This is a genomic window from Paenibacillus caseinilyticus, from assembly GCF_027533645.1.
GTDB classification, from domain to species: Bacteria; Bacillota; Bacilli; order Paenibacillales; family NBRC-103111; genus Paenibacillus_G; species Paenibacillus_G caseinilyticus.
This window is the reverse complement of the sequence record NZ_JAQAGY010000005.1, coordinates 1-56,793: the sequence shown is the minus strand read 5'-3', so window position 1 is coordinate 56,793 and position 56,793 is coordinate 1. Positions and strand designations below refer to the sequence as shown.

Genomic DNA, 56,793 nt, shown 5'->3' with positions numbered 1-56,793 from the left:
ACGCTGGACGAGCTGGCCGAGCGCCTGCTGTCCGTCGGCGGCCAGCCGGTGTCGACGTCCAAGGAGATTGCCGCGGCCGCCACGATCGAAGAGCATGAGCCGCTCGAGACGGCTGAAGAGATGGTCCGCTCGCTCCGCGATGACTACAAGCAGCTCATCGAAGAAACAGGCGAAGCGATGGAACTCGCGGAAGAGGAGAAGGACGAAGGCACGCATGATATGCTGCTGGAGCTGAAGACGAAGCTGGAGAAGCACGTGTGGATGCTGAACGCCCATCTCGGACGCGAAGTTGAATAATCCCTGGATGCGCTGCGGCCCTGCCGCTTGAAGAAGAGAGCCTGACCGGTATCCGGTCAGGCTCTCTTTGTGCTGCGCCGCCCTCCATAGGAGAGCTGCAGCCGGGCGGGCAGGCAGCCGGCGAACGGCTCCCTCCGTGTCCCCTCAGGTGCTTCGGACCGGCGCTGCCCTTTCTTGTCATAAGCTGACATTCCTTGGAGAATACTACGCCTGATCAAGGGCTGTGAAGATGACCCATACCAGGAGGATGAACAGCGATGAGAACATGGATGTCCCGCTCCGCGGTCACCCTGCTCGTGGCGTTGGTGGCGCTCACCGGCTGCGGCAAGAACACGGGCAACAACGGTACAGCCGATTCGGGCAACACAGGTACAGGAGGCACGGCCGCCGGAACCGAAGGCGGCGCGGCAGGCAATCAGGCCGGCGCCAAATTTACGATCGGCATGGTAACTGACGTTGGCGGCGTCAACGACAATTCCTTCAACCAAAGCGCATGGGAAGGGCTGCAGAAGCTCGAGAAGGACACAGGAGCCAAGGTGAAGTATTTGCAGAGTAAGAGCGACGCAGAGTATTTGCCTAACCTGAACCAGATGGTCAAAGGCAATTACAGCCTGACTTGGGGCATCGGGTTCATTATCGGGGATTCGATGAAGACGGTGGCGTCCCAGAATCCGAATGCGAAGCTGGCGATCATCGACAATGTCGTCGATGCGCCGAACGTGGCCTCGGTCACCTTCGCTGAGAACGAAGGGTCCTATCTCGTCGGCGTCGTCGCCGGGCTCATGACGAAGACGAACAAGATCGGCTTTGTCGGCGGCATCGACATTCCGGTCATCAAGCGCTTCGAAGCGGGCTTCCGGGCCGGGGTGACCGCCGTCAATCCGCAGGCCAAGCTCACCGTGAACTATACCGGCGCCTTCGATAAGCCCGACCTCGGCAAGGCGGCGGCAGCGACGCTCTATAACGATGGAGCGGATATTATCTTCCACGCCTCCGGAGCCACGGGCAACGGCGTATTCAATGAAGCGAAGGACCGGGTGAAGGGCGGACAGAAGGTCTGGGTGATCGGGGTCGATCAGGATCAATCGAAGACCTTCGGCGACGATGTCACGCTGACGTCGATGATGAAGCGGGTGGATCAGGCGGTATACCGCGTCTCGAACGACTTGATCGGAGGCAAGTACGAGGGCGGCAAGACGACGGTGCTCGGCCTGAAGGACGACGGCGTCGGTCTTCCGGAGACTTCCGCGAAGAATGTGCCGGAGGAAGTGCTGAAGAAGGCCGAGGAGTATAAGCAGCGCATTATCAGCGGCGAGATTAAGGTTCCGGAGCAATGAGTCTCTCCCCTGCAGGAGCATCCGGGAGCATGCCGCCCTCCGTCCCCCTTGTCGAGATGCGCGGGATCACGAAGCGCTTCCCCGGCATCGTAGCCAATGACGGGATCTCGCTCACCCTCGGGCGGGGCGAAATCCTGGCCCTGCTCGGGGAGAACGGAGCCGGCAAGTCTACACTGATGAATATCCTCTTCGGCTTGTACCAGCCCGACGAAGGAGAGATCCTGGTGAACGGGGAACCTGTGACGATCACCGGGCCGAAGACGGCCATTCGCCTCGGCCTCGGCATGGTCCACCAGCACTTCAAGCTCGTGCAGCCCTTCACGGTAGCCGAGAATATCGTGCTCGGCATGGAGCCGAGACAGGGGCTGCAGATCGACTACCGGCAGGCGGAGCAGGAGGTGGCGGCGCTCTCCGACCGGTACGGCCTGCGGGTCGACCCCCGTGCGAGAGCCCGGGACATCTCCGTCGGCATGCAGCAGCGGGTGGAGATCCTGAAGACGCTGTACCGCGGGGCAGAGATTCTGATCTTCGATGAGCCGACGGCCGTGCTGACCCCGCAGGAGATTCAAGAGCTCATCGCGATCCTACGCAGGCTCGTGCAGGAGGGCAAGTCGATCATTCTCATTACCCATAAGCTCAAAGAAATCATGGCCATTGCCGACCGGGTGACGGTGATCCGGCGCGGCAAGGTCATCGAGACGGTGGTGGTCGCCGAGACGAACCCGGATGCGCTGGCCGCCAAGATGGTCGGGCGGGAAGTCTCCTTCCGGCTCGACAAACCGCCCGCCCCAGCAGGATCCGCCGAGAGGGCGCCCGTGCTTCGCGTCGAGGACGTTACGGTCCGGGGCCGCGGCGCGGCCCCCGCGCTGAACGGCATCTCCTTCGACGTGTTCGGCGGGGAGATTCTAGGCATCGCGGGGGTGGACGGCAACGGCCAGAGCGAGCTCATCGAGGCGCTCTCCGGCCTTCAGCCTGTGGACGGCGGCCGCATCCTGCTCTCCGGCCGCGACCTCGCGAACCTGTCCCCGCGGGAGGCGGCCGAGGCGGGCATCGGACACATTCCCGAGGACCGGCACAAGCGGGGGCTCGTGCTCGATTTCTCCATGAGCGAGAATCTCGTGCTCAAGAGCTACTACACCTCCGCTTACAACCGCGGAGGCTTCCTGGACTACCGCGCGATGGACAGGCAGGCAAGCCGGCTCATCGGCGAGTTCGACGTCCGCACGCCGGGCTCCCATACCCCGGCCCGAGCCCTGTCCGGCGGCAACCAGCAGAAGGCGATCATCGCCCGCGAGGTCGACCTCAATCCGGAGCTGCTCATTGCCGCGCAGCCGACGCGGGGGCTCGATGTGGGAGCGATTGAGTTCATCCACAAGCGGCTCCTGGAGCAGCGCAGCCGCGGGAAGGCGGTGCTGCTTGTCTCCCTCGAGCTCGACGAGATCCTGCAGCTCTCCGACCGGATCGCCGTCATCTACGAAGGCCGGATCGTCGGCATCGTCGATCCCGCGTCTACATCGGACCGGGAGCTCGGGCTGATGATGGCAGGCTCGCTCCGGCCCGCCGCGGCGGGGAACCCCGCCGGGGCCCAAGTGGCATCCGATTCAGGAGGTGACGTCCATGGCTAAAGATACCCGTCTGTCCGGCAGCGCGGTGCTTCTCCCGCTGGCCGCCGTGATCCTGGGCCTGCTCGTGGGCGCCCTGATCATGCTCGCGGGAGGCTATGCTCCTCTGACTGCCTATGCCTCCCTCATTGAGAAGGTAATAGGCGATCCGTACAGCATCGGCGAGACGATCCGCGAGATTACCCCGCTGATCCTGACCGGCTTGTCGGTCGCCTTCGCCTTCCGCACCGGACTGTTCAATATCGGGGCCGAAGGCCAGTTCATCATGGGCATGACCGGCGCTTCGATCGTCGGCATCAAGCTCAGCCTCCCCTTCTGGCTGCATGCGCCGCTGGCCGTCATCGCCGGAGCCCTGCTCGGCGGGCTGTGGGGCGGCATCGCCGGCTATCTCAAGGCCCGGCGGGGGGTCAACGAGGTCATCACGACGATCATGCTCAACTGGATCGCGCTGTATCTCGCCAATTACATCGTCGGCAGCTTCCTGCTGCAGCCCGGCCAGCAGCGCTCCTATCACGTCCAGGAGAGCGCATCGCTTGCTTTGGCGGCCCTAAGCGATGCTTTTGGCCATGCCCGGCTGCATGCCGGCATCTTCCTCGCCCCGCTGGCCGCCGTCGTCTTCTACATCCTCTTGTGGAAAACCCGGCAGGGTTATGAACTGCGGGCCGTCGGCCATTCGCCGAGCGCCGCGGAATATGCCGGCATGAATGTCAGCGCCGGGGTGATCCGGGCGATGTTCATCGGCGGGGTGTTCGCCGGACTGGCCGGCGTCGTCGAGGTGCTCGGCGTATTCCAGTACCAGGTGATCGCGGCCGGTTCGCCAGGGTACGGCTTCGATGGCGTGGCGGTGGCGCTGCTCGGCGGCAACCATCCGCTCGGCGTCGTCCTGGCGGCGATCCTGTTCGGCACCCTCACCTACGGCTCGGCCGGCATGAGCTTCGGGGCGGATGTTCCGCCCGAAATTATCCGTATCATCATCGGCTCCGTCATCTTCTTCGTGGCCTCACCCGCGATCATCCGCCGGGTGCTGCGGCTCGGGAAGCGGCGCAGCTCCGGGGAGGTGACCTAGCCAGCCATGGATATTCTCCGCATTGCCGGTGAGCTCATCAACACGACGCTCGTATTCTCCACCGCGCTGATCTTCACCGCGCTCGGAGGCATACTCTCCGAGCGTTCCGGCGTTGTCAATATCGGCCTCGAAGGCCTCATGGTCTGCGGCGCTTTCGCTTCGGCCGTCGGCACGTACTATGCCGAGGGGGCCGGCCTGAGCGGCGCGGCACCGTGGATCGGCCTCGCGGCCGGTCTGCTGTTCGCCATGCTCGTCTCCGTCATTCATGCCGCAGCCTCCATCACCTTCAAGGCCGACCAGGTGGTCAGCGGCGTCGTCATCAACTTCCTGTCCGCCGGCGCTACGGTCTATCTCGTGAAGATTCTGTTCGCCGGCTCCGGGCAGACCGAGACTCTGAATACGGCATTCCACAAGACGGCCATTCCCGTCTTGTCGCAGATTCCGCTGCTCGGCACGGCGCTGTTCAATGCCTACCCGACCACCTACCTGGCTCTCATCCTGGTGGGCGTCGTCTGGTACGTGCTCTTCAAGACCCCGTTCGGCCTGCGGCTGCGGGCCGTGGGAGAGCATCCGGGAGCGGCAGATACGCTCGGCGTCAGCGTCAGCCCTCTGCGGTATACCGCCGTTCTGCTCAGCGGAGCCCTGGCCGGTCTAGGCGGGGCGACGATCACCCTGACCACGACGAGCAACTTCTCGCACAATACGATCTCGGGCCAAGGGTTCATCGCCCTGGCCGCGATGATCTTCGGCAAATGGCACCCCGTCGGTGCCCTGGGCGCCGCCCTCTTCTTCGGCTTCGCGCAGGCGCTGAAGAACTTCGTGCAGCTGTTCGAGTTCGCGAAGGGCATTCCGATGGAGTTTCTCTACATGCTGCCTTACGTGCTGACCATTCTGGTCCTGGCCGGCGCCGTAGGTCGCGCCTACCCGCCGGCTGCCCTCGGCGAACCCTACGATCCGGCCAAAAGGTAAGGCCGCCTGCAAAGGCTATGCAGGCAGGGCTGCGGCCGCAGAAACCCAAACAAGCCGTGGCTGCCCTCCGAAGGGGCAGCCACGGCTTGTTTCGTATTCCGGCGCAGGCGGGGCCAAATTTCCTTACAACGTAAAGGCCTCGTACCGGAAGGAGATGAATCCCTGCCTTCCCGCCTCCGCTTGCGCCCAGTCCTTCAATCCAGGCGCTTCAGCAGCCGGATCTCTTCGCTACCCTCTTCCTCGCCGGGCAGCACCAGAATCTCATCCACCAGTGCCCGAAGCAGATACAGGCCGATCCGTGCGCTGTCGAATGCCTCAAGCGCTGCAGGGTCGCCCGGCAGCTCCCCTGCCGGCGCCAAGGCATCACGGAACGTGACCCGGGCACCATGGATACGGATCTGCACCTCCAGCTCCGCTTCCCTCATGGTGAACACCAGAACCAGCTGGGCTTCCAGCCCGTCGCCGCGCAGACCGATCAAGGCATGATTGCACGCTTCGCTTACCGCCACTTTCAAATCTTCGATGGCTTCGAAGGAGTAGCCCATTCGTACGGCGATACCGTACAGCGTCATCCGAACCGTGACGAGACCTTCGGCATGAAGCGGCAGCCGAAGGCACACTTCTTTCCCGGACGCATCCTGCACAGCTCTCATCCCCCCGTTCATCGGATCACTCCCTCAAACTCCAGGAAACGGGATAATCCGGTCATATCGAACAGCCGCTTGATTTTGGCCGGAACCTCTGCGGCAATCAGGTTCATCTGCACCGTCTGCCTGTTCTTCAGGATCGAGACCACGATCCCAATCCCCGTACTGTCGATGTAAGTGAGCTCCCGCAAGTTCAGCTTCAGCGGCAAGGGGCTCAGAGCCAGCGCTTCCGCAGCAAGACGCAGCTGGTTCGCCGTCCCGAGATCGAGTTCACCTGTCAAATACAAGATAGAGCCCTGCGGGCCCGATTCTGTTCTCACTTGGAATTTATCCGCCGTCATTCTCGTTACCTCTACCTCCGCTACCCGATGATTACTTTCTAGCATAGCAGATTTTAGTGCAAATTACACGGGTAGCGCTTTCTTGTATCTTCTTTTTTGTATCCGCTTTCTTTCATGCTGGTTCAGCGTTTTCTTGTCCGGGTAATGGATGTCAGGAAGACGCGTCCGAACATGAATTTCAGCTAAAGGAGCGATGAAAGATGGAACCGACCAAGAATGTGGAGATCGAACAAAGGCACGTGGAACGCCGAATGGATTCCGGTATGGTGGCCTCGACATTCATCAAGTATGCCGCCTACATCGTGATCTTCTTCGGCTTCCTCTATTTCCTCGTACGGTACGTATTCCCTATGTTCTAAGCAGCCCGGCTCTACAGACTGCAGAACGCACCGGCTTTGGCCGGGAGCGTTCTTTTTTTGGCCGCTTTTCCAGCAGCCCCCCTCGTACCTCCTGAATTTGACGTCAGCATGGCAAAAACCCGAGTATGCCTGGGCTCCCGGGTGCCTTCCTCTGCGGTATGAATCGGTTAGGATTGCGAAGAATGGAAATAATGTACGGATGTCAGCAGGCCGGTATCCGCCGAGATAAAAAGCTTCAATGCGGCTTGTCCTCTCCGGTACACAAGACCGTCCTCCGCCGTCCAATCCGGTTCGCCGAGCGCAGCCTTCAGCGAATCCGCCGATAACTCCAGCCGCTGGCCGTCGATCTCGATCATTCCCGAATCAGCGGGAACCATGACATATTGAATGAAATTCTGGTACAGACCCACCCGGCAGTCCGGATATACGAAGATCTGTTCATCCTTGAACAACGGGTCCTTCTCCACTGCGGCAGGTTCCCCTTTGATTTCATACAGCGTCTTGAGGTCGTCGTCCACCGATAATCCGTTCACTCTCTGCAGCTTCCATGCGGGAGCGACGACCGGAACTGCGGCCGGAACCTCCGTTCCCTGAACCGCCTGCGTCTCTGCCCCCACCTCCTGCGCAGCCGCCAATTCCACGCTCACCGCCTGCACCGCAGGGGCTGCGGCAGTCTCGGCAGCCTGCTCCTGCGGGCCTGCCATCCAAGCCGCACCGGTTAAGCCCAAGGCCAGCGTACTGATCACTAACGTCATACTCCACCTGTTCATCCTGTCCACTTCCTTTGCGTATTCGGCTTCGGGAGACGCTTGGTGCGGGCTGGCAGCACGAGAGGCTTTTTCAGCTCGCGGGGGTATTAATGAGGGAGCACGGTTTGGTCATCGACGGCAATGACGATCCTTCCTTTGGCCATTTCTCCTTCATAGTATTCCACAGCTGTAGACGATAATCCGAGAGAAAGCAGCTTCTCCCGGAGAACGGCCCCTTCGCATTTGTAGAGCGGGGCGACCGTATGGGCCATACTCTCGCCGACGAATCCGATCCGGCTGGCATACTTCGGTTGGAACAGCCTGTCCAGCTTCACGTTCTCGTGGGCCAGAATCTGGATCTGGTCCACACCGCGGCCCGCCGACTGGAAGTCACGGACCGCCTGCTTCACCTCTTGTTCGCCCTTGGCTACGACGATGGAATGGAACATCGGGCTGACGCCTCCTAGTAAGTTGTTCTAATGTTCGTATTAACGAACATGTTCCAGCTGCTGAAGCTGCCCCATCGGAATATAGACCTTCGGCATTTTGTCGTTCTTCTTCATTACGGTCTCCGCATCCCCGATGACCGCAATGGACGACTTGGACAGGCTGCCTACGGTCGCTCCATCCGCGATCACGGCTCCCTCGCCGATAATGGCGTTGCGCAGGTAGACGTTGCGGCCGATATGCGCACCCGGCATAACTATGCAATTGCGTACGACGCTGCCTTGTCCGATATGGACACCGCGCGACACGACCGAGCGTTCCACCTGTCCGTAGATAAGGCAGCTGCCGGCAATAAGAGACTGTCCCACCCGGGCCGCCGGGTCCACATAGGTCTCCCCGTGGCGCACCGCAGGGGTGAACATCGGCCATGCCGATCCGCTGCAGCGGAACTTGGGCTGGTCGCCGAGCAGATCCATATGGGCTTCCCACAAGCTCTCGATCGTACCGACGTCGCGCCAGTATCCTTCATGGGAATAGGTCTGCAGATGTCCGCCGTTCAGCAGCATATAAGGAATCACGTCTTTGCCGAAGTCATGGGACGAGTCGGCATTCCCCGCATCGAGCTCCAGCACGCGTTTCAAATAAGACCATTTGAACACATAGATGCCCATGGAAGCGAGGTTGCTCCTCGGCTGCTTCGGCTTCTCCGCGAACTCCACCACGCGCCCTCTCTCATCCGAACGCATGATGCCGAAGCGGTGCGCGTCTTCCCACGCCACCGGGGTTACGGCGATCGTCGCATCGGCGCCCGTCCGCACGTGGCGCTCCAGCAGATGCCGGTAATCCATCTGGTAGATATGGTCTCCCGACAAGATCAGCACATGTTCAGGCTGCTTCTCTTCAAGGAAAGCTATATTCTTATAGACGGCGTCCGCTGTGCCCACATATTCCCCGTCCTTCGGAGGAAGCACCGATACGCCCTTTCGCTCTGGAGACCAAGAAGCTCCGCTGCCGATATGCTCATGCAGGGAGGAGGCCTTATATTGGGTTACGACACCCACCGTGTCGATTCCGGAATTTCTGCAGTTGCTGAGGCCGAAGTCGATGATCCGGTACGCTCCGCCGAAGTGTACGGCAGGCTTTGCTTTCGTTTGGGTCAGCACACCGAGCCGGCGTCCTTCGCCGCCAGCCAGCAGCATGGCAACACATGCCTCTGAAGTCATAATTTCACCTGCACCTTTCTGCTAATGAACTGTAGTCGTCGCTACCGTATAATACTTATGATTAACCTGGGCTCTCCCTCCTGAAACACAATTTTCCATTTTTTACGGACAAGTTTTCAGGTTTGGGGGGGTCTTTCTCTCTAAAGATTTTTTAATTGAGAGATGCTGGATTTAATTGTAGAATGATACATAACCATGATACATTTTGTATTAAAATTGGGGTAACTACGCCCATTTTGATACAATTTGTATCCAACGATGCCATCTGTCCCTTTGTGATCCAAGAGAGGAGATTCATAATGAAAAGCACTTTCCGGGTATGGGGTTTGGTCCTGATGCTGCTGTTACTCATCCCGCTGTCCGCCTTCGCGGAAGACGGGGAAGTCACCGTGCAGATCCGCAAGGCCACGCTGTCGGGCAAGAACTTCGACGAGCTGGACATCACGGTCTTGGCTTACTCGCAATATGAATTGAAGGAAGTAACGGCAGAGGTGGAGGGCCGCAAGGTAGCCCTGAAAGCCTTAAGCTGGAGCGATTGGAGCGGGAAGATCTCCCTCGAGGGACTCCCGCAGGGGACCTACAAGCTGAAGGTGACAGTCGTTACTACGGGAGGCGCCTCCGGCACCGCGGAGCAAGACGTAGCCCTGAACGGTCCTACCGTTATCAAGATTGTCCAGCCCGAGAACGGCACGGTCGTGCGGGGCGGCCAAGTGCTGCTCCGGGGCGAAGCGGTTACCGGAAGCGGCGAGAAGACCTATGTGGAAGTAGCCTATACGGTCGACGGCAGTTATCACGGCAAGTCCTTGTACCTCGAGGCCGGCAAGGACACCTGGTTTGACGTCTCCGACTATGAAGGCACACAAATCACCCTCCACTTCACGACCTACGACAAACAGTCGGTTCCCGTAGAGCGCGAAATTTACGTAGAACGGAGCCAGCGCCTGTCCGAATCGCTGCATGTCGACGGCAAGCTGCTCGACTGGAATGCGGACCGTCTGCTGTACAAGGCGGGCGACAGCCTGCACATCAAGAACCGCGCTACCGGCGAAGTGACCGATCTTCCTCCGGTCGCCTATCCGACCGCGAACGAGAAGCTGGTCGGCAGTGGAGCCATCTTCCAGATCCACACCGATGATTGGATCCGCGACCCCCGCTATCAGGTGGTATGGTGGAACGGCTCGAAGCTCACGGAACTCACTCCCGGGCTCAGCGGAATGCAGACCGCCCGGATCCGAAGCGTGAACGGCAGCTATGCGGTTTACATGGCGCCGGACGGCACCTACATTCTGAATGCGGCAGACGGCAAGACCGCCGTCATTCCCAATCCTTCTTCCGTTGACTATTATTGGGATGCGTTGCTGGATGCTGACGGAAGCGCGCTCCTCGCAGGCTTAGGCCTGTTCCGCTACCATCCGGACGGTACGGTCACCCGGCTGGTGGAGCAGGGCGAGAGAGCGTTCACCCGTCTGATCCGCTCGGGAAGCGATGTCGTCTACACGGACGGCCAGCAGGTCTATAAGTATGACGGCCGGTCGGCATCCGTGCTGAAGCAGAACGATGGCATCGACATGTCTTCGGTCACGGCCTTTTTGTACCAGAAGGGCTGGTTCGCTTATCTCAAGAAAAGCGGCACAGGTTCGGCACAGCTTTTCCTCCGCTCGCCTCAAGGCGATGAGAAGCAGCTGACGTTCCTGAGCTCTGCTCCGGCGCTGCAATTCCTTGCCGAAGACGGTTCCGTCGCCTATACCTACGGGACCCTGACTTATATTCATCCGGCAGGAGCGGCCAAGGCGGTCGAAGTAAGCTCCTCCCTCGGAAGCACCTTCCACCTCCCCGCTCTTGGCGGGTGGCATCAACTGCTCGGCTCCGGCCTCTATCAAGTACTGACCGGCAGCGTGGAGATCGACAAGACTCCTCCGGCCTGGCCTGCAGGCGGTGAACTGACGGTCACGGACCTGACTTACAAGTCCGGCGTGCTGCATTGGCCTGCCGCCACGGACGGCAAGGGCATCGCCGCCTATGCCATCTACCGGGACAATCAACTGATCGGTGTCGCCGGCAAGGATACGCTTCAATACGACATTGAAGTGCAACGGGATAACTACAACCGCTTCTCGGTCAAAGCCGAGGATACCGTAGGCAATCGAAGCGATACGCTTGAGATCAGCATCCAGGCGCCGGAGTATGATGACCGGCCCCCTTATTGGACGACCGGGAAGGGTCTGAGCGTAACGGATGTTACGTATACGGGCGCGAAGCTCGCTTGGAAGGCGGCGAAAGACAATAAGGCCGTTCTCCGCTATGCCATATATCGTGACGATGTGCGCATCGGGGAAGTTGCCGGCAATGTCACCAAGTATACGGCCTCAGGCTTGAGCCCGGCTACTACATACCGGTTCAAGATAGTCGCCGAGGATGAATTCAACCAAAGCGCAGGCAATCCGGAAGCGGTGGTCACCACGCCGGAGCTGCCGTACAGCGGAGACTCGCAGGCGCCGGTATGGCCCGGGGGCAGCCTCCTCAGCGTAACGGACGTAACATACACTGGCGCTTCCCTGCACTGGACGCTCGCCCAGGATGATGTGGCCGTCACTTCGTATGATATTTACCGGGACGGGCAGCTGCTAGGCAGCGTAAACGGGAACGTGTACGCTTATCGTGCCGATGGCTTGGCCTCCGGCCAGACTTATCTGTTCAGCTTGGCAGCCCGGGATGCGGCCGGCCACACCAGTACCGGCAATCCGAGCGTCAGCGTGACGACTGCCGTGTACGGCCCCGGCCCGGATCCGGATCCTGGCGGTTCCGTACTTTCGCTTCAAGCCAAGCCGGGGTTCATCGACACCAATTCGATACTAGAGATTTATCTCAAGGCCGATCAGGCCGAAGACTTGTACGGGTTCCTCTCCAAGGTGCAGTATGACCCGTCCCGTCTGAAGCTCGCCCAGGTCAAGCTGCATCCGGAATTCGGGACCGAGAGCCGCACCGCGGTTCTTTCCTCCAACACTTACACCACGGGCCAAGTGAAGCTGTCCGGCGCCCTGCTCGGTACCGTACCGGGCCGGACGGGCGGGCCGCACCTGGTCACGCTGAAGTTCAAAGCGCTCCAGGCCGGGGCGACAGATCTGACCCTGCTGCCCGGCTCCGCGTTGTCTGACAGCCAAGGCCACGTTCAGACTTTGCCGGCCGGCACCAAACTGACGGTCTATGTCGGCGGCGGCGACTTCGACAATGACGGAAGGGTCGGTCTTAGCGATCTCGTCCTGATCTCCAAGGCGAGCGGAAGTCAGCAGGGATTCGGAGACTTCGATACCCGCTTCGATATCAACAACGACGGGAAGATCAATGCCTCGGACGTTCAATATATCGCGGATAAGGTTTCCTCCCAGTAAGCACCGTTCGGATTCGCCGAGTATCATGGGCCCATAACAAAAAAGCACCTCCTCCCGGAGGTGCCTCCCTGCCGTGGATTCTTCCTCGGCAGTTTTTGTTGTATAACGCGGGGACTTGTACTGCCCCAAAGCGGCAAGCTTACGACATGCTTATGTATTCATGTTCCTCGCAGGCCCGGACGGCGATCGTGAAGATGAACTCCGCCCCCTTACGGTCCGAGGACCCTAGAGCAATCGTTCCGCCCATAAGATGCACCAAGTTCCGGCAGATCGCCAGGCCGAGGCCCGTACCGCCGTACCTGCGGGTCATCGACGAATCCACCTGGGTGAACGGCTGGAAGAGCAGATTCCGCTTCTCCTCCGGTATGCCGATCCCCGTATCCGCCACCCGCAGTTCGAGCTGCAGCCGATCCCCTTCGCGCTCCACCTCCGTGACCGAGACATGGATTCCGCCTTGGTCCGTGAACTTGACCGCATTGCCGATCAGGTTAATGAGAATCTGCCGGAGCCTCGATTCGTCGCCGAGAATGCACCCTGGCACCGACGGGTCGATGTCATAGGTCATCTCCAGCGATTTATGACGGGATTCGGCATGGAACATCTCGATCGTCTCCATGAGACAGATACGGAGGTTCATCGCTTCTTCCTTCAGCTCCATCTTCCCTGACTCGATCTTCGAGAGATCCAGAATATCATTGATAATGTAGAGCAGTGCCGCACCGCTTCGCCGGATCGTCTCCGCATATTCCCGCTGTTCCTCGCTCAGATCCGTTTCTTCGAGGAGATCCGCCATGGCGATCACGCCATTGAGCGGCGTCCGGATCTCGTGGCTCATCACAGCCAGGAACTGGGACTTGGCCTGAGCGGCCTGTTCGGCCTGTACCTTCGCCCGCTCCAACTCCCGCGTCCGCTCATTAAGCAGATCCGTCTGCTGCTGCAGCTTCTTGTGCGCCAGGTAGATCGAGACGAAGCCCTCGATCTTGGACTTCAGGATATGCGGAACGAACGGTTTGACGATATAATCAATCGCGCCGACCGAATAAGCGGTGAATGAATAATCATCCTGCTCATCGGGAGCTGCGGTAATGAAGATAATGGGGACCGCCTTGGTTCTTTCCCTCGATTTGATCCACTGGGCGGTTTCAAATCCGTCCATTCCCGGCATCTGAACATCGAGAACGATGACCGCGAATTCGTGCTTGAGCAGACAGCGCAGCGCCTCCTCTCCAGAGGAGGCCTTCACGAGATGGTAATTCTGATCCTCAAGCACGGCTTCGAGCGCCAGCAGGTTCTCCGGCTGATCGTCCACCATTAGAATGCGGATCGGTTCCTCCATAAGATCACACCTCATTTATCGTTCATACGGAAAATTTTCTCCTGGCCGTTCACCGTTTCATATCCCGCCGCATGCTTCGTGAAAGAAATCGACTCCTTATGCCCGAGCACTAGGAAACCGCTCCTGCTGAGGCTTTGGAAGAAAAGGTCGTGCACCTGATTCTGCAGGAAGTTATCGAAGTAGATCAGCACATTGCGGCAGAGGATGAGATGGAACTCGTTGAACGAACGGTCCGTTACCAGATTATGCTGGGCGAAGACCACATTCTCCCTCAGGAACGGATGGAACACCGCCGAACTGCCGGCCGTGCTATAGTAGTTGGAGAAGGCGTCCTGGCCTCCGGCGCGGATGTAATTATTGGTGTAATCCTGCATCTTCTTCAATGGATAGCTGGCTTTCTCTGCCTTCTGAAGCACTTCCTCGTTAATATCCGTCGCATAGATCCGCGTCTTTCCGTACAATCCTTCTTCATGAAGCAGGATCGCCATGGAATACACCTCTTCGCCTGTAGAGCAGCCTGCGTGCCAGATCCGGATTGCCGGGAGCTTTCGCAGCTCCGGAATGACCTGCTCCTGGATCGCGGCGAACATGCTTGGGTCCCGGAACATCTCGGTCACATGAATCACCAGGTCGGACAGCAGACGCTCCATGCAGTCCCGGTCATGCAGCACCCGCTCCTGCAGCCCCGAGACCGTCCGCAGCTTCTCGGCGTGGATCCGGTGCCACACCCTCCGCCGCAGGGACGCATAAGCATAATTGCGAAAATCATAACCGTACAAGCGGAACAAGCCTTCGAGCAGCAGGGTAATTTCGATCCGCTCGCGTTCTTCCTCCTCTTTGCTCGCGCCGCCCGCCTCCGAAGGGGCGCTGCTACGCATCAGGAGTTCCTCGAGATCGTCCCTCTTCTTGTGATCCATCTTACTTATTCAGCCACACCCGCATCAGCGAGAAGAGCTGTTCGGTATGCACCGGTTTCGTAATATAGTCGGAGGCGCCGGCCTGGATGCACTTCTCCCTGTCATCCTTCATGGCTTTGGCCGTCAAGGCGATGATCGGCAGGCGGTCGAACCGTTCGTCGTTGCGGATCGAGCGCATCGCCTCGTACCCGTCCATCACCGGCATCATGATATCCATAAGCACGAGATCGAAGTCCGGTTCCTTCTCGAGCTGCTCCAGCGCGCCCTTGCCTGTCTCGGCGAACGCCACCTGCATTCCCAAGCCTTCGAGGAGATTCGAGAGGGCGAAGACATTGCGGATATCGTCGTCGACAATCAGCACCTTCTTGCCCGAGAAGACGGCTTCGATGCTGTGAAGCTTCTGCAGCACGGTCTTCTTCTCTTCGGGGAGCCGCTCCTGTACCCGGTGCAGGAACAACGACGTCTCGTCGAGCAGACGCTCCGGCGACCGGACATCTTTAATAATAATCGATTCCGCGTATTTCTTCAGCCTCAGCTGTTCTTTCTTATCGAGTTCGGTTCCCGTGTAGATAATGATCGGCAGACGGCGCAGTTCCGCATCGCCTTTGACAGCGTCCAGCAGCTCGTATACCGCCATGTCCCGCAGCTTAAAGTCGAGGACCATGCAGTCGTAGGTCTGCGTCCGCAGCGCCTCAAGCGCTTCCCGTCCGCTCCCGGCCGGCGTAATCGACACATCGTCGTGTGCGATCAGCTCGATCAGGGCGATCCGCTGGGCTTCGTCGGGTTCGACAATCAGCAGGCTGCGGATATCGCGTTCGAGGAACGTCTGGATCTGTTCGAACGCCTGGTCGAGATGATCGCGGGTCGACGGCTTGCGCAGCCAGGCGATGGCCCCCATCGACAGCCCCTGCAGCACTTCATCGTTCACCGAGATGACATGGACCGGAATATGGCGCGTGGCCGCATCGCTCTTGAGCTGGACCATTACACCCCAGCCGTCGAGCACCGGCAGCTGGATATCGAGCAGAATGGCATCGGGCCGAAGCTGCTTCGCCAGCTGCAGACCCGAGTCGCCTTGGAGCGCGACCACCCCCTTGAATCCGCGGCTGCGCGCCATATCGAGGAGAATCGTCGCAAAGTGGGCGTCATCCTCGATAATCAGCAGCACCTTGTCGCTCGGTTCGATATGTTCCCGGTCATCGGCGAACGAATCTCCGCCGGGGTCCGCTCCCGGAGGGCGCAGCACCGGCGCCGACAGGGCCGATCGGACACCCGGCATGGCCAGCGCCCCCCTACGGGACAGACCCGCCGAAGAAGCAAGCGCAGCGGCTACCGCGTCGCGGGCTTCATGCAGGCCGCCGGCAAGCACGGCCGATGCCGGAGCGTTGGCCGGCTTGGCGCTGCTCATCGGCAGGCAGAGGGTGAACCGGCTGCCCCGGCCCTCTTCGCTCTCGAGTTCGATCGTCCCGCCCAGCAAGGCAGCGAGCTGCCTGGAGATCGACAGACCCAGCCCGGTTCCTCCGTACTTGCGGCTGGTGGTGCCGTCCGCCTGCTGGAAAGCCTCGAATACAAGCTCCTGCTTCTCTTCAGGGATGCCCACGCCGGTATCCTCCACGGTGAATGCCAGCATCCGCTCCCCTCGCTCCGCCGGCTGGACGGTCAGCTTCACGCAGCCGCTGTCCGTGAACTTGAAGGCGTTCGAGAGCAGATTCTTCAGAATCTGCTGCATCCGGAGGTTGTCGCTCTGCAGGCTGACCGGCGTGCCTTCCATGACTTCGATCTCGAAGGCCAGCATCCGGTTGCGGGCCACCGGCAGGAACGACCGCTGCAGCGAATCGATCACATCCTGCACAAGCACCGTCTCCATATGGACATCGAGCCGCCCGGACTCGACCTTGGCCAGATCCAGCACGTCATCGATGAGGCGCAGCAGGTCGCTGCCCGAGGAATGGATCGTCTCGGCGTATTCGACCTGCTTGGGGGACAGGTTGCTGTCCTTATTCTCCTTGAGCAGCTGGGACAAGATGAGCAGCGAGTTCAGCGGCGTACGCAGTTCGTGGGACATGTTGGCGAGGAACTCGGTCTTGTACCTCGAAGCTACCGCGAGCTCCAGTGCCTGCTTCTCGAGGGAATCGCGGGCGAGCTCGACCTGGCGGTTCACCTCTTCGGTTTCGCGGATCTGGATCTCGAGCTCGGACGTCTTGCGCTGCAGCTCCTCGTTGCTCTGTTCGAGCTCCTCCTGCTGCCGCTGCAGAAGCTCTTCCGAGGCGCGAAGCGCCTTGGCCTGATCCTCGAGCCGCTCGTTGCTCGTCTTCAGTTCGTCCTGCTGCGAGAGCAGCTCCTCCGACTGGGTCTGGAGCTCCTCGGTCAGCGCTTGGTGAATCCGGAGGAGCTCTTCGATCTTCAGGCGGCCCTGCAGGGAATTCAACACCACACCGCCGACTTCGGCAATCTGCTCAATGAACTTCATCTCGAGGTCTGAATAGGCCTTGAGCGAGAGGAGCTCGAACACACCGATGACCTCGTCATCGTACAGGACAGGCTGTACCAGGACTGTCACCGGCTTCATATCTCCGAAGGCAAGCCGGATCTGTCCCTGCTCCCCACCGCCTTGCAGCAGGATCGGCTTGCCGTCCTTGGCACACTGGCCCACAAGACCTTCCCCGATTTGGAAGGAATCCGCCGCTTGGACTCCGCTGCGTGCGTACGTCCCGGTCAGCTCCAGCTTCCGGGTCAAGCCTTCGTCCTTCAGCACGTAGAAGGCGCCGTCCTGCGCTTCGACCGTGCGGGCGAGCTGTCCGATGAACAGCTCCCCCATCTCCTTCAGCCGGGTCATACCCTGCATAGCGGAATACATATCGCTCACCTGCGTCTGAAGCCACAGATTCTCTTCGTTCAGCTGGTGCAGCGCCTGCTCTTTGGCTGTCGTCTGGTCCAGATGATCCGCCAGCTGGTTGAACACGGTCGCCAGCTGCCCGAATTCGTCCGTTGTGGTAATCGGCACTCTGTACGAATTCTCTCCCCAGCGCCCGTCGGCGAAGCCGCGGAGCATGAGCGTCAAGGTGCCGAGGCCCTTCGTCATGGACGAGATAATCCAGTACATGATGGCAACGGATAAGAGCAGCGTCACCAGGGTCAGGAGACCGGTGGCCGCCATCGTCTGCTTGTTCTGGTTCAAAGCATTCGCGATCGCCGCATCCATCTGCTCTTCCTGATAACCGCTGAAAGCCGTCATGCTTGCGGTGAACTCGTCTTGAATATTGACGCCGCTGCTCGTGCGAAGGTTGTTCGCTTCGGCGACTTTGCCGTTCTGGTACAGGCCCAGCGTCTGATCCTTGTATTCCAGGTAACGCCGCCCGCTGGCAAGCAACTTGTTCACAAGCTCCTTGCCCTGCGGCGTATAATCCAGCGTGCTCAAGTCCTCCATCGCCTTCTGGACGTTGGCGGAACTGGTTCGGATGAGCTCCAGATTCTTCTTGTCGCTCTCCGGCGTGGAGATCAGCAGAAGGTTCGCGACCCCCTTCGCCAGCTCCGTGGCATTGTTGCGGACTCCGGTAGCCAGCTTTACTTTATTGTAACGGTTTCCGTAAATTTCGCCGAGGCTGTCGTCCGTGCTTGTCAGTCTGGTAATCCCAATGCCTGCCAGCGTGAACAGCAGCAGCAGCAGGACGCCGAATCCTGCGAACAGCTTTGTTCTGATCTTCATCCCTGGGCTTCCTCTCTCTCCTCTGTAGTGACTCCTGTGCAGCGGCACATGCCCCTATGGAGGCTTATGTGGCCTGAATCAACACCATGCAGATGTCATCGCTCTGCGTCTCCCAGATGTCGTCCGGCAGCAGCGCTTCGACCAGCCGGTTCGGGTCTTCTTCCCCGTAGATGAGCCCCTGCAGACGAAGGGCCAGCAGATCGGACTCCGCCGCATCATCGGGATAATCGGAGGGCATCGGGATGGATTCCAGCAGACCGTCCGTATACAGGGCGATCCGGATCGGGTTCTCATAGGTGAAGATGCTCTTCGTTATATCCATCTGGTCGAAGAAGCCGACCGCGCAGCAGCCTTGGCTCAGCGCCACCGGCGGCTTGCCCTCCTCGAACAGGAATCCCGGCGGATGCCCGGCATTGACGTATTCGATCGTCTTGTTATGGGTATCGATCAGGAGGTAGACGGCTGTAAAATAATAGCTCATCGACGGGTTCTTGTGGTTGAGCTGGTGCATGTACCGGTTAAGCTCCGCCACGACAAATTCGGGCGAAACAAAGCGGGTAATCGTATCCTGCATGACCGATGAGATGAACATGCAGACAAGGGACGAGGAAATCCCGTGCCCCATAATATCGAGTATGATGATGCCGTGGCGGTGTTCGTCAATGCGGTGCCAGGCGTACAAGTCGCCGGCCAATTCGGATGAGGGGTGGTAAGCGGCCCGGATATCGAGGTGTTCCTTCTGCAGCGGTGCGCTGAGCACGCTGCTCTGCACCTGCTTCGCCAGATCGAGCTCTCTGCGGATCCGGGCCTCGTTCTCCTTATGCCAATCCTTCTCGTACTTCAAGCGGAGGGCCACCCGGATCCGGGCGATCAGCTCCACCTTGTTGACGGGCTTCATGACATAATCGATGGCGCCGGCCTCCAGGGCTTCGGCCAGTTTATTTGAATCTCCGAGTGCCGTTACGATAATGATGGGAATATCCCGCAGCCGTTCATCGCCTTGAATGAGTCGGCACGCTTCAATACCGTCCATCTCGGGCATCATCATATCCATCAGAATGAGATCGACGGGGACTTTGCCCCCATCGGCACTCTCCGTCAGCCGCTCCAGCATTTCCTTGGCGGAAGAAGATTTCCAGAAGGAATCATAGCCCGCACTCTTAAGTATTTTCTCGATGACGATAATATTCACCGGGTTGTCGTCGACAATTGCGATATTCATAACATTCGGTCTCCTCTTGTTCATTGCATCCGTAGGTTGTGTACCGGTATAGCATACATCGGGTAGTCCGTCTCGTACCCGGCCCCCGATGTTCCCTATCCCGCCGGTTCCCTGCGCTATCGTTCCTTGGTTGTCCGCTCCTTGATGTTCCGTTCCTACTATTATAGCGAAAAAGATAAACATATGTAACCACAAAAGGGGGACTTTGAAACAGCCCAGGCGTGATTCGGCTGTGGAAAATCAGGGTAATTTCCGATCAAGCGGGTCTGCCGCCCACAGAGCGGCAGCGTGCACTCCTACTGCGGCATTCCGGAAATTCCGGATCGAAAGGCCAAGGATCAAGAGGAGGAATCGCACATGAGAACCAAAGTGAAATTAGTCGACGGAGAAGAAGCAGCCATCCAAGCCATCCGGCAGTTTCGGCTGGAAGGGCATTCTTTGAACGAAATATATGTTCTGGCACATGACGGCGACACGGCCCAAGAACTCAGCCGGCTCACCGATACGAAGACCATCGGTATGATGGAGGAAGGCATGGCGACCGCCTTCGCCAATCTCTTCCGTTCCCGGGGCGACCAGCTCCGGGCCAAAATGGAGTCGCTCGGCATCTCGGCGCTGGATGCCGAGCGGTATGAATCGGAGCTGGACCGGGGGAAGATCATCGTTCTTGTCTGGTATGACGAAGATACAGGCACACTGGACCGAGCTGACGAGGCGGCGCGCCGGCGCCCCCGGCCCGAAGAACTTCTCCTGCCCCCTGTCGGCGGTGCGGTGATGAGCGAACGAAGATAAGACCGCCTTCCCCCACAAGCAAGACCGGCCGGCCGCTGCCGGCAAGGAATGCACGCGTCTCCCCGCTGCAGCAGTCGGAACTTCGCGGATGGATAAGCAGCCGTTCACGGAACGGGCTACCGATGCAATAACCCAAAATAAGCACACGATCCCTCTCGGGAGCGTGTGCTTATTTGGGCAATCGAAGGCATATCTTCCGCAGGAAGCCCTCCATCCGGCAGAAGCGATGGCATTTCATACATTTTTGGGGCAGCGGATGCCCAAATACCCGGTATTGCATGAACCTCCTTCCCCCAGTTGTCGTCTTATGTATCAGCAAGAAACGAACCTGACCGAAGGAAGCGAAAATGACACGATGAGAAAGCCCCCAGCACCCGCACGTTCCCCCTTGGCCCTCCCCCTGTTCGGAGCCGCCGCACTTCTGATGGCCGGACTGTATACGGCCTACTCCCTCTCCCCCTCGGCTGCCACCCCCACCGAAGCCGGGATGAAGAGCTCGCCGCTGTTGACGGAGGCACCTCAAGCCGGCAGCGTCTCCGGAGGAGGAAGTCTGCCATCTTTCCCTGCTCCGGCTCCAGATCCAGATTCAGCTCCAGCAGCTTACCCGTCCCCCCTGCCGGAGCCTCCCGTTCCACTGCCCGAGTCCGATCTGCAGGAGAAGCCGCCTGCCTCTCCTGCCTCTCCCGCCCCGGACGGGAGGAAGCTGGCCGCCTTGACCTTCGACGACGGTCCGGACGGACGGTACACGCCGCAGATCCTGGATATTCTGAAGAAACACGAAGTGAAAGCCACCTTCTTCGTGGTCGGCCGTCAAGCGCAGAAGTATCCCGAAGTGCTCCGCCGCATCTCGGATGAAGGCCACCGGATCGGCAACCACTCCTGGGATCATGCGGACCTCTCCAAGCTCAGCGGGCCGCAGCTGCTCGAGGAGATCGCCGCAGGAGACGAAGCCGTGCGCCAGGTGACCGGCTCAGCTCCGGTCCTCTTCCGGGCCCCGTATGGCGCCGTCTCGGAAGACGTCCGCCGGACGCTCGCCTCGCTGGGCCGGCCGCTCGTCGGCTGGACGGTCGATACGCGGGACTGGGCCGGTACGCCCCACGGGAAGATCCTGCAGACCGTGAAGGAGCGCCTGAGGCCGGGCGGCATCGTGCTGATGCACAGCTTCGGCGGACGGAAGAACTCGCTGGAGAACACGTTGCAGGCGCTGCCCGCCATGATTGAGGCGCTGCAGGCGGACGGCTACACGCTGGTTACGGCCGACGAACTGCCTGCCGCTAGGCGGCCGTGACCGCCGGCGGGGTTTCCTGCGGAGCCACCCCGCTGGGAACACAATTTCCTCTGGCTTCCAACTGGGGATCGCGGTACACTGGAGATATGTGTTTTTGGGCCGCTTTTCCTATCCTGGGAGAAAGGTCCTTCAGTTGAACCGGAATGACGGGGAGATCGTCAATAGATTTGAGGTGGCCTAGCTTGGAAGGGAATATGAAATTCGAATATTTGAAATACTTGTCCGAAAGCTCGGACAAAAAAGCCATTCTCCACGACCTGATGACGGCCTACGGCCAAGATGTCTGGAATTACGCTTACAGCATGACCCGCAAATGGGACCAGGCCGACGACATTACCCAGGAAGTGTTCCTGAAAGTGTACCGCAATCTCTATTCCTTCCGCTGCGAGTCCTCAGTCAAAACCTGGCTGCTCGCTATCACCCGCAACATGACGCTGGACTACCGCAAGTCGGCCTTCCTGCGCAGGGTTACCCTGGTGGATTACTTCCTCCCCGGGAACAACGTGCAGGCCTCTGCCGAGAACGAAGTGATGGAGGAACTGGCCGTAGGCGAAGTGTGGTCCCTGGTGCTTGAGCTGCCGGTGAAATACCGGGAAGTCCTCATCCTCTTCGCCCATCATCAGCTCTCGATGAAAGAGATGGCGGAGGTGCTCGGGGTCAGCGAGGGAACGGTGAAATCCAGACTGTACCACGCCCGTGGCAAAATTTCGAAGCTAAAGGAGAGTCGGAGGATTGGATCCGAAGGATAGCGACTTACAAAAGGCATTGGAGGACGGTCCCTTCGGGAGGCGCGGGTTCGATCCGGAGCTGCAGCGCCGCATTGAAGAGCGCCTGGACGAACCCCGCGTATGCCGTCGCAGGCCGTGGAGCCTCTGGCTCGCCGGCGCCGGAGCCGCGTTCGCGCTGGCCGCAGGACTGCTGCTGGCCGATGTCCACGGCCTCTTAAGCCGCCTGGGTCCAGGCTCCCAGGCCGCCATACCGGCGGCAAGCGCCCCCCCGCAGGAGGAAGCCCGCGATACGGGCCCGCGAACCGCTCTGCTGATCGGTACGCGCACGGACCGCCCGGCCGTCCCCGGTACGACCGGGAAGATATCCAGCGTGTACCGCTCGCTGCTGATCGCTCCGGAGGACGGGCGGCTGAAGGTAACGGCGGAAGGCAGCGGCATCCTGATGCCCTACAAGATGGAATTCTGGCGGATCGACGGGGAGCCGTCAGGAGGTGGGGGCCTCAGGCTCGGAGCCGTCCGGGTGTCCTCGAGCGGCAAGACGCCGCTGGTCCGCAGCTCCGCCGTCCGCTCTCAGGGCAGCCCGGCGTTCAGCGAGAAGCTGCTCTTCGCGGGCAACCGCTATGTGGCCATCGCGCAGACCGATACAGGCAGCGGCCGGGAGATGCTCTGGGTCAAGGAGCTGCCGCAGCTTGCGGCCCCGCGCCGGGCTTCGAACGCCGAACCGCTGCAGGAGCCGCATGTGACCCTGCGCAGCCTGCTGGGGGAATCGGCCGCCTCTACGGTCCGTTCCTTGGAAGCGGCTCCGCCCGGAGGGGGCGTCGATACGGTAGGCGAGAGCTGGACGCTCGTCCGCCGGGAAGGCAGCTGGACGGCGAAGCTCGCCTCGTACGACGGCACGGGGCCGGACGGCTACCGCCTGAGGGACGTGCCGGCGGACCTGCCTGAGAGCGTCGTGTCCTATGACACGCTGTCCACGCCTTGGGCGGAAGTGAAAGGGGTGCAGCCGGCGGCCACCGATGCCTTCACTTCGCCGAACCTCGACCTGGCGGCTGTCGTGGTCCCGCGCAGCATCGTCATCCATCCGATGTCCCGGGGAGAACTGATCGCCTCCCCTCTGCTCACGGTCCCTCTGGCCGAGAACGAGACCGTCGTGATGGCGCACTGGGCGCTGGATCCGTACATCGAACAGTGGAAGCGTCAGGCCGGTACTTATCTGGTTCCATAGACTGCCCGCCTAGCCGCCTGGGCGAGGGGCAGCCGGTCCTCCACTCTATAGATCTGGAAGAGGAAAGAAGCTTACATGCCTCATGGGCATGTAAGCTTCTTTGGTGTACCCAACGGGCGTAGAGGGCCGCTTGTGTACCACTTGCAGGACGTTTATGGGCATCTTTGGGCCTCATAGACAGCCTCATCGACGGCACTATGCCGCCGCTCCCGGGCGGCTTGCGTCCCCTACGGCTGCGGGACGGAGCCATACGCCACATGCGAGGCGAACGTCGGCGCATTCGGTACGATCAGGATGTGCGTGCGCCCCGGCTGCAGCACGAGATCCTTCCCGCCGTCGGTGAACCGGAGGGGAGCACCGGAGGCATCCCGGCGCCACTCCCCTGACTGCGCACGCCCCTTCTGGAAGAAGAGCGCCTCCCCACTCCCCGTCAGCTTGACGTCAAGCCGGCCTTCTTTGTCGAGCACCTGATGATCAGCTCCCATGACAATGACGTTCTCCGCCCCCAGCGTAGTGCCGGTGGCCAGATCCTTATGGAGCTCCCCGTTCAGCGAGCGCAGATAGCGTCCTTCCCCGGCATCGTAGCGGTAGCCTACCTTATAGCCTTTGACTAGGAACGTCACGTCAAGGGATGTACCGTCCGCGGATGCGCCATTCGCTCCGGTCCCCAGGGCAGGCACCGCCTCCGCCTCCCCTGACGCGAAGCTGTAGGCCGGCGTCTTCAGGGAATCCCCGGCTGCAGCAGCGACCGCAATCCCCTTTCCCTCAGCCCCGGCCCGGATCTTCTCGAGGCTCGTATACAGATTATGCGGCGCCTTCCGCGACTTCTCCCGCCAGAAGGACGGCCCGGCGTTCGTAATTTCGTCCATATCGTCGATGTGTTCCCTTTTTAGCTTCGCGTACCCGTCCGGGCTGCCCCCGGCATGCACCTGGATGGCCCCGAAGCTTTTGCCGAGCTCGATAAAGTAAGGGCGGATGCTCCGCACCGGACCGATCGGGTTCTGCAGCGCAACGCTGCTCTGGTAGATGGCGACCAGGCGAGTAATCTCGCCTTCGGCCAGCACCTCCAGCAGCATGTCCGCCTCCGTCAGGCCGCTCTGGGGACGGGCCTGGGGAGCGTTATTGACCATGACCATGACCGGACGGGCAAGAGCGCCCTCCTTCACGGGCAGTCCGGTCAACGGGGCCGTCGGGCCGGCAGGCGCCTTAGGCGGTGCCGGTACCGTCTCCTCGCCTGGCTCCGGCCCCGTCTTCACCTGCACAGGAGCCGGCTGCGGCGGCTGGGCCTCCTTCCCCAAGCTGCAGCCGGCCGTCAGGGCGAGGATGCTGCCGGCGAGCAGGAGAAGCCCCGCCTTGCCCGGCCCCGATCTGCCGAAGATGGGGGATGAACCTTTTATCATGGACGCTCACCTCTCTCTTCCAGAATCGTTCAAGCTTCTAGTAATCTATATTCTAGCAGGTGCGGGAATAGAATCCGTCCATGCCAAAAAGCGCTATCCTCTTCTATACGGATAACGCCCCGGATTTGTTACGCCTGGACTGCAATATAGGTTAGAGACCGGCCAACAGGCTGCGGATCTCCTCGCCATAGGTCTTCAGCAGCTCTCTCGATTGGAACTTGCCGCTGAAGTCCTCGACGCCGAGATAGCCGTCATATCCGACCGACTTCAAGTCGCCAAGCACCTGCTTCCAATCCACGACGCCTCCGTTCACCGGCTCCCAGTAAGAAGTCCAGCTCTGGGACCCGTCTTCCCGGCGGTTCCCCGGCTTCCAGCCCGTATTCTTGATATGTACGTGAGCCAGGTAAGGGCCCAGCAGCTCGAGCCCCATCCGGAAGTTCTCAAATCCTTCGTGCACCATGTTGCCCGGATCGAACAGGACGCCGATGTGCTCCGGGTCGAACCGGGACACGAGACGATGCGCGAGCCCCGCACTAGGTGCAATCGTATGATGATGTGTCTCTACAAGACACTTCACGCCATACTGGCGCGCCAGTTCCTCCACCCCATGCAGATACTGAATCTCCTGTTCGAACAGGTCATTATAATTCCGGGATCGGTCATAGCCCGGAACGCCGACACGGATCGAGGCTGCCCCAAGCCTCTTCGCAGCTCTCAGAACCTGCTCCGTCCCCTCCAGATCGCCGGGCGTCAAGTAAGGCACGACAGAGACCGTGCGAAGCCCCTGCTCCGCTGCTGCTTTCGCGAAGCGGTCCAGTTCGGTCTCGGTGCTCTGCGGATCGATGGAACAGAGATTGCGGCGCCAGAACGACGGCTGTTCGTCCCCGGCATCCGCCGGAATCTCCTTGAACCGCCATTCGATCCCTTCGATGCCCGCTTCCTTCGCGGCGCTTGCCAGTTCTTCGGGCGTCAGGTCCGGGGTTACGACCGTGAATACGGATAGTTTCATGAGAGTCCCTCCGATAAGTGGATAATTGTAGGATTCGGACTGCTCTGAGCAGCCTGCTCTCCAGATTATAACAGCCTCCCCGCCTTGTGGCTATAAAAATGTTCACGTGAACAATGTGCGCCGTTTCTCGATTTCTTGCGGGTAACTGCTTTTATACAATGGAGCTCCCGCGAGTGCCTTGTCAGGACGGAAGCTCCCCCATGGACTCACACCTGCACGCCTCCCGGCACCCGGACCATGACAAAAAGTCCGCCTAAGCTGCACGCTTCGGCGGACTTTCCATTGGCTGGCAGCTCCGTTCTCTCAGGGCGGTGCTCCCTGGATCATCGCTCCAAGCTCATCCCTTCCCTATCATCCGAAGATCCAGCCCGTAAGACTCAGCGAGCCGTACTGGTATTCCTGGTGAAGCAGCTTCGCTTTGCGGGTACGGTCGGCGAGTCCCATGGCGAGGAACAGCGGGTACAGATGCTCCCGCGTAAGGGCCGCCAGGCTCGCGTGCGGCGCTCTCCTCTCATAGTCGAAGAGGGATTCCAGATCCCAGACGGAGATCCGTTCGCCGAGCCAAGCGTCGAACTCCAGCGCCCAGGAATCCACCCACGTGCTGTCCCAGTGGAGCCGGGAGGGATGATGCACTGTCCCTCCGCTGCCGATGACGAGCACGCCCTTCTGCCGGAGCGAGTACAGCGCCTGTCCGATCCGGTACGGCTCCTCGGGGGCCAGACGCGGGTGGACGGACAGCGCCACGACGGGGATGTCCGCTGCCGGGTACATCCAATGTAGCAGCGGCCATACGCCGTGGTCCAGGCCCCGGGCATCGTCGATCTCCGAAGCGATGCCTTCGCCCGCCAGCTCCTTCTGGATGTCCAGGCTGAGCAGGATATCTCCCGGTGCCGGGTAAGTGACCGCATAGGCGGCCTCCGGGTACCCAAAAAAGTCATGCAGCGTCTCCGGACGGGAGGCACCCGTGATGCGCTGGATGGGGCTCTCCCAATGAGCGCTGACCACTGCAATCCCTTGGGGCCGCGGCAGATGCTTGCCAAGGTTCTGGAGGAAGCGGGTATACGGCAGATCTTCTGCAGCAAGCGTCGGGGTTCCGTGAGCCAAAAACAACGAAGGATACATGCCATCCCCTCCTTTCAGATGTCCCGGCTTCCCCCGGTAGTGAGGTGGGCCGCTTCAGCCGAGGCTCACGCACTCTTGCCGAGGAATGTCTCCAGCTCCCCGAGCTGGCGGAGGTGATGACGGAAGTGCATCTCGAGCAGCGCGAACCATTCCGTTGCATTCAATCCGCCCAGTCTCGGGTGGACAGCCACTCGGTCAGCGGGTATAGCCGCAAGCTGCGGCTCGATATCCCGCAGACGTTCCTTTAACTCCTGCAGACGCGCACGGATCGAAGCCGCATCCTCCGTATTGGGAGGTGTATAAGCATCCGATGCGGGAACGGCTATTTTCGTGGGAGGGAACGAGCCCAGGCGGAAGATCCCTTCCCCGGCTTCGCTTTTGCCGCTCGCTCCCGCTGCCCCTCCCTCCCGACACACATCGATGGCCTTCAGCTGCATATGGAAGGCAGTGTTAAGCAGATGCGTGTACACTTGGCCCACCGACCAGGCGCCGGGCGAAGGCTGCCTGTGCAGCTCGTCTTCCGTATACCGGGAGAGTCTCTCCTCGTACTGCTCCATCGTCAGCTCCAGATCCGTCAATGCTTGCTTCGTATCGATCATGGCAAGGCCTTCTTTCCTAAATGGTATAGTGAATATGACCTCATCATAGCACCCCGCTCCTGACACCCTTATGTCAGGAGTTCCACGGGCGTTCCGTACAGTTTGTGTAATTTTTCGGCTTCCGCTGCCATGCGGCCGCGCAAGCTTGCCAGCTCCAGCACTTCCGCTTCCGCTCCCCAACCGAGCAGCCATGGCAGGGCTTCAAGTTCATACCGCACCTGCAGCGTGAGCAGCAGCCCCCCCTCCATCTCCGGATCCTCTTCCGCCCGCGTCACATAGAAGTAAGGCGTGTTGCGGGCATATCTCAGCGCCGCATCACCCACCAGACGCACTCTAATCCTTACGGGCCGTTCGTCTGATGGTGTATAGGCATGCAAGTCAAAATCGGCGGGACGCCGGAACGCCCGTTCCGTCTCCTCCAGCTCCGCCATCCGGTCCAGACGGAACAGCCTCCGCTCTCCCCGAAGCAGACAGTGCCCGACCAGATGCCAGACGCCTTGGGCGTGCACCAGGCCATAGGGCTCCACCTCCCGCAGTTCGCCGGGGCCGCTGACAGCCCCCTCCCGCTGCCGCCGCGCTTCCCCGGTATACCGGAAGCATACAGCTCGCTCCTCCAGTACGGCCCGGTAAAGCCGGTCCAGCTTCTCATCGGACCGCTGCGGAAGCGACCAGAAGCGCAGCCCCTTGCGCATGGACTCCACCTGCTCGCGGACCTCCGCTGGAAGCACCGCTTCCAGCTTCATACGCGCCGACAGCCCAGCTTCGCGGTAAGCTTCCCCGAGCAGCCGCAGTACCGCCTCGCTTCCGAGCAGCAGGGTCGCAGCCTCCTCCGCCCGGAAAGTGACCGGCGGAAGAAAGTAGCCCTCCATGAGGGAGTAGCCGAGTCCCGGCACAGCCGCTACAGGCACTCCTGCTTCGCTCAGTGCCTGCATGTCCCGGTACACCGTACGCACGCTCGTTTCGAAGCGGGCAGCAAGATCCTCCGCCCGCACGCAGCGCCGGTTCTGCAGCTCGAGCACTATCGCCATCAACCGGTCTGTCCGGTTCACCGGCACCGCCTCCTTCGGACATTCATCTCCCTGTTATAGTAAGATTATTCCATAGGGGGCCCCCCGCTTCCTTCCCGTACAGCAAAAAAAGACCCGGATCAGAGCCTGACAGGCCCTCCTTCCGGATCTCTCTTCCACTCGCTTCGCTGCCATGCTTACAGCTGCCCTTGCACCCAAGCTTCCAGCTGGGCCAGCGGCACGAAGCCGATCTGCGTTCCCACTTCTTGGCCGTCCTTGAACAGCTTCAGGGTCGGGATGCTCATAATGCCATATTTACCGGCCGTGTCAGGGTTGTCGTCGACATTCACCTTAACGATGGATACCGAGTCGCCGAGCTTGCCTCCGAGTTCTTCAAGCACCGGGGCGATCATTTTGCAGGGGCCGCACCAAGGTGCCCAGAAGTCCACGAGAACCACGCCTTGGGCAATAGCCGCTTCGAACTGCTCTTCTTTGGTAATGGATACGATAGACATGATTGCACTCACTCCTCTTCTATAGTCAAGCGTAGGGATTCGCTGCACGGCCCATACGGCAGCCTACCGCAGGAATCCAGGGTTAAAGCGCCGGCGGAAGGGAGAGAGGCCGGATGTGCCGCCCTGGCTTCCCGCGCCGTTCGCGGGGCTCGGCCAGGCGGCTTCGGCGGCCGACTTGCGCTCGCTGAGCTCCTTGAACCACTCCCGGTCGCGTGTGATCAGCGCCACTTCGATCAGTCCGCGCAGCGCCTCCACATCCGACAGCAGATCGTCCGGCAGCTTCATCAGCTTGAACGGTCTGGCTTCGGCCAGCGTCCCTACTCGCTCCGTGCGGTCGCACTGTGTCAGACGCACCCGGATTCTCCCGTCATCGTTCATCGATTCGATATACCCAATGAAACGTTCGTCTTGCAGGGTCGTTCCGCTCACCCAGTCCCCTTCTTGCAGCAGCATCGGATTATAAGCCGTCATCTTCGGTCACCCTCTCCTCTTTTTATATACTTAACCGCTTTTTACATAATTAACCTACAGGAGAGGACTGAAACATTATTAGTAACAGTTCAGGGGGAGAAAAGAAGCCCGCTAGCGCTTCTCTCGCTGGGCGGTCTTCAGCCTGTCAAGCACCCCGCGAAGCGTTAGGCGCTCCAAATACATCAGCATGCCTTCCTCTGCTTCGGTGAAGATGCCGTCCATCACGCCTGCGATATTGCAGGCGACCAGGCACTCCTCTTCCGTACTGCCGGAACACCACGACGGCTTGATCGAACCGATGGAGGTCACCCGGTAAATCTCCGCCAGGGTCACTTCATCCGGATCGCAGCTGAGAATGAAGCCGCCTCCGCTGCCTTCCTTCGTTGCCACATAACCCTTCTTCTTCAAGCAGGCCATGACCTTGCGCACCCGGGCGGGGTGTGTGCTGACATTGTGAGCAATGATATCGCTGGTTGCCATGTGGTCCGGCCGGTAGGCGAGCAGTACGAGGCTGTGTACCGCAATCGTGAATTCGCTGTTCACCGTTTGCCCTCCCTTATCCCTGTACTGTAATTATATTTATTACAGTAAGATTTGTCAAGATGCTCTGCGCCCTGTTTCTTCTCTCTTCAAAATAAACGGTTTCACCGTCCTTTAAGTCAAAAAAAACGGCCCCCTCATCGGAGACCGGCGCTTGTGGCATGCCGGCAGCCAAGCCGGCCCTTGCTTATTGGTACAGGTTGCCGCGGTAGAGCTGGCCTTGCTGTTGCTGGGCCAGTCCCCCTATATTTGCATTGCTCAGCTGAGCCAAGCTTTGCTCCAGCTGGGAACAAACCTGAGCTACCTGCTGCAGCTGCTGCAAGGCTGCCTGGTGGCCCTGCAGAGCGGTTTGGATCACTTGGACGGCTTGACGCTCGCGCTGGGCAAGCAGCTCCAGCTGCTGGGAATTCTGCTGCTCTTGCTGCAGCAGTTTTTGATAATCGCCGCTGGCGACTTGCGTCTGCTGCATGAGGTGCTGGATCGTTTGCTGGCATTGGTTCAGCTGTGCCGAAATAGTAAACATGGATTGGTGTTCCTCCTAAGGAAAGGTTTGTCTTCAGCCCGTTTGGACCCATCCTATTTTGCATTAACCTCCCTCTCCTTATGCATGCTGCGGCAAAACAATAACCCTCTTCTCCCGTCAGGGAAAAGAGGGTTATCTTGCTTACTATGCTTAATCGTTTATTTGATTTCGTAAATTTTCTCGAGATCGTCCAGCATCAGGTTCGCCGCTTTGACGCCGCCCGCCGTATTCCAGATCGCATCGTTCACCTGCCGCACCTTGCCCGCCTTCACGACATTTAGGTTCTTCCAGAGCGGATCGTTCAGCCAGTCTTTCTCCTGCTGGCCCGCTTTGCCGTCTCCCGTCTCATAGGTGAAGTAGAAGAGCATATCCGCATCGACTTCCGGCAGACGCTCTTTCGTGATCTCTTCCACGAAGGTGTCCTTGTACTTATTCTCCGGGCGCTTGATCCCGATTTGGCTGAAGATAATGCCAGTGAACGTGTCCTGCAGATATATTCTCGTCTTGCCGGCCATGAAGCGAACCACGGATACCTTCTGGTTCAGCTTGTCGCCCGCCTTCGCCTTGAAGTTCTCAATGCGCTTGTCGAAGTCCGCGATGACCTTCTCGCCTTCGGCTTTCTTGCCCACCGCTTCAGCATACAGACGGTAGTTGTTCTTCCACTCGCCGCGCAGCGTCTCCGAGAAGACAGTAGGGGCAATGGCTTTGAGCTGGTCGTACACTTTCTCCTGTCGCATCTTGGTGCCGATAATCAGGTCCGGCTTCAGCGAAGCGATGAGCTCCAGGTTCGCCTGGCTTTCTTCGCCGACGACCGTTACGCCTTCCATGTCCGATTTAATATGATCATACCAAGGGCTGCCCGTCCAGGATTTCACGGCACCGACGGGTTTGATTCCGAGCGACAGCAGTGCTTCCGTTCCTTCATTGGTCAGAATGACGACCCGCTTGGGATTCGCAGGCACTTCGGTTTCTCCCATTGCATGTTTGATTTTGAGCGGAGCCTGTGCCGGTGCATTGGTTTGCGTACCCGCCGCGGATCCGGGTGCCACTTGCTCGGCCGGTTTCGAGCCGCAGGCCGTAAGCCAGACGGAGAGCAGCATGAGGATGGCGAGCAGCCCTGCGGATGTTTTGCCTGTGATTCCCTTGATTCGTTGCATAAGTGACCTCCTGGTGTCGTACATCTAAAAGTGTCCGGCCTGCAGTTCTCTATAGGTTGTAGGCATGCCGGCAGTTGATAACGATTATCATTAACATCGTTCATAGTAAAGGGTGTCATGTATCTTGTCAATCCTTTTTTGATAATGATTCTCAAATTCATTGACAGCTGATAACCGTTCTCATACAATGAAAAGAGTTCTTTCCTTTAATCATATGGCATACCGTTAATGATCTAAATGACCTGCCAGGGGTCATCTTATTCTGTCATCCAGTCGATCCGCAGGAAAGCAGGCTGTCCATCCTTATGCATAATGAACGTTCTCTCTCCTTCAAAATCACCGGCCTCGCGGTCTCGGCGCTGCTCCTGGCGCTAGTCATGCTGGCCAGCGTCATGTTCGGCATCCAGACCTACAGCTGGGAGCAGATCGTCTCGGCGTACCGCAGCTTCAACGGGTCGAACGAGCATCTCATCATTCAGACGGCCCGTATGCCCCGCGCCCTGATCGCGGCCGCCGTAGGCGGTTCCCTCGCAGTGGCCGGCGCCCTGATGCAGGCAATCACCCGCAACCCGCTGGCTTCACCGAGCGTCTTCGGCGTGAACGCGGGAGCCGCGTTCGCGATTGTCCTGTCCGTCTCGATCTGGAACGCTTCCTCCTTGTCCGAATTCGTCTGGATCGCCTTCGCAGGGGCGGGCGTGAGCTCGCTCGCCGTCTATGTTCTAGGCTCCATCGGCCGGGACGGACTCACCCCGATGAAGATAACGCTGGCCGGCTCGGCCATCTCGGCATTCTTCGCCTCGCTGACCCAGGGTCTGCTGCTCGGGAGCGGCAAAGCCTTCGACCAGGTGCTCTTCTGGCTCGTCGGTTCCGTGGCGGGCCGCACGATGGAGATGCTCTACTCCGTCCTGCCTTATATGGCCGCCGCGATGCTGGGAGCCCTGCTGCTCGCCTCGCATATCAACGTCCTCTCCATGGGCGAAGACGTGGCGAAGGGGCTCGGGCAGCGCACGATCCTGATCAAGGCGCTGACGGCGCTCGTGATCGTCATCCTCGCTGGCGGTTCCGTCGCCGTAGCGGGCCCGATCGTCTTCGTGGGCATCATCGTGCCGCACATCGTGCGCTTCGTGGTCGGCATCGACCACCGCTGGGTGTTGCCCTACTGCGCCGTGTTGGGCGCGCTGCTGCTTGTCGGCGCCGATGTCGGGGCCCGCTTCATCGCCCTGCCGAAGGAAGTGCACGTCGGCGTGACGACCGCCATCATCGGCGTGCCTTTCTTCGTGTATATCGCACGGAGGGGGGGCCAGCTCCGATGAACCGTCCAAGCCGCTATATGACCCTTCGGGGAAGCGCCTATTCCTTCTTGATCAGCCGCAGAGCCGTGCTCGTCACGCTCCTGCTGCTGGCTGCTTTGCTTGCCGCCGTCGTGCTCAGTACGGGCATCGGCAGCGTCTATATCCCGCCTGGCGAAGTGATCCGCTCGATTCTCGGCAGCGGAGCGGATGCCAGCGAGACGATCGTCCGGTCCCTGCGCCTGCCCCGCATCGTCATCGGCATCCTGATCGGTGCCGCCCTTGCCGTGTCGGGTGCCATCCTGCAGGGCGTGGTTCGCAACCCGCTGGCGTCGCCCGATACGATAGGCGCGACCGGCGGTGCTACGCTCGGCGCCGTCGCTTTCTTCTTCTTCCTGACCGAGCGGGCCAGCATCGTGTGGCTGCCGGTCGCCGCGATTATCGGTGCTTTTGCCGCCATGGCGCTCGTCTACAGCCTTGCCTGGAAGGGCGGCGTCACCCCGCTGCGCCTCGTGCTCATCGGCATCGGCTTCTCTGCAGCGATGAGCTCGCTGTCGCACATGATGATGCTGACCGGCCCCGTAGTGGTGGCTACCAAAGCGCTCACGTTCATGACCGGAAGCATCTACGGCGTCTCCTGGGAGAAGGACGTGCTGATTCTTCTGCCCTATGTCGCCGTCCTGCTGCCGCTCGTTCTGCTGTATTCGCGTCATATCAATATCCAGGAGCTCGGCGAGGATGTCGCGCTCAGCGTGGGCAGCTCCGTACAGCGCCAGCGCCTGCTGCTCCTGCTGTTCAGCGTAGCCCTCGCAGGGGCGGCCGGCGCCTTCGGCGGCGCGATCACCTTCATCGGCCTGATGGCGCCGCACATGGCCCGCAAGCTCGTCGGGCCGAGCTTCGGCGCGCTGCTGCCGGTCTCCGCCCTGCTCGGGGCGCTGATCCTGCTCGGCGCCGATCTCGTCGGGCGCACGCTGTTCACGCCGCTGGACATCCCGGCGGGCGTCTTCACTGCCGCGATCGGTGCGCCTTTCTTCATCTACCTGCTGTACCGCAGCCGGAACCAGTAACCGGTCACCCAACCATCCATTCATCCATACTGCAGCCATGCAGAAACTCAAGGAGTGATTCCCATGACCGCCATTCAATCCAAAGACCTGTGTCTGTGCTACGGCGAAACCTGCATTTTTCAAGAGCTCAGTGTTCGGATTCCGAAGGGGAAGGTGACCGTCTTCATCGGCAGCAACGGCTGCGGCAAGTCGACGCTGCTCCGCTCGCTCGCCAGACTTCTTAAGCCCCAGAAGGGCTCTATCGTCCTGGACGGCAATGAGATCTCGCGCATGTCGACGAAGGAAATCGCCCGCAGGATGGCCATGCTTCCGCAGGGACCGGCCGCTCCGGAAGGACTTACCGTCCTGCAGCTGGTCAAGCAGGGACGCTATCCCTACCAGAGCTGGCTCCAGCAGTGGAGTCAAGAGGACGAGCGGATGGTCCAGCGCGCCCTCGAGCTGACGAACATGGCCTCCCTCGCGGAGCGCACCGTCGACTCCCTGTCGGGCGGCCAGCGCCAGCGTGCCTGGATCGCGATGACCCTCGCCCAAGGCACCCCGACGATCCTCCTCGACGAGCCGACGACTTACCTCGATCTCGCCCACCAGATCGAAGTGCTGGATCTGCTGTACGAACTCAACGAGCAGGAGCAGCGCACGATCGTCATGGTGCTGCATGACATTAATCTCGCCTGCCGGTACGCCGATAATATCGTGGCGATCAAGGATCGCAAAGTGTGGGCCGAAGGCCGTCCGCAGGATATCGTGACGGAGAAGCTCATCCGCGAAGTGTTCGAGCTCGAGAGCCGCGTCATCGAAGATCCGCTGTTCGGCACGCCGATGGTCGTCCCGGTCGGCAAGGGCAAGAAGCCGGCGGCAGCAGGCAAACCGCAGGCGAGAGCCGCGGTTGCCTTGTAATCCGCCCGGCCTCTGCCGTGCCATAATGCACAAGGACGGTGTCCCTCTTCACCCCGAAGAGGAACACCGTCCTTTTTTTGGCGCCCCGCGCCGTTCACTCTGCTGCGGGGCGGCCTACTGCCATTTAATGCTGCTGCGTCTGCGGCTCCAAGGTACGGCTCCAGCGGATGATTTCCTCCGCTGCCTGCGCCGCGCCTCCAGCTTCCCGCAAGGAGGCGCCGAGCTCCTCCGCCTTTTCTTTGAAAGAGGCGTCTGCACGCAGCTTCTCGGCCGTCTCCCGCAGCAGTTCCGGCGTCACCTGGCTGTGATCCAGCGCGATGCCCGCTCCGAAGCTGGCTACCCGGCCGGCTACCATCGGCTGATCGGCCGATACCGGCAGCAGCGCGAGCGGTACGCCGTAGTAGAGACCTTCGCTCGTTGAATTCATCCCGCCATGCGTGAAGAAGATGTCGGTATGCTGCAGCACCTCGAGCTGAGGAACATAAGAGCGTACGAGGAAATTCGCCGGCGGTTCCGGCAGGTCCTCTATCTTAACTTTACGACCGATCGACAGAACTACCTTGGCGTCCGTATCGCGGAACGCTTCAAAGCAAGTTTTATAGAATTCTTGCAGATCGTTGAACACCGTGCCCATCGATATATAAATGACGAATTGTCCGTCCAATGCCTCCAAAGGAAAGTCTCCGCTGTTCGAACGATCGGCAATCGAAGGCCCGACGAACCGGTAGGTCTCATCGAAACGCTCGCCCGCGAATTGAAACTTGCGGGAAGTGAATACGATGGACAGATCCCCCGGGTGGGAGACAATTCCCATCACATGCTGCAGAGAGCTCAGATCAAGGCCGAATTCCCGCTCCATCCGCTGCACCGGCTCTTGGCTCTTACGGTACAGCTCCGATTCCGTATCCGGCTGGAACCGCTCTTTCATCTGCGGCGGCATCATATCATGCATTTCCGGGCCCATTATGAACGTCGTACTGGAGCATACCTTCGGCAGCCCCAGGATGTCCGCGATGATCCACCCGCCTATACACATGCTGTCATAGACGACGTAATCATACGTCTCTTCTCGGACCTCCGGCAGAATGTGCTGCACCATCGTCTCCGCCCCGTGAAGCATGAAGTTCATCATCTGCCTGGGGTCCGTTCCTATACTGGACGGTCCCCCTTCCGGCATCTGGGCGAGGTAATTATCATACGTCCGGACAACCGCTCCCGCTTTCTCGAGTCTTTCCCTGAAATCCTCGGTGCAGTAGTAGGTTACCTGTTCACCGCGTGCCGTCAGTTCCTTCACCAAGCCAACCGTTGGATTCACGTGCCCTTCCGCCGGCAGGTTGATCATCAGTATATGAGCCATGTTCTCTTCACTCTCCCTTATTTACCATAATATACCTGTTCCCTTTGTATCGTCAAACCCTCCTCTTCCCACGGGTTTTTTTGGGGAATTTTGTATTGTTTGTATTTCAAGCTGCTCCACCGGAGATGATAAGCAAAAACCCGTCAGGCCCGCGGATAATCCCGCCGCCTACCTGCGGGATGCAAAGGGGCCTTACGCGATGCGCTCGTTCGCCTATTATGTTCATCACTATTGGCTGTCCGGCATCTTGATTCTGGGTGCCGCCGCCGCCGTCTATTCCGTATACCGCAACTGGGATAAGATTGTAATCAAAGGAAGCGGACGCAAATAGAAACATTCAGGTTCCTCGTCTCTTTCGTTGGATGTCCTTTACCCGGCTGGGATGCGGTAGAGCTCCGTACCCCGCGGTGTCTCCGGCCGCTCCCTCTATGCCAAGTTCATATGGCCATCGCAGGTTCTGCTATAAGCCTTTGCTTGGCATGGCGGCTGGGTTCCCGTTGGTACTTGTACCTAACTCCAGTCTTCCATTGCCGTTACCGATTCCATGGCGTCCTCCGTCATCTGCCGGTTACTCCTCCTCCAAGCGATGCTTAACGGTAGATCAGGGCTAGTTTAAGCTCAGATACTTGATGCCCCCGCCAGCTTTGATTTGTCCCTTCCCTGGCGGAGGCCTCTGCCATCCAAGCGGGAGCCTTTCATGAGAGTCGGCTGTCCTCCATACCCAAAAAAGCCGGCTGGCGAAACGAGGGTTCTCGTCTTCGCCAGCCGGCTTTTTCTCTATTATACCAACGCTTTCTTGGCAATATCCGTGCGATAATGCTTGCCATCGAAGCGGATACCGTCTGCTGCAGCGTAAGCTTTGCTGCGGGCCTCGGCAATGTCGCGGCCTAGCGCCGTAACGCCCAGCACCCGGCCGCCGTTCGTGACGACCGCTCCGTCCTGGATCGCTGTCCCGGCATGGAACACGAGGGCATCCGTCACCTGCTCCAGCCCCTCGATCGGCAGGCCTTTCGGGTAAGGACCCGGATAGCCTTCTGACGCGAGAATGACGCAGACCGCCGCCTCATCGCTCCACTGGATGTCCAGCTCGCCGAGCCGTCCTTCTACCGTGGCGACGAAGATCTCGAGCAGGTCGGTCTGCAGTCTCGGCAGCACCACCTGCGTCTCCGGGTCACCGAAGCGCGCATTGAACTCGATCGTCTTCGGCCCCTCCGGCGTGATCATGAGTCCCGCGAACAGGACGCCGCGGAACGGGCGGCCTTCGGAGACCATGGCCTTCGCCGTCGGCTTCACGATCGTCTCGATCGCTTCGTCGATGATCGACTGCGGGATGTGCGGCAGCGGGGTATACGTGCCCATACCGCCCGTATTCGGACCTTTATCGCCGTCATATACCGCTTTGTGGTCCTGCGCCGGGGTCATCGGTTTCACGGTCTCCCCGTCTACGAACGCCAAGATCGACATCTCTTGTCCCGTCAGGAACTCCTCGATCACGACTTGATTGCCCGACTCGCCGAAGATCTTGTCGACCATGATCTCGCGCAGCGCCTGCTCGGCTTCTTCCTTGGACTGGGCGATGATGACGCCCTTCCCTGCGGCAAGCCCATCCGCCTTGATGACGTAGGGCGCCCGCAGCTGATCGAGATAAGCCGCCGCAGCGTCATACTGCTCGAACGATTCGTACGCAGCCGTAGGAATGCTGTACTTCTTCAGGAGCTCTTTCGTGAACACCTTGCTGCCTTCGATGATCGCCGCATTCTGGCGCGGGCCGAACACCTTTAGATTCTTGGCTTCGAGGTGATCTACGATCCCTGCCGCCAGCGGATCATCCGGTCCGATGACGACCAGATCAATCTTCTTGTCGAGGGCGAACTGGCCGATCTCTTCAAACTGATGCACGCCGATCGGCACACACTCGGCTACCGAAGCAATACCCCCGTTCCCCGGAGCGCAGTACAGCTCCCCGATCTTCGGGCTCTTCTGGAGTGCCCAGCAAATCGCATGCTCGCGGCCTCCGCCGCCTACAACCAATACCCGCATGTTGAGTGCCCCCTATTCCTTATTGATCACGAGCAGCTCGGCTTCCGCCGTCTCGAGCGAGATCGTCTTCACGAGCAGCGAGATCCGGTTCTCCTTGTTGAGCGCATTCCAATACGTCTCGGCGATGCTCTGAGCGTCATTAGCCAGCGGCACGAGCTGTGGTTCGCCTTGGAACGAAGGCAGTGGATTGCCGTCGCCTGCGTACGTGTGGATGCAGTGGCCATAGCCCGGCAGCGCCTTCTCGTAGGTATACGTATGGCGCAGCGTCTGATCTTCCGTGTTACCGCTCGACTTCAGGATGGACAGCTTGTAAGCGAACTGCTCGTCGGCCAGGTCCACCAGTCCGCTGATGCGCGGCGTGAAGTTAGGCGCATCCGGCTCGTATGTGCGGGAAGCAAGCGCGGACTCGAAAGTGCCGCCCTGCTCGAGCGCTTCGTGAATCGTATCGGTCTGATCGCCGTTCGTTACGATGTGCGCTCCGCCCAGGTGCTTTACCGGATAGTAGATGATCAGGGAAGGATCCGTCAGCTTCGCCGGATCTTTGGCTTCCGTGCGCAGGAACCCATTGTCTTCCTGAATGAACACGCGGTTGCGGCTGTTCTCGCTGCGGCCCATGATCCAGTAGACCTGGACCAGCTTGCTGCCGTCCGGCGTTTGTCCGATCACGATGCCCCGTCCCGGATAGTCGTTCTCCTGCAGGCTCTTCAAATAGCGTTCCGCTCCAGCGGCTCTTGTCGTCACAGCTTTCTCCTCCTGTATATAGGGCATTCGTATGGCCCAAGCCATCTTCCGCTTCGCCGGATTCTAGTGGTGGAACAAACGCACCCCGGAGTAGCACATCACCATGTTGTAGTCGTTGGCTGCCTTCACGACTTCTTCGTCGCGCATGGAGCTTCCTGCCTGCACAACATACTTCACGCCGCTGCGGCTCGCGCGGTCAAGGTTGTCGCGGAACGGCAGGAATGCATCAGAACCATAGGACACGCCCTGCAGCCCTTTGAGCCACTCGCGCTTCTCTTCGCGGGTCAGACGCGCAGGCACTTCGTCGAATGCCGCTTCCCAAGCCGCCTGCTCTACCGGAGTAACCTCTTCCTCAAGCCACAGGTCGATGGCGTTGTTCTGTTCGGCACGGGAGAGGCCTTGGCGGAATTTCATGCCCAGCGCCGCCGGGTGCTGGCGAAGGTACCAACGGTCCGCTTTGTCGCCTGCGAGGCGCGTACAGTGGATCCGGGACTGCTGGCCTGCGCCGATCCCGATCGTCTGGCCGTCCAGCGTATAGCAGATGGAGTTCGACTGCGTATACTTCAGCGTCACGAGCGCGATCAGCAGGTCACGCTTCGCGTTCTCCGGCAGATCCTTGTTCTCCGTTACGATACGCTCCAGAGCGGAAGCATCGATCACCGCATCGTTGCGCTCCTGTTGGAGCGTCAATCCGAACAGCGTGCGCGTCTCCACCGGATTCGGCACATAGTCCGGGTCGATCTGCAGCATGAGGTAGCCGCCGTTCTTCTTGGCCTTGAGGATCTCGAGCGCTTCCGGGGTATAGCCCGGAGCCACGACCAGGTCGGACACTTCGCGCTTCAGCAGCAGTGCCGTGGAAGCGTCCACGATGTCGCTGAGAGCCACCGCATCGCCGAAGGAAGACATGCGGTCCGCTCCGCGGGCACGGGCATAGGCCGTTGCCAGGGGGGACAGCTCGAGACCCTCGACGAAGTAAGCTTTGGCCAGCTCCGGCGTCAGGGGAGCCGCTACCGCAGCGCCTGCAGGAGATACGTGCTTGAACGAGGCGGCAGCCGGAAGTCCTGTCGCCCGGCGCAGCTCGCGCGCCAGCTGGAAGCCGTTCAAGGCGTCGAGCAGGTTGATGAAGCCCGGGTCGCCGTTCACGACAGTGATCGGCAGATTCCCTTCGCTGATCAGCTTCGCCTGCTTCTGATGCGGATTCATCCCATAGCGAAGTTCGATTTCGCTCTTCTGATTCGTCGTCTGGCTCATGATTTCATCCCATCCTTCTCTATGCTCGTCACGATTTGTTCTAGCTTAATGCTGCCGTCCGCTATCGCCTGGACGACCCGCGGGTAGAGTTCATGTTCGATCTCATGCATCCGGCCCGCAAGGGTGGTTTCCGTATCCTCCGGCCGGATCTCCATGGCCCGTTGAGCCAAGATCGGTCCGCTGTCGAGCCCTCCGTCTACGAGATGAACGGTGACTCCGGTGATCTTCACACCATGCTGAAGCGCCTGCCGTACCGCATGAAGCCCCGGAAAAGAAGGAAGAAGCGACGGATGCACATTGATCATCCGCCCCCAATAAGCGTCCACCAGCACATGCGTCACAATCCGCATATACCCGGCCAGGACGACAAGGTCAATCTTCTTCTCGCGCAGCTTCCCGAGAATCTCAGATTCATAGACTTCACGGGAGGGGTAATCCTTCGGACGGAACACGAACGTCTCGATGCCTGCCGTCACCGCCCGCTGAACGACGGGCGCTTCAGGCTTATCACAGACGAGAAGCTCGATGTCGGCATCGAGCTTCCCGGTACGTACGGCGTCCGCCAGCGCCTGGAAGTTGGATCCGCTCCCCGAGGCGAACACGGCGATGCGCAGCCTCTGAATCATACTTCCGCGCCCTCGAAGGTCACGATACCTTCGCCGGACGTGATCTCGCCGAGACGGTAGATGCTCTCGCCCAGCTCGCGTGCTGCCTGAAGCGTCGCCTCCGCTTCTTCGGCGGACACTACGATTACCATGCCGATCCCCATGTTGAAGGTACGGAACATGTCATTGTTCGAGATCGAGCCGTCCTTCTGCATGAGATGGAAGATCGGCAGAATCGGCCAGGAGCCGTACTGAATATGCGCATTGACGTTTTTCGGCAGCACCCGCGGGATGTTCTCGAGGAACCCTCCGCCGGTGATGTGCGCCATCCCTTTGATCGTAACCTTCTCGAGCAGGGCGAGAATCGTCTTCACGTAGATGCGAGTCGGCTCGATAAGCACGTCGCCGAGCTTCTTGCCTTCGAGCGCTTCGAGCGCCTGATCGAGCTTGTAGCCCTGCTGCTCCAGCAGCAGCCGGCGGACCAGCGAGAAGCCGTTGCTGTGGATTCCGCTCGACGGCAGGCCGAGCACGACATCGCCGGGACAGATCGTCGAACCGTCGATGATCTTCTTCTTGTCGACGATGCCGACTGTGAAGCCGGCGATATCGTACTCGCCTTCGCTGTACATACCCGGCATCTCCGCCGTCTCGCCGCCGATCAGCGCACAGCCGGACTGCACGCAGCCGTCGCTGATGCCTTTGACGATCGCTTCGATTTTCTCCGGTATGACCTTATCGCAAGCGAGGTAGTCGAGGAAGAAGAGCGGCTCCGCGCCCTGCACGATAATATCGTTGACGCACATCGCTACCGCATCGATCCCTATCGTGTCATGCTTGTCCATGGCAAAAGCCAGCTTCAGCTTCGTCCCTACGCCGTCCGTTCCGGATACGAGCACCGGCTCGTCATACTTGTCCTTGTTTAGGCTGAACAGGCCGCCGAATCCGCCGAGCTCGGTGAGCACTTCGGGACGAAACGTGGTTTTCACGTGCTTCTTCATGCGTTCTACCGCTTCATTGCCTGCCGCGATATCCACGCCGGCTTGTTTATATGCATCGGACACTTGGTTTTCCTCCCTTAAGTGGGTTGGAGCGATCATTCGTGCGGGCTGCCGGGCATAGCATCTGCCTTCGGCCGCTGTTGAACCGGAGTTCCTAATGAACTTACCTGTCGGTAAGAACTCCGGTTCAAAGGCGGCACGTAAACTCTCCAGCAGATCCATGCCCCTTCACCAACGAAGGGACGCTCCAAAAACTTACGCCTCGGATTCCGGCGCTTGGTAATATGTAGGCGGCCGCGTTGTATGGCGGCCGCTCTGATTATTGGTTGGTCATGGCTTGGATGATGCCGCACAACTGCCGAGCGAGCCGCTTAATCGCAGCCGCAGCCGATCTTCGCATCCTCCGGGATCGCCGTCGGATAGCGGTTATCGAAGCACGCCGTGCAGTGGCCGCGGTTGATCTCGCCCGACGGGCCGCCGATCGAGTTCACGAGCCCATCCTGGCTCAGGAAGTGCAGCGAGTCCGCATTGATCGCCTGACGGATCTCCTCCACTGACTTCACCGCCGCGATCAGCTCCTCGCGGTTCGGCGTATCGATCCCGTAGAAGCACGGGTTCTTGAATGGCGGCGAAGAGATCCGCACGTGCACTTCCGTCGCTCCCGCTTCGCGAAGCATGTTCACGATCCGCAGGGACGTCGTGCCGCGCACGATCGAGTCGTCGATCATGACGACCCGCTTGCCCTGCACGATGCTGCGCACCGCAGACAGCTTCATCTTGACGCCCTGCTCGCGCAGCTCCTGGCTTGGCTGGATGAACGTCCGGCCCGTGTAGCGGTTCTTGATCAGGCCAAGCTCGTAAGGAATGCCTGTCTGCTCCGCATACCCGATCGCCGCCGAGATGCTCGAATCCGGCACGCCCGTGACGATATCCGCATCCACGAACGATTCGATCGCGAGCTGGCGCCCCATCCGCTTGCGGGCGGAGTGGATGTTCACCGCGTCGATGTCGCTGTCCGGCCGCGCGAAGTAAATATACTCCATCGCGCAGACCGCCCGCTGCTTCTTAGCCGCAAAACGATCGTGTGTCAGCTCGCCTGTCCGCTGGTTGAGAATGAGCAGCTCGCCCGGCTCGATATCCCGCTCGTACAGACCGCCTACCGTGTCGAACGCACAGGACTCCGAGGCGAACAGATACCCGTCGCCCAGACGGCCCATCACGAACGGCCGCAGGCCGTGCGGGTCGCGCGCTACGATCAGCTTGTCGCGCGTCAGGAACAAGAATGCATACGCGCCTTCGATCTGCTGAAGCGCATCGCGCACTGCTTCCACGATGTCATCGTGCTTCGAACGCGCGATGAGATGGGCTACGACTTCCGTATCGCTGGTCGTCTGGAAGATCGAGCCTTCCCGCTCCAGCCTTTTTTTGATATCCGGCGCATTCGTCAGGTTACCGTTGGTTGCGATCGCCAGATCGCCCTCGCGGTACTTGAAGACGAGCGGCTGGGCATTGGCCAGCTTGCTCTCTCCCGCTGTCGAATACCTTACGTGCCCGATTGCATAGGAACCGGCCAAAGGGACCAGGTTGTCGTTGTTGAATACTTCCTTGACAAGCCCCATGCCGCGGTGATAGTTGAATGCGCCATCGCCCGCTACGCAGATCCCTGCACTCTCCTGTCCCCGGTGCTGCAGGGCATGGAGGCCGTAGTACGAGAGGTTGGCGGCTTCGGAATGACCGAACACCCCGAATACCCCGCACTCTTCCCCCAGCTTGTCGGACAGCCCGCCCGGGGACGCTCCGACGCCTTCGTTATAATACGCTCCGGTCCAGAGAGGGAACGCACCATCGTGTTGCTCTTGGTTACCGCTGCCTTGCCGCATTCCCGTCACCAGACCTTTCGCACGCTCATGTCTGCTCATCGCTTGTCCTTGTCCGGAAACTATGCGTTCATCAGACATGGAATCGCATCCTTCCAAACTTGCTGCAGTTCGTCCACAGCAGCGTCGATTGCCGAGCTGCCGTTCACCTGCAGCTGCAGAGATGTGCCCTCCACCTTGCCGATCACCTGTACAGGTACGCCCGCTGCCTTCAGTACCGCTTCCAGCTCGGCCGCCTTCTCAGGCACCGCGCTGAGCAGCAGACGGGATTGGCTCTCGCTGAACAGGGCTACGTCCGGACGCAGGTCCGTCGCCACGTTCACGCTCGCGCCCAGACGACCGCTGATGCAGCTCTCGGCCAGCGCTACAGCCAGACCGCCGTCGGACAAGTCATGCGCCGAAGCGACGAGGCCCTTCTGGATCGCGCCCAGCACCGTATCCAGCAGTGTCTTCTCGACGTCGAGATCGATCTGCGGAGGACGGCCTTCCGTGACGCCGTGAACGACGTGTTGGAATTCGCTGCCCCCAAGCTCCGCTTTCGTCTCGCCGAGCAGCAGGACGATATCGCCTTCGTTCTTGAAGCCCTGCGTCGTGATGTGATCCGTGTCATGCACGAGGCCGACCATGCCGACCACCGGCGTCGGGTAGATCGCGCCGCGCGCATTCTCGTTGTACAGCGACACGTTGCCGCCGATAACCGGCGTGTTCAGCTTGCGGCACGCTTCAGCCATGCCGTCAACGGACTTCTCGAGCTGCCAGAAGATTTCCGGCTTCTCCGGCGAACCGAAGTTAAGGTTGTCCGTGATGGCCAGCGGTTCTGCGCCAGAGCATACGTTATTGCGCGCCGCTTCCGCGACGGCGATTTTGCCGCCCACTTCCGGATCGAGGTACACATAGCGTCCGTTGCAATCCGTCGACATCGACAGCGCTTTGCGGGAGCCGCGGATCGACACGACCGCCGCATCGGAGCCCGGGCGGACCACCGTAGAGGTACGAACCATATAATCGTATTGGTTATAAATCCACTCTTTGCTCGCTACCGTAGGGGAAGCCAGGACCTGCTTCAGTGCGGCTTTCAGATCCGTCACTTCCGGATAACGCGTCGTGTCTACCGAAGCGTTCGCTTCATAGTACGCCGGTACCGCGGAAGGCTTGTTGTACATCGGGCACTCATCGACGAGGGCCTTAACTGGCATGTCGCCGACAAGCTCGCCTTTATGGTAGAGCTTCAGGTTGCCGTCGTCAGTCACCTTGCCGACCTTCGCGCAGTGCAGCCCCCAACGCTCGAAGATCGCCTTCGCCTGCGCTTCATGCTCCGGCTTCACCACGAACAGCATCCGCTCCTGGGACTCCGACAGCATCATCTCGTAAGGCGTCATGCCTTCCTCGCGCTGAGGCACCTCGTCGAGGTACAACTCCATCCCGTTGCCCGCTTTGCTCGCCATCTCGGACGAGGAACAAGTCAGACCTGCGGCGCCCATGTCCTGGATGCCGACGACGATACCGGAGTCGATCAGCTCCAGGCACGCTTCGAGGACGAGCTTCTCCATGAACGGGTCGCCCACTTGTACCGCCGAACGTTTCGCTTCAGACTCGGCCGTAAGATCCTCGGAAGCGAAGGTCGCCCCGTGGATCCCGTCGCGTCCGGTGGCCGGACCGACATAGAAGACCGGGTTGCCTACGCCCTTGGCTACGCCCTTCTGAATCTTGTCGTGATCGATGAGGCCTACGCACATCGCGTTGACGAGCGGGTTGCCTTCATAGCTCTCGTCGAACATGACTTCGCCGCCGACCGTAGGGATCCCGATACAGTTGCCGTAGCCTGCGATACCCGACACGACGTGCTCGAAGAGGTACTTCACGCGTTCGTTCGTGAGACGCCCGAAACGCAGGGAGTTCAATACCGCTACCGGACGCGCGCCCATGGAGAAGATGTCACGGATAATCCCGCCCACGCCTGTCGCAGCGCCCTGGTATGGTTCGACTGCCGAAGGGTGGTTATGGCTCTCAATCTTGAACACGACCGCCTGGTTGTCGCCGATATCGACGATCCCTGCACCTTCGCCCGGTCCCATCAGGACGCGTTCGCCTGTTGTCGGGAACTTGCGGAGCACCGATTTGGAGTTCTTGTAGGAGCAATGCTCCGACCACATGACGGAGAATACGCCGATCTCCACATAGTTCGGCTTCCTTCCGAGGAATCCGCATACGAGCTCATACTCGGCATCGGAGACACCGAACTGCTTGTAGACCTTCTGTTCCTGAATCTGTTCCGCCGTTGGTTCCTTAGCCGATAGCTGCTGCGCCATGCTTTTCCCTCCAAGTGCTTAAAATCGATGTGAACATCCGCTTGCCGTCCGCCGAACCGAGCAGTTCGGACACCGCACGTTCCGGATGCGGCATCATGCCGAGCACGTTGCCGCGCTTGTTGCAGATCCCCGCGATATCGTCGACCGATCCGTTCGGGTTGTTGCCCGCTTCGTAACGGAATACGATCTGGTTGTTCGCCTTCAGGTCTTCCAGCGCTTCTTCGCTGCAGTAGTAGTTGCCTTCGCCGTGGGCGATCGGAATGTTGATGAGCTCGTCCTGCTTGTATTCCTTAGTGAAAGGCGTATCCGTGTTCGCCACCGACAGCATGGCCGCGTGACAGCGGAATTTGAGCGACTCGTTGCGGAGCATCGCGCCAGGCAGCAGGCCCGACTCGAGCAGAATTTGGAATCCGTTGCAGATGCCGAGAATGTACTTGCCCTGCTCGGCCGCTTCGACCAGAGCTTTCATGACCGGAGCGAATTGGGCGATCGCGCCGCACCGCAGGTAATCCCCGTAGGAGAAGCCCCCCGGCACGAGAATACAGTCGTATTTGGAGAGATCCGTTTCGGTATGCCATACATAGTCCACAGGCTGGCCTACTGTGTCTTCCACCGCTTTGTAACAGTCGATATCACAGTTGGAGCCGGGAAACACCAGAACCGCAAAATTCATGATTGTTGTCCTCCCTAATCCTTGTTGAAGGTAGCCGGCCGGCTCCTATTCGCTCAGCTCGTAGCGGTAGTCTTCGATGACCGTGTTGGCGAGCAGCTTTTCGCACATGGCTTTCAGGCGCTCTTCCGCGGCAGCGCGGTCGTTCGTGTTCAGTTCCACTTCCAAGTATTTGCCGATCCGCACTTTCCCTACTTCGTCGAAGCCCATGGAATGCAGCGCGCCCTGCACCGCCGTTCCTTGTACGTCCAGTACGCTTTGCTTAATCGTTACATATACGGTCGCTTTTAACATCGAATGAGTACCTCCCAAGGTCATTAGAAAAAATAGTCCGTTCACTTCTCACCATACGCACTGCCTACGCCAGGATGCACCAGCCCGCCCGGACACCGGGTCGCAGCCGGATTTACTCTCCCAGCACCAAACGGTTATAGATATCGCGGTACCGGCGGCTCGTCTCTTCCACCACTTCGGCGGGCAGAGGGGCCGGTTCGCTGTTCTTGTCCCAATCGGTACCGGCGAGATACGACCGCACTGGTTCCTTATCCATCGAGTCGATCTCGGTATCGAGCTCGTACTTGTCTTTCGCCCAAAACCGTGAGGAGTCCGGCGTGAAGATCTCGTCAATCAGAATGATTTCGCCGTCGATCAGTCCGAATTCGAATTTGGTGTCGGCGAGAATAATGCCCCGCTCTTGACAGAAGGCATGAGCGTAGTTGTACAGTTGGAGGCTCTTCGCCTGCAGCTGCTCGGTCAATTCGGCGCCGACGAGTTCTTTCATCCGCTCGATAGAGATGTCCTCGTCGTGGCCAACGTCATTCTTCGCCGCGGGCGTGAAGATCGGCTGCTCGAAGCGCTCATTCTTCCGAAGGCCCGCAGGCAGCTTGTGCCCGTTGATCTCGCCGGTCTGCTGGTACTGTCTCCAGCCGCCGCCCGTGATGTAACCCCGGACTACGCATTCGATATCGATCCGTTCGGCCTTCTTCGTCACCATGAACCGGTTCTTCATGATCTCGCGGTCCGTAATGATGTCGCCGAGCAGGTCCACGTCCGCGTGCACGACGTGATTCTCAATGATCTCGCTCGTCTGGTCGAACCAGAACTTGCTCAGCGTGTTGAGTACATTCCCCTTGTCAGGTACGGCCGGGTTCAGCACCCAGTCGAACGCCGAGATCCGGTCCGAGACCGCAATGAGGTAGTGATCGCCGAGACCGTAGATCTCGCGGACTTTGCCTTTATAGAGCAGCGGCGCCTTGATGTACTCCTGCGCGCTGGAAATCGCAACCGTAGACACTTCCTTCATGGTTTCTCCCGCCTCCCCGTAACTCTTTTAGCTCAAGCCCAGACGTTTGAAAATCGTATCGACGTGCTTCAGATGCCAGCTCGGGTTGAACGCATCGTCGATCTCTTCGAGGCTCAGGTATTCGCGGATCGCCGGGGTGTTCTCGACGATATCGCGGAACGAGCGCTGCTCTTCCCAAGCCTGCATCGCCCGCGGCTGTACGGTATCGTACGCCTGCTCGCGGGAGAAGCCCTTGTCGATGAGCTTCGTCATCACGCGGCCGGAGAACGGCACACCGTAGGTGCTCTGCATGTTGCGCTTCATGTTCTCCGGGAACACCGTCAGGTTCTTGATGATGTTGCCCAGACGGTTCAGCATGTAGTTCAGCAGAATCGTGGAATCCGGCAGGATAATGCGCTCTACGGAAGAGTGCGAGATATCGCGCTCATGCCACAGCGTCACGTTCTCGTAAGCGGAGACCATGTGGCCGCGGATGACGCGGGACAGGCCCGAGATGCTCTCGCATCCGATCGGGTTGCGCTTGTGCGGCATCGCCGACGAACCCTTCTGTCCCTTGGCGAACGGCTCCTCGACTTCGCGGAACTCGCTCTTCTGCAGGGCGCGGATCTCGGTTGCGAACTTGTCGAGCGATGTGGCGATCAGCGCCAGCGTAGCCAAGTACTCGGCGTGGCGGTCGCGCTGCAGCGTCTGCGTCGAGATTGGCGCCGGCTTCGTGCCGAGCTTGGAACATACGTACTCTTCCACGAAAGGATCGATATTCGCGTATGTACCTACCGCGCCGGAGATTTTGCCGAACTGTACGCCGTCCGCTGCGAAGCGGAACCGCTCCAGGTTGCGCTTCATCTCTTCGTACCACAGGGCCATCTTGAGACCGAAGGTCGTAGGCTCAGCGTGCACCCCGTGCGTACGTCCCATCATCGGCGTATCCTTATAAGCGACCGCTTTGTCCTTCAGAATCTCGATGAAGTTCAGCAGATCCTTCTCTATGATTTCGTTGGCCTGCTTGAGCAGGTACCCCAGCGCCGTGTCGACCACATCGGTGGAAGTCAATCCATAGTGCACCCACTTGCGCTCCGGTCCGAGCGTTTCGGATACCGCGCGCGTGAAGGCGATAACGTCATGACGCGTTTCCTGCTCGATTTCATAAATCCGCTCTATGTTAAAGCTCGCATTCTTGCGCAGCTCCGCCACGTCTTCCTTCGGAATGACGCCGAGCTCCGACCACGCTTCGCAGGAGAGAATCTCCATCTCGAGCCAAGCCTTGAATTTGTTCTCTTCCGTCCAGATGCTGCCCATCTCGGGTCTTGTATAACGATCGATCATGATTCCCATACCTCCGGTATCTGCTCTTCTATGAACTGCAATGATTTCGTTTACTTAGACTCCCAAACGCCTGACAGCTCTATCCAGCGAAAAGCTTCCTCTGCGGTGCCCCCCAGCAGATTCACATGCCCCATTTTGCGCCCTGCCTTGGCTTCTACCTTGCCGTACAGGTGCAGCTTGGCAGTCACGCCAGGCACCTCCGTCTGCGATTCGGGCTTCTGAATCCACTCCAGCAGCGGCGCTACATGCTCTCCGAGCACGTTGACCATGACCACCGGCGCCATCAGCGAAGGATCGCCGAGCGGCAGATTGCATACCGCCCTTACATGCTGTTCGAACTGAGATGTCCGGCAAGCCTCCATCGTGTAATGGCCGGAGTTGTGCGGCCGCGGCGCGAGCTCATTGACGTACAGCTCGCCCTCCGCAGTCAAGAACATCTCCACGGCGATTAACCCGATAACGTCCAGCTTCTCCGCGATCTGCAGCGCCATCTCTTCCGCCTGGCGAAGCACCTTCTCTGGCGCCCGGGCCGGCACGATGGACAAGTGCAGGATATTGTTCACGTGGATATTCTCCGCCGGGGCAAAAGCTTTCACTTCCCCGCGCGGGCTCCGCGCCGCGATGACCGAAATCTCGCGCTCGAAGCGGATGAACTGCTCGAGTACGAGCTCGGTCTTCGCCCGGCTGAGCGTCTCATATGCTTCGTCGACTTCATCCAGCGTGCGGATCACCCATTGGCCTTTGCCGTCATATCCGCCGGTTGCCGTCTTCAGCACGCAGGGCGTGCCGAAGCGCTGTACCGCCTCACGGAGCTCCGCGGCGCTTGCCACTTCCGCGTATGGCGCTACCTTGACGCCGGCCGCCTCGATCGCCCGCTTCTCACGCAGCCGATGCTGCGTCGTGTAGAGCAGCTCGCTGCCCTGCGGCACGTACGACTGCCGCATGAGCAGCTCCGTCACGCCGGCATCCACGTTCTCGAACTCGTACGTGATCACGTCAGCTTCTTCAGCGAGCTGCTGTGCCGCTTGCGCATCGTCGTAGGCCGCCACAATTTGGCGGTCGGCCACTTGACCGCACGGCGAGTCCGGCGTCGGTTCCAGCGTCACGAACCGGTAGCCCATCGCCCGTCCGGCGAGCGCCAGCATCCTTCCAAGCTGGCCTCCGCCCAGCACACCGATCACCGCGCCGGGTGCGAGCACTTTCTGCGGATCATAGGGCCGGTTCTTGTGGTCGTCCTTCACGATCATTCCAGCACGCTGCTTTCCATCACGGTTTGGGCGATGCGCTCGCGGCGCTCAGTCACCCGCTGCTGCAGACTGCTGTCGAAGGCGCCGAGGATTTGCGCGGCCAGCAGACCGGCATTCGTCGCGCCCGCTTGTCCGATCGCCACGGTAGCTACCGGAATACCTCCCGGCATCTGTACGATCGACAGCAGTGAATCGAGTCCGTTCAGCGTCGATGTCTTGACCGGAACCCCGATAACCGGCAGCACGGTTTTGGCCGCTACCATTCCGGGCAGATGGGCTGCTCCGCCCGCACCCGCGATAATGACTTTTAGCCCGCGTTCAGCCGCGCTTTGGGCGTATTCGAACATAAGATCCGGAGTACGGTGCGCCGAGACCACTTTCTTCTCGTAGGCTACGCCGAGCTCGTCCAGCACGTCGCACGCTTTCTTCATCGTTTCCCAATCCGACTGGCTGCCCATGATGACTCCAACAAGAACCGACATTCAGGTACCCTCCATATGCTTGCTATTCAACTTAAGTCCTATAGAAAAATAAAACGCCCTTCCACTAGAATCTGGACATGCTTAAGACAAGCTGTTCAGTCTATGAGTAAGGACGACAAGATGACGCCTAAGCGCAAGTTAAGGTCAGACACCTCGGTGCCGACCTTCATTCTTCCACGCTTACTCGTAGTCCAAAAATTTAGGGTTTTCGGGTAGAGACTATTCGGGCCATATTCCCGACATTATACGAGATTATTCGAATGTATAGATGACAATTTCCAACCTTTTATTCTCTTTCAGTTTATCGGCTTTCACACAGGATGTCAACTCCAAAAGGCGAACAATATTCTTTTCATCCCAATAATAGTTCGTATTTAAATGAGTTCACTCGAGGATTCTTCCCTATTCGTCCCCATACGGTTTTTCATTTTCTGTAACGTCCGCAGCCCTTCTTCGGCCTCCTCCTTGGAGAGTCCGCCGGCTTCCAGCTCGTTGTCCTCCAGATTCACCCAGCGCTCGTACATCCGGATCCCTTCCTCCAGAGTGTTTTTGAGTTCCGACTGTCGATCTTCGGTTTCCCCTATCTCCAACCGGTAGAATAAAGCATCTTCCGCCCAGGCATATTTTCCGGCGTCCTCATAATAACCGACGATCTTCGACAACGCTTCCAGGTGTAGACCATTGCGCCCTGTCTGATGCAGTGCTTCCTCAATCCGCATATCGTATTCGCTTCTGAACTCCCCTCGCGCATCGTACTCGCGGCCCGTCAGCAGCAGTTCCAGCGATTTGAGCGCCGTCCGCTTGGCCGCGGCCTCATCGCCTCCCTCTTTCTGCAGCCCTACCTGAGCATTTAACAGTTCGCCAAGAGCCAGCACTTTAGCCGAGTCGAGTTCTCCGTCCTTCGACAGGAGAGCGACCAAGTCTTTGACAGACAAAGCCCCTACCAGCTTCGATCCCAGCCCCAGCAGCTCTTTCATCGCCTGCTGCAGCAATTCCATAGCCTCCTGCAGCCTCCGGTTTCTGGCCAATTCCATCACCCGTCCTACCATCGTACCAGCCTGCTCCAACATGCGCAGAATATAATCTCTTTGATACATAAGCCTTCCTCCTATGCATGTTCCCGCCGTTATGTCCACCGTTACCTTCTTGAGAGATCAATCTTTTCATCCTTCCATTGTACCCGATGTCCGCTCCGCCGTTAACGGGACGTGTCATTTTTAGGCAGGGACTGGATGATTTTGTCCATTGCCCCTCCATTTCATCGTATGGTACGCTCTTATGAGCCGAATCGCGCATGTATTATTAGATGTACGTACGGGGGACGCAACACATGGGGTGAATGCCGAAGAACCGCCGCTGCCGCTTGCAGCCGGTGGATCTGGCGCTAGGGAACCAACCTTCTTCCCGAACCCGACAACTAACCTCGGAGGCTACGATCGACAACTGACGGCAAGGATTCCACTTAGCCGGACAGGTGCAACGATACGGGAGGGATTCAATTGAAAACTCGCATCACGACCATGCTCAAGGCGTGTTTCTTGACGCTGCCGGCCGCCGCCATCCTTATGCTCGCCCAGCCTGCACAGGCAGAGACGATCCGTCTCGCGGAGGATATTAAAGTGCAGGTGAACGAAAGTTTGGTCCATTTCACGGACGCCCAGCCTTTTTTGGACGAGAATCACAAGCTTCAGGTTCCCGCAAGGGATATGTCCGACAAACTGGGGTACCAGTTGCAATGGGAACATGCCGGCGACCAGCTCAAGCTTACCTTGAGCAGCACCACGACTACTGTTATTTTTACCACCGGTGATCCGAATATCACCGTGAACGGACAAACCTCCGTTCAGGAAGCCGCTGCTAAAATGGTGAATGGGCGTGTTTATATCCCCTTCCGTTTACTGGCTGATTCCTTTGGCATTACGACCCAGTGGGATAACTTGAACCGCATCGCTATTCTTGGGGTGGATGGACAATATCATGCCCCTGCATGGTACCGCCCTACGAAGATCGCTCCTCTATATACGATGACGATCACAGCCCAAGCATCCGCTTATACCGCAGCGCCGGCGGAGAACGGTACGGTTACAGCAAGAGATTACATGGGCAATCCGCTGCAGCTCGGAACCATTGCCGTAGACCCTGCCGTTATTCCTCTCGGATCCAAAGTATTTATCGACGGATATACCCCCCACGCCAGTCTTCCACCAGGTGGCTTGTATGCCATCGCAACGGATATCGGTGGATCTGTGAAGGGCAATAAGATCGATATTTATCTGCCGCAAGGCCGTCAAGCCGCTCTGAATTTCGGTCTTCAGCATGTGAAGGTTCATGTGCTTGGTTCTTAGTCATACGTCTCGACATAAGCAGGTCTCTCTCAGCGAGCATTGGCGCCAGCCAGTGTGTCTGATGGGAGGCCTGCTTTTTTTTGGCCGCTTTCCGGCCGCATAAGCCTGTCCCGGCAGTTGAATCCTAAAGAAAGATCTTGTAACCCGGAGGTGACCGATATGATTCGAAGCCTCAGGCAACTGCTGCTGTGTCTTCTGACCGCTTGTTTGACGGGCGCGTCCGCTCCGCCGGTTCCCCGCCCCAGCGAAGTGGTCTGGAATGTGGAGACCGATCAGAAGCTGATCGCATTAACCTTTGATGACGGACCCAATCCTGTCTACACCCCGCAAATTCTCGACCTGCTCCATGCCTATGGAGCCAAAGGCACGTTCTTCGTCATCGGCAAACGGGTGCAGTTGTACCCAGCCATCGCCATTCGTGAGGTGAACGAGGGACATGAGATCGCCAATCACACCTTTGATCATCATTTTTTGAAGCATTATCCGCCAGAGAGAATCGTGAATGAAATCCGGCAGACACAGGAAGTCATTTTTGATATTACAGAGCAAATGCCCCATGTCTTTCGTCCTCCCGGAGGCTTCTACAACGATGCGCTGCTGCAGTCCATGAAGGAAGACAAGCTCACGGTAGTCATGTGGTCTTGGTATCAGGATACGAAGGATTGGAAGAAGCCTGGCGTGGAGAAAATCGTCTCTCAAGTGCTGAACAATGTCCATAACGGAGATATCGTACTGTTCCACGATCTTCAAGGGGATTGCACCCAGACCGTCGAAGCTTTGAAGCGAATTCTTCCCGAATTGAAGCGGCAGGGCTATGAATTTGTTACGGTTTCCGATCTCATCTCGCGTACCAAAAAATAACGGGTTACGTCGTTATAACCTTTATCTGATACTTGGGTCCCTCAGTCGAGGGATCTTTTGTTATGTTACAATGAAAGCTAGAGAATCGGTAATTATCATTCCCAGGCCTGTAAGGAGACGCCAACTATGCTGACAAGCCAAAACCACGGGTACATTCGAAGAGTGGAAATCCTAAGAGGATCGATACCCTCGCATCTTTCCGGCTATCCGTTTCATTTGCCTATTTTGCGGGATTTGCACTCTTTAATGCTGCATCCAAACGTCACCTACCTGATCGGAGAGAATGGTTCAAGCAAATCCACCCTGCTTGAAGCTATTGCTGTCGCCTGGGGCTTTAATCCTGAAGGAGGCTCCAAGCACATCCACTTCAAACCAATGCGACTCACTCAGACCTCTACCGCTACATTCGTCTTGTGAAGGGACTTCGAAAGGCCAGGGATGGTTTCTTTTTTCGTGCTGAATCTTATTACAATATAGCTTCGCATATCGACGAGTTGGACGCAGACCCGGAAGGCGGGCCTCATATTATTGATTCTTATGGAGGCGTTTCCTTGCATAAGCAGTCTCATGGGGAGTCGTTTTTTTTGGCTTTTATGCACAGGTTTGGCGGGTATGGACTCTACCTTCTGGACGAACCGGAGGCGGCCTTATCTCCGTTGAAACAACTTGCCATGCTCTCCCGCATCCACCAACTGGTTATGAAAGGGTCGCAGTTTCTTATCTCAACCCATTCTCCTATCCTGATGGGATACCCTAACGCTGTCCATTATCATCTGGGGGATGACGGAATCCGCGTTACCCAGCCTGATGATACGGACCATTATGTGATTATGAAACAGTTTCTGAATAATCGTAACCGGATGTTAAAGCAATTGTTCGCAGAAGATTCCCCCGCGGAGGAATAAAAAAATTAGAGGCTCCAGGCCGCAGCCTTCGAGCCTCCTTGAGACAAGAATCAAATTCCGCGTTCTCTTCTTATCTGGCCTTCCTATTTTACCTATGCTTCAATCTTCCGAGATCAGCCAACTCCTGATTATGATTCGCATTTATGTGTATTGCTTATGGTTACTGCCTTCTTTGGCTTCCTGTATACTTCGCTTATCCGACCGATCAGGATTGCCAACTTCACGAAGCTCTTCTCAAGAATTAGCTTTCGATCGCTTACTTCTTTTGACCGCGGATAAGCCCGAGAGCCCCACCAAGCCAACCAGGCCGAGCCATCCCCAATCCTTTTCTCTATCGGAGGTGGAGGTAGAGAGCCCCAAAGAACGGTAGCCTCCCGAACCGTCCGGGGATGACATGATCTGCTGCTTGTTAATCAAGAAGCCTGGAGTGCTTCCCGACATTCCCAGGCCCGCGTCACTCCCGAATTGAGCCCCATTGCTGCTGCCTCTAACGGTACCCCAAGGATTCGCCTGATCTGCCCCATTCTGAGCAGCCCCATTCTCTGCACGAACCCAGCCCGGAAGCAGTCCGTATAGTGCCAATAGAGCAGCAATGGATATCGTTGTCCATGTTTTGCTCATAGCTATATTCCTCCCTTTCGCTGATTCATGATCTCCCCCTAGTTTTTTCTAAGCCGTCGTATAAAATACAGGGATCATACGAAAGATTGAAAAAGAATAGGCTCCATCAGAGTAAATGGATTTGAAAGATGTCAGTTAAAGTTGTATTGCCTCCACCGCTTCCTTCTATTCGTGTGATGTTGAAATAAAAAAAGAGCCCCCTAGATGAAAACATCTAAAGGGGCTCTTGCATTTGCTTGGCGACGTTCTACTCTCCCAGGACCCTGCGGTCCAAGTACCATCGACGCTGGAAGGCTTAACGTTCGTGTTCGGGATGGGTACGCGTGGTTCCCTTCCGCCATCATCACCAAACGGTTTGTGATGTATCTGCCAGGATACACCGGTCTTTCTCTTTCAAGGCGGCTTGCACCTTGAAAACTGGATGCGAAATGAGCTCGCTGAAGCTCTAACTCTATATAGCTGCTGCTGCTCCCTTGTGGAAGCTTGCTTGGATAAGCCCTCGACCGATTAGTATTCGTCAGCTCCACACGTTGCCGCGCTTCCACCCCGAACCTATCTACCTCGTCGTCTACAAGGGGTCTTACATACTGGGAAATCTCATC

At 59.0% G+C, this 56,793-nt stretch carries 52 protein-coding genes, 2 rRNA genes, 1 pseudogene and 2 riboswitches (1 of these 57 only partly in view); of the genes and pseudogenes, 18 read left to right on the top strand and 37 right to left on the bottom strand.

Translation table 11 applies throughout. The annotated features are described in order from the left end of the window. From O9H32_RS09405 to O9H32_RS09385, 5 genes are all read left to right on the top strand, one after another. Positions 1-297: the 3' portion of a Dps family protein gene (locus tag O9H32_RS09405; protein ID WP_319946932.1), read on the top strand. Its footprint begins 279 nt before the window's first position; only the last 297 of its 576 coding nucleotides appear in the window; its start codon lies beyond the left edge, outside the window; it ends in the stop codon at positions 295-297. A gap of 257 nt (positions 298-554) precedes the next feature. Continuing rightward, on the top strand, positions 555-1,634 hold the full coding sequence (locus O9H32_RS09400; protein WP_269865774.1) for a BMP family lipoprotein: 1,080 nt from the start codon (positions 555-557) through the stop codon (positions 1,632-1,634). Positions 1,635-1,663: 29 nt separating this feature from the next. Next, positions 1,664-3,259: an ABC transporter ATP-binding protein gene (locus tag O9H32_RS09395; RefSeq protein ID WP_269865773.1), complete on the top strand. Its 1,596-nt coding sequence runs from the start codon at positions 1,664-1,666 to the stop codon at positions 3,257-3,259. Next, positions 3,252-4,322, top strand: a complete 1,071-nt coding sequence (locus tag O9H32_RS09390; RefSeq protein WP_269865772.1) for an ABC transporter permease — start codon at positions 3,252-3,254, stop codon at positions 4,320-4,322. The genes O9H32_RS09395 and O9H32_RS09390 overlap by 8 nt, the downstream gene beginning before the upstream one ends. Positions 4,323-4,328: 6 nt before the next feature. Further along, on the top strand, positions 4,329-5,291 hold the full coding sequence (locus O9H32_RS09385) for an ABC transporter permease (protein ID WP_269865771.1): 963 nt from the start codon (positions 4,329-4,331) through the stop codon (positions 5,289-5,291). Positions 5,292-5,485: 194 nt separating this feature from the next. On the opposite strand, the gene O9H32_RS09380 is transcribed toward O9H32_RS09385, so the two are convergent. Further along, complete coding sequence (locus tag O9H32_RS09380; protein WP_269865770.1) at positions 5,486-5,956, bottom strand: ATP-binding protein; 471 nt, start codon at positions 5,954-5,956, stop codon at positions 5,486-5,488. Then, positions 5,953-6,279, bottom strand: coding sequence for an STAS domain-containing protein (locus O9H32_RS09375; protein ID WP_269865768.1), 327 nt, complete (start codon positions 6,277-6,279; stop codon positions 5,953-5,955). The genes O9H32_RS09380 and O9H32_RS09375 overlap by 4 nt, the downstream gene beginning before the upstream one ends. Before the next feature lie 200 nt (positions 6,280-6,479). Here O9H32_RS09375 and O9H32_RS09370 point away from each other — a divergent pair, with 200 nt between their 5' ends. After that, positions 6,480-6,638 (top strand): hypothetical protein, encoded by a 159-nt coding sequence (locus tag O9H32_RS09370; RefSeq protein WP_269865767.1) that lies wholly within the window; start codon positions 6,480-6,482, stop codon positions 6,636-6,638. Positions 6,639-6,805: 167 nt separating this feature from the next. Here O9H32_RS09370 and O9H32_RS09365 read toward each other — a convergent pair whose 3' ends face one another. From O9H32_RS09365 to O9H32_RS09355, 3 genes are all read right to left on the bottom strand, one after another. Beyond that, entirely contained in the window at positions 6,806-7,408 is a 603-nt protein-coding gene (locus O9H32_RS09365) for a hypothetical protein (protein WP_269865766.1), read from the bottom strand. A gap of 86 nt (positions 7,409-7,494) precedes the next feature. After that, a complete protein-coding gene (locus tag O9H32_RS09360) occupies positions 7,495-7,836 on the bottom strand; it encodes a general stress protein (protein ID WP_269865765.1) in 342 nt (113 codons plus the stop codon). Between the two features lie 39 nt (positions 7,837-7,875). After that, positions 7,876-9,057 (bottom strand): glucose-1-phosphate adenylyltransferase, encoded by a 1,182-nt coding sequence (locus O9H32_RS09355; protein WP_269865764.1) that lies wholly within the window; start codon positions 9,055-9,057, stop codon positions 7,876-7,878. Positions 9,058-9,356: 299 nt separating this feature from the next. Here O9H32_RS09355 and O9H32_RS09350 point away from each other — a divergent pair, with 299 nt between their 5' ends. Beyond that, positions 9,357-12,446 (top strand): fibronectin type III domain-containing protein, encoded by a 3,090-nt coding sequence (locus tag O9H32_RS09350; protein ID WP_269865763.1) that lies wholly within the window; start codon positions 9,357-9,359, stop codon positions 12,444-12,446. 139 nt (positions 12,447-12,585) lie between these two features. Here the strand turns inward: O9H32_RS09350 and O9H32_RS09345 are convergent, their stop codons facing one another. The 4 genes from O9H32_RS09345 to O9H32_RS09330 form a co-directional block, all read right to left on the bottom strand. Further along, entirely contained in the window at positions 12,586-13,782 is a 1,197-nt protein-coding gene (locus O9H32_RS09345) for an ATP-binding protein (RefSeq protein WP_269865762.1), read from the bottom strand. 11 nt (positions 13,783-13,793) lie between these two features. Beyond that, positions 13,794-14,699, bottom strand: a complete 906-nt coding sequence (locus O9H32_RS09340) for a CheR family methyltransferase (RefSeq protein ID WP_406627288.1) — start codon at positions 14,697-14,699, stop codon at positions 13,794-13,796. A gap of 1 nt (position 14,700) precedes the next feature. Continuing rightward, the gene (locus O9H32_RS09335; RefSeq protein ID WP_269865761.1) at positions 14,701-18,405 is read right to left on the bottom strand and encodes a response regulator; all 3,705 of its coding nucleotides are present in this window, start codon (positions 18,403-18,405) and stop codon (positions 14,701-14,703) included. Positions 18,406-18,469: 64 nt separating this feature from the next. Continuing rightward, positions 18,470-19,627, bottom strand: a complete 1,158-nt coding sequence (locus O9H32_RS09330; RefSeq protein WP_269865760.1) for a fused response regulator/phosphatase — start codon at positions 19,625-19,627, stop codon at positions 18,470-18,472. Between the two features lie 357 nt (positions 19,628-19,984). Here O9H32_RS09330 and O9H32_RS09325 point away from each other — a divergent pair, with 357 nt between their 5' ends. From O9H32_RS09325 to O9H32_RS09310, 4 genes are all read left to right on the top strand, one after another. Next, entirely contained in the window at positions 19,985-20,419 is a 435-nt protein-coding gene (locus tag O9H32_RS09325; protein WP_269865759.1) for a general stress protein, read from the top strand. Positions 20,420-20,774: 355 nt separating this feature from the next. Beyond that, positions 20,775-21,707 (top strand): polysaccharide deacetylase family protein, encoded by a 933-nt coding sequence (locus O9H32_RS09320; RefSeq protein WP_269865758.1) that lies wholly within the window; start codon positions 20,775-20,777, stop codon positions 21,705-21,707. 182 nt (positions 21,708-21,889) lie between these two features. Further along, entirely contained in the window at positions 21,890-22,456 is a 567-nt protein-coding gene (locus tag O9H32_RS09315; protein WP_269865757.1) for an RNA polymerase sigma factor, read from the top strand. After that, positions 22,440-23,660, top strand: a complete 1,221-nt coding sequence (locus tag O9H32_RS09310) for a hypothetical protein (protein ID WP_269865756.1) — start codon at positions 22,440-22,442, stop codon at positions 23,658-23,660. The genes O9H32_RS09315 and O9H32_RS09310 overlap by 17 nt, the downstream gene beginning before the upstream one ends. Positions 23,661-23,887: 227 nt before the next feature. Here the strand turns inward: O9H32_RS09310 and O9H32_RS09305 are convergent, their stop codons facing one another. The 10 genes from O9H32_RS09305 to O9H32_RS09260 all read right to left on the bottom strand — a co-directional run bounded on the left by O9H32_RS09305 (position 23,888) and on the right by O9H32_RS09260 (position 32,003). Further along, a complete protein-coding gene (locus O9H32_RS09305; RefSeq protein ID WP_269865755.1) occupies positions 23,888-25,060 on the bottom strand; it encodes a DUF3048 domain-containing protein in 1,173 nt (390 codons plus the stop codon). A gap of 151 nt (positions 25,061-25,211) precedes the next feature. Next, on the bottom strand, positions 25,212-26,069 hold the full coding sequence (locus tag O9H32_RS09300; protein ID WP_269865754.1) for a sugar phosphate isomerase/epimerase family protein: 858 nt from the start codon (positions 26,067-26,069) through the stop codon (positions 25,212-25,214). 351 nt (positions 26,070-26,420) lie between these two features. Next, positions 26,421-27,191, bottom strand: a complete 771-nt coding sequence (locus O9H32_RS09295; RefSeq protein ID WP_269865753.1) for a DODA-type extradiol aromatic ring-opening family dioxygenase — start codon at positions 27,189-27,191, stop codon at positions 26,421-26,423. A gap of 65 nt (positions 27,192-27,256) precedes the next feature. After that, a complete protein-coding gene (locus tag O9H32_RS09290) occupies positions 27,257-27,790 on the bottom strand; it encodes a DinB family protein (protein ID WP_269865752.1) in 534 nt (177 codons plus the stop codon). Between the two features lie 68 nt (positions 27,791-27,858). Next, the gene (locus tag O9H32_RS09285; RefSeq protein WP_269865751.1) at positions 27,859-28,839 is read right to left on the bottom strand and encodes a helix-turn-helix transcriptional regulator; all 981 of its coding nucleotides are present in this window, start codon (positions 28,837-28,839) and stop codon (positions 27,859-27,861) included. Between the two features lie 155 nt (positions 28,840-28,994). Next, positions 28,995-29,312: a thioredoxin gene (gene trxA, locus O9H32_RS09280; protein WP_269865750.1), complete on the bottom strand. Its 318-nt coding sequence runs from the start codon at positions 29,310-29,312 to the stop codon at positions 28,995-28,997. Positions 29,313-29,375: 63 nt separating this feature from the next. Further along, complete coding sequence (locus O9H32_RS09275; protein ID WP_269865749.1) at positions 29,376-29,783, bottom strand: hypothetical protein; 408 nt, start codon at positions 29,781-29,783, stop codon at positions 29,376-29,378. Between the two features lie 111 nt (positions 29,784-29,894). Further along, complete coding sequence (locus O9H32_RS09270; protein WP_269865748.1) at positions 29,895-30,326, bottom strand: Rrf2 family transcriptional regulator; 432 nt, start codon at positions 30,324-30,326, stop codon at positions 29,895-29,897. Positions 30,327-30,510: 184 nt separating this feature from the next. Continuing rightward, positions 30,511-30,846, bottom strand: coding sequence for a hypothetical protein (locus O9H32_RS09265; RefSeq protein WP_269865747.1), 336 nt, complete (start codon positions 30,844-30,846; stop codon positions 30,511-30,513). Between the two features lie 158 nt (positions 30,847-31,004). Continuing rightward, positions 31,005-32,003, bottom strand: coding sequence for an ABC transporter substrate-binding protein (locus tag O9H32_RS09260; RefSeq protein WP_269865746.1), 999 nt, complete (start codon positions 32,001-32,003; stop codon positions 31,005-31,007). Between the two features lie 305 nt (positions 32,004-32,308). Between O9H32_RS09260 and O9H32_RS09255 the strand changes: the two genes are divergently transcribed. The 3 genes from O9H32_RS09255 (at position 32,309) to O9H32_RS09245 (ending at position 35,256) form a co-directional block, all read left to right on the top strand. Next, complete coding sequence (locus tag O9H32_RS09255) at positions 32,309-33,316, top strand: FecCD family ABC transporter permease (protein ID WP_269865745.1); 1,008 nt, start codon at positions 32,309-32,311, stop codon at positions 33,314-33,316. After that, entirely contained in the window at positions 33,313-34,359 is a 1,047-nt protein-coding gene (locus O9H32_RS09250; protein ID WP_269865744.1) for a FecCD family ABC transporter permease, read from the top strand. The genes O9H32_RS09255 and O9H32_RS09250 overlap by 4 nt, the downstream gene beginning before the upstream one ends. 63 nt (positions 34,360-34,422) lie before the next feature. Beyond that, on the top strand, positions 34,423-35,256 hold the full coding sequence (locus tag O9H32_RS09245; RefSeq protein ID WP_269865743.1) for an ABC transporter ATP-binding protein: 834 nt from the start codon (positions 34,423-34,425) through the stop codon (positions 35,254-35,256). Between the two features lie 124 nt (positions 35,257-35,380). Here O9H32_RS09245 and O9H32_RS09240 read toward each other — a convergent pair whose 3' ends face one another. Then, complete coding sequence (locus O9H32_RS09240) at positions 35,381-36,613, bottom strand: macrolide family glycosyltransferase (RefSeq protein ID WP_269865742.1); 1,233 nt, start codon at positions 36,611-36,613, stop codon at positions 35,381-35,383. A gap of 199 nt (positions 36,614-36,812) precedes the next feature. Here O9H32_RS09240 and O9H32_RS09235 point away from each other — a divergent pair, with 199 nt between their 5' ends. Beyond that, positions 36,813-36,944: a hypothetical protein gene (locus O9H32_RS09235; protein ID WP_269865741.1), complete on the top strand. Its 132-nt coding sequence runs from the start codon at positions 36,813-36,815 to the stop codon at positions 36,942-36,944. 449 nt (positions 36,945-37,393) lie between these two features. Here the strand turns inward: O9H32_RS09235 and purD are convergent, their stop codons facing one another. The 14 genes from purD to O9H32_RS09165 form a co-directional block, all read right to left on the bottom strand. Further along, entirely contained in the window at positions 37,394-38,653 is a 1,260-nt protein-coding gene (gene purD / locus O9H32_RS09230; RefSeq protein ID WP_269865740.1) for a phosphoribosylamine--glycine ligase, read from the bottom strand. Positions 38,654-38,665: 12 nt separating this feature from the next. After that, a complete protein-coding gene (locus O9H32_RS09225) occupies positions 38,666-39,394 on the bottom strand; it encodes an IMP cyclohydrolase (protein WP_269865738.1) in 729 nt (242 codons plus the stop codon). Between the two features lie 63 nt (positions 39,395-39,457). Continuing rightward, on the bottom strand, positions 39,458-40,645 hold the full coding sequence (locus tag O9H32_RS09220) for a phosphoribosylaminoimidazolecarboxamide formyltransferase (protein ID WP_269865737.1): 1,188 nt from the start codon (positions 40,643-40,645) through the stop codon (positions 39,458-39,460). Further along, complete coding sequence (purN, locus tag O9H32_RS09215) at positions 40,642-41,271, bottom strand: phosphoribosylglycinamide formyltransferase (RefSeq protein WP_269865736.1); 630 nt, start codon at positions 41,269-41,271, stop codon at positions 40,642-40,644. Before purN ends, O9H32_RS09220 begins: the two co-directional genes overlap by 4 nt. Then, positions 41,268-42,311 carry a phosphoribosylformylglycinamidine cyclo-ligase gene (gene purM, locus O9H32_RS09210; RefSeq protein ID WP_269865735.1) on the bottom strand — a complete coding sequence of 348 codons (1,044 nt, stop codon included), beginning with the start codon at positions 42,309-42,311 and terminating at the stop codon, positions 41,268-41,270. The genes purN and purM overlap by 4 nt, the downstream gene beginning before the upstream one ends. A 308-nt stretch (positions 42,312-42,619) precedes the next feature. Further along, positions 42,620-44,206, bottom strand: coding sequence for an amidophosphoribosyltransferase (purF, locus tag O9H32_RS09205; RefSeq protein WP_269865734.1), 1,587 nt, complete (start codon positions 44,204-44,206; stop codon positions 42,620-42,622). Further along, positions 44,188-46,434: a phosphoribosylformylglycinamidine synthase subunit PurL gene (gene purL / locus O9H32_RS09200; RefSeq protein WP_269865733.1), complete on the bottom strand. Its 2,247-nt coding sequence runs from the start codon at positions 46,432-46,434 to the stop codon at positions 44,188-44,190. The genes purF and purL overlap by 19 nt, the downstream gene beginning before the upstream one ends. Continuing rightward, positions 46,412-47,107, bottom strand: coding sequence for a phosphoribosylformylglycinamidine synthase subunit PurQ (purQ, locus tag O9H32_RS09195; RefSeq protein ID WP_269865732.1), 696 nt, complete (start codon positions 47,105-47,107; stop codon positions 46,412-46,414). The genes purL and purQ overlap by 23 nt, the downstream gene beginning before the upstream one ends. Positions 47,108-47,152: 45 nt before the next feature. Then, positions 47,153-47,398, bottom strand: a complete 246-nt coding sequence (purS, locus tag O9H32_RS09190; protein WP_269865731.1) for a phosphoribosylformylglycinamidine synthase subunit PurS — start codon at positions 47,396-47,398, stop codon at positions 47,153-47,155. Positions 47,399-47,510: 112 nt separating this feature from the next. Continuing rightward, positions 47,511-48,407, bottom strand: a complete 897-nt coding sequence (locus O9H32_RS09185; RefSeq protein WP_269865730.1) for a phosphoribosylaminoimidazolesuccinocarboxamide synthase — start codon at positions 48,405-48,407, stop codon at positions 47,511-47,513. 27 nt (positions 48,408-48,434) lie between these two features. Further along, positions 48,435-49,730: an adenylosuccinate lyase gene (purB, locus tag O9H32_RS09180; RefSeq protein WP_269865729.1), complete on the bottom strand. Its 1,296-nt coding sequence runs from the start codon at positions 49,728-49,730 to the stop codon at positions 48,435-48,437. Positions 49,731-49,780: 50 nt separating this feature from the next. Beyond that, a complete protein-coding gene (purK, locus tag O9H32_RS09175; protein WP_269865728.1) occupies positions 49,781-50,977 on the bottom strand; it encodes a 5-(carboxyamino)imidazole ribonucleotide synthase in 1,197 nt (398 codons plus the stop codon). Continuing rightward, on the bottom strand, positions 50,974-51,459 hold the full coding sequence (gene purE, locus O9H32_RS09170; RefSeq protein WP_269865727.1) for a 5-(carboxyamino)imidazole ribonucleotide mutase: 486 nt from the start codon (positions 51,457-51,459) through the stop codon (positions 50,974-50,976). The genes purK and purE overlap by 4 nt, the downstream gene beginning before the upstream one ends. 167 nt (positions 51,460-51,626) lie before the next feature. Then, positions 51,627-51,729, bottom strand: a riboswitch (purine riboswitch). Between the two features lie 104 nt (positions 51,730-51,833). After that, the gene (locus tag O9H32_RS09165; RefSeq protein WP_269865726.1) at positions 51,834-52,556 is read right to left on the bottom strand and encodes a DUF6483 family protein; all 723 of its coding nucleotides are present in this window, start codon (positions 52,554-52,556) and stop codon (positions 51,834-51,836) included. A gap of 174 nt (positions 52,557-52,730) precedes the next feature. Beyond that, a riboswitch (cyclic di-AMP (ydaO/yuaA leader) is annotated at positions 52,731-52,906 on the top strand. A gap of 52 nt (positions 52,907-52,958) precedes the next feature. On the opposite strand from O9H32_RS09165, the gene O9H32_RS09160 reads away from it, so the two are divergent. From O9H32_RS09160 to O9H32_RS09150, 3 genes and pseudogenes are all read left to right on the top strand, one after another. Next, positions 52,959-53,804, top strand: a complete 846-nt coding sequence (locus O9H32_RS09160) for a stalk domain-containing protein (protein ID WP_269865725.1) — start codon at positions 52,959-52,961, stop codon at positions 53,802-53,804. Between the two features lie 159 nt (positions 53,805-53,963). Next, the gene (locus O9H32_RS09155; protein WP_269865724.1) at positions 53,964-54,665 is read left to right on the top strand and encodes a polysaccharide deacetylase family protein; all 702 of its coding nucleotides are present in this window, start codon (positions 53,964-53,966) and stop codon (positions 54,663-54,665) included. Between the two features lie 126 nt (positions 54,666-54,791). Beyond that, positions 54,792-55,570 (top strand): annotated as a pseudogene (locus O9H32_RS09150) (AAA family ATPase). A gap of 234 nt (positions 55,571-55,804) precedes the next feature. Here the strand turns inward: O9H32_RS09150 and O9H32_RS09145 are convergent. The 3 genes from O9H32_RS09145 to O9H32_RS09135 form a co-directional block, all read right to left on the bottom strand. After that, positions 55,805-56,191, bottom strand: a complete 387-nt coding sequence (locus O9H32_RS09145) for a WGxxGxxG family protein (RefSeq protein ID WP_269865723.1) — start codon at positions 56,189-56,191, stop codon at positions 55,805-55,807. A gap of 234 nt (positions 56,192-56,425) precedes the next feature. Continuing rightward, positions 56,426-56,542: ribosomal RNA gene (gene rrf, locus O9H32_RS09140) — 5S ribosomal RNA — on the bottom strand. Positions 56,543-56,678: 136 nt separating this feature from the next. Next, positions 56,679-56,793 (bottom strand): 23S ribosomal RNA (locus tag O9H32_RS09135); the annotation flags it as partial.

Coding starts and splice junctions, on each gene's coding strand:
- O9H32_RS09400 (WP_269865774.1), top strand. CDS start 555: ATGAGAACATGGATGTCCCGCTCCGCGGTCACCCTGCTCGTGGCGTTG.
- O9H32_RS09395 (WP_269865773.1), top strand. CDS start 1,664: ATGCCGCCCTCCGTCCCCCTTGTCGAGATGCGCGGGATCACGAAGCGC.
- O9H32_RS09390 (WP_269865772.1), top strand. CDS start 3,252: ATGGCTAAAGATACCCGTCTGTCCGGCAGCGCGGTGCTTCTCCCGCTG.
- O9H32_RS09385 (WP_269865771.1), top strand. CDS start 4,329: ATGGATATTCTCCGCATTGCCGGTGAGCTCATCAACACGACGCTCGTA.
- O9H32_RS09380 (WP_269865770.1), bottom strand. CDS start 5,956: ATGAACGGGGGGATGAGAGCTGTGCAGGATGCGTCCGGGAAAGAAGTG.
- O9H32_RS09375 (WP_269865768.1), bottom strand. CDS start 6,279: ATGACGGCGGATAAATTCCAAGTGAGAACAGAATCGGGCCCGCAGGGC.
- O9H32_RS09370 (WP_269865767.1), top strand. CDS start 6,480: ATGGAACCGACCAAGAATGTGGAGATCGAACAAAGGCACGTGGAACGC.
- O9H32_RS09365 (WP_269865766.1), bottom strand. CDS start 7,408: ATGAACAGGTGGAGTATGACGTTAGTGATCAGTACGCTGGCCTTGGGC.
- O9H32_RS09360 (WP_269865765.1), bottom strand. CDS start 7,836: ATGTTCCATTCCATCGTCGTAGCCAAGGGCGAACAAGAGGTGAAGCAG.
- O9H32_RS09355 (WP_269865764.1), bottom strand. CDS start 9,057: ATGACTTCAGAGGCATGTGTTGCCATGCTGCTGGCTGGCGGCGAAGGA.
- O9H32_RS09350 (WP_269865763.1), top strand. CDS start 9,357: ATGAAAAGCACTTTCCGGGTATGGGGTTTGGTCCTGATGCTGCTGTTA.
- O9H32_RS09345 (WP_269865762.1), bottom strand. CDS start 13,782: ATGGAGGAACCGATCCGCATTCTAATGGTGGACGATCAGCCGGAGAAC.
- O9H32_RS09340 (WP_406627288.1), bottom strand. CDS start 14,699: ATGGATCACAAGAAGAGGGACGATCTCGAGGAACTCCTGATGCGTAGC.
- O9H32_RS09335 (WP_269865761.1), bottom strand. CDS start 18,405: ATGAAGATCAGAACAAAGCTGTTCGCAGGATTCGGCGTCCTGCTGCTG.
- O9H32_RS09330 (WP_269865760.1), bottom strand. CDS start 19,627: ATGAATATCGCAATTGTCGACGACAACCCGGTGAATATTATCGTCATC.
- O9H32_RS09325 (WP_269865759.1), top strand. CDS start 19,985: ATGAGAACCAAAGTGAAATTAGTCGACGGAGAAGAAGCAGCCATCCAA.
- O9H32_RS09320 (WP_269865758.1), top strand. CDS start 20,775: ATGAGAAAGCCCCCAGCACCCGCACGTTCCCCCTTGGCCCTCCCCCTG.
- O9H32_RS09305 (WP_269865755.1), bottom strand. CDS start 25,060: ATGATAAAAGGTTCATCCCCCATCTTCGGCAGATCGGGGCCGGGCAAG.
- O9H32_RS09300 (WP_269865754.1), bottom strand. CDS start 26,069: ATGAAACTATCCGTATTCACGGTCGTAACCCCGGACCTGACGCCCGAA.
- O9H32_RS09295 (WP_269865753.1), bottom strand. CDS start 27,191: ATGTATCCTTCGTTGTTTTTGGCTCACGGAACCCCGACGCTTGCTGCA.
- O9H32_RS09290 (WP_269865752.1), bottom strand. CDS start 27,790: ATGATCGATACGAAGCAAGCATTGACGGATCTGGAGCTGACGATGGAG.
- trxA (WP_269865750.1), bottom strand. CDS start 29,312: ATGTCTATCGTATCCATTACCAAAGAAGAGCAGTTCGAAGCGGCTATT.
- O9H32_RS09275 (WP_269865749.1), bottom strand. CDS start 29,783: ATGACGGCTTATAATCCGATGCTGCTGCAAGAAGGGGACTGGGTGAGC.
- O9H32_RS09265 (WP_269865747.1), bottom strand. CDS start 30,846: ATGTTTACTATTTCGGCACAGCTGAACCAATGCCAGCAAACGATCCAG.
- O9H32_RS09260 (WP_269865746.1), bottom strand. CDS start 32,003: ATGCAACGAATCAAGGGAATCACAGGCAAAACATCCGCAGGGCTGCTC.
- O9H32_RS09255 (WP_269865745.1), top strand. CDS start 32,309: ATGCATAATGAACGTTCTCTCTCCTTCAAAATCACCGGCCTCGCGGTC.
- O9H32_RS09250 (WP_269865744.1), top strand. CDS start 33,313: ATGAACCGTCCAAGCCGCTATATGACCCTTCGGGGAAGCGCCTATTCC.
- O9H32_RS09245 (WP_269865743.1), top strand. CDS start 34,423: ATGACCGCCATTCAATCCAAAGACCTGTGTCTGTGCTACGGCGAAACC.
- O9H32_RS09240 (WP_269865742.1), bottom strand. CDS start 36,613: ATGGCTCATATACTGATGATCAACCTGCCGGCGGAAGGGCACGTGAAT.
- O9H32_RS09235 (WP_269865741.1), top strand. CDS start 36,813: ATGCGCTCGTTCGCCTATTATGTTCATCACTATTGGCTGTCCGGCATC.
- purD (WP_269865740.1), bottom strand. CDS start 38,653: ATGCGGGTATTGGTTGTAGGCGGCGGAGGCCGCGAGCATGCGATTTGC.
- O9H32_RS09220 (WP_269865737.1), bottom strand. CDS start 40,645: ATGAGCCAGACGACGAATCAGAAGAGCGAAATCGAACTTCGCTATGGG.
- purN (WP_269865736.1), bottom strand. CDS start 41,271: ATGATTCAGAGGCTGCGCATCGCCGTGTTCGCCTCGGGGAGCGGATCC.
- purF (WP_269865734.1), bottom strand. CDS start 44,206: ATGTCTGATGAACGCATAGTTTCCGGACAAGGACAAGCGATGAGCAGA.
- purL (WP_269865733.1), bottom strand. CDS start 46,434: ATGGCGCAGCAGCTATCGGCTAAGGAACCAACGGCGGAACAGATTCAG.
- purQ (WP_269865732.1), bottom strand. CDS start 47,107: ATGAATTTTGCGGTTCTGGTGTTTCCCGGCTCCAACTGTGATATCGAC.
- purS (WP_269865731.1), bottom strand. CDS start 47,398: ATGTTAAAAGCGACCGTATATGTAACGATTAAGCAAAGCGTACTGGAC.
- O9H32_RS09185 (WP_269865730.1), bottom strand. CDS start 48,407: ATGAAGGAAGTGTCTACGGTTGCGATTTCCAGCGCGCAGGAGTACATC.
- purB (WP_269865729.1), bottom strand. CDS start 49,730: ATGATCGATCGTTATACAAGACCCGAGATGGGCAGCATCTGGACGGAA.
- purK (WP_269865728.1), bottom strand. CDS start 50,977: ATGATCGTGAAGGACGACCACAAGAACCGGCCCTATGATCCGCAGAAA.
- purE (WP_269865727.1), bottom strand. CDS start 51,459: ATGTCGGTTCTTGTTGGAGTCATCATGGGCAGCCAGTCGGATTGGGAA.
- O9H32_RS09165 (WP_269865726.1), bottom strand. CDS start 52,556: ATGTATCAAAGAGATTATATTCTGCGCATGTTGGAGCAGGCTGGTACG.
- O9H32_RS09155 (WP_269865724.1), top strand. CDS start 53,964: ATGATTCGAAGCCTCAGGCAACTGCTGCTGTGTCTTCTGACCGCTTGT.
- O9H32_RS09145 (WP_269865723.1), bottom strand. CDS start 56,191: ATGAGCAAAACATGGACAACGATATCCATTGCTGCTCTATTGGCACTA.